This window comes from Thermomonospora cellulosilytica (genome assembly GCF_014138835.1).
Taxonomy (GTDB): domain Bacteria; phylum Actinomycetota; class Actinomycetes; order Streptosporangiales; family Streptosporangiaceae; genus Thermomonospora; species Thermomonospora amylolytica.
The window spans coordinates 6,503,628-6,561,298 of record NZ_JACJII010000001.1 but is presented as its reverse complement, the minus strand read 5'-3'; the positions used below and the strand labels follow the sequence as shown (position 1 = coordinate 6,561,298).

At 69.6% G+C, this 57,671-nt stretch carries 46 protein-coding genes, 2 tRNA genes, 1 pseudogene and 2 CRISPR repeat arrays (2 of these 51 cut by a window edge); of the genes and pseudogenes, 40 read left to right on the top strand and 9 right to left on the bottom strand.

Annotated features, from left to right (window positions below):
• From HNR21_RS30905 to HNR21_RS30885, 5 genes are all read left to right on the top strand, one after another.
• On the top strand, positions 1 to 712 hold the 3' portion of the coding sequence (locus HNR21_RS30905) for a cellulose binding domain-containing protein (RefSeq protein WP_182707930.1). Its footprint begins 467 nt before the window's first position; only the last 712 of its 1,179 coding nucleotides appear in the window; its start codon lies beyond the left edge, outside the window; its stop codon occupies positions 710 to 712.
• A gap of 117 nt (positions 713 to 829) precedes the next feature.
• Positions 830 to 1,594 (top strand): fumarylacetoacetate hydrolase family protein, encoded by a 765-nt coding sequence (locus HNR21_RS30900; protein ID WP_119729182.1) that lies wholly within the window; start codon positions 830 to 832, stop codon positions 1,592 to 1,594.
• A 3-nt stretch (positions 1,595 to 1,597) separates the two neighbouring features.
• Positions 1,598 to 2,254, top strand: a complete 657-nt coding sequence (locus HNR21_RS30895; RefSeq protein WP_182707929.1) for a DUF2461 domain-containing protein — start codon at positions 1,598 to 1,600, stop codon at positions 2,252 to 2,254.
• A gap of 76 nt (positions 2,255 to 2,330) precedes the next feature.
• Positions 2,331 to 2,402, top strand: a tRNA-Gln gene (locus tag HNR21_RS30890).
• Positions 2,403 to 2,546: 144 nt separating this feature from the next.
• A tRNA-Glu gene (locus HNR21_RS30885) sits at positions 2,547 to 2,619 on the top strand.
• Between the two features lie 345 nt (positions 2,620 to 2,964).
• Here the strand turns inward: HNR21_RS30885 and HNR21_RS30880 are convergent.
• The 3 genes from HNR21_RS30880 to HNR21_RS30870 all read right to left on the bottom strand — a co-directional run bounded on the left by HNR21_RS30880 (position 2,965) and on the right by HNR21_RS30870 (position 5,051).
• Positions 2,965 to 3,192, bottom strand: a complete 228-nt coding sequence (locus tag HNR21_RS30880; protein WP_182707928.1) for a helix-turn-helix domain-containing protein — start codon at positions 3,190 to 3,192, stop codon at positions 2,965 to 2,967.
• A gap of 260 nt (positions 3,193 to 3,452) precedes the next feature.
• On the bottom strand, positions 3,453 to 4,427 hold the full coding sequence (locus HNR21_RS35670; protein ID WP_182707927.1) for a C40 family peptidase: 975 nt from the start codon (positions 4,425 to 4,427) through the stop codon (positions 3,453 to 3,455).
• 270 nt (positions 4,428 to 4,697) lie between these two features.
• The gene (locus HNR21_RS30870; protein ID WP_182707926.1) at positions 4,698 to 5,051 is read right to left on the bottom strand and encodes a helix-turn-helix domain-containing protein; all 354 of its coding nucleotides are present in this window, start codon (positions 5,049 to 5,051) and stop codon (positions 4,698 to 4,700) included.
• 372 nt (positions 5,052 to 5,423) lie between these two features.
• Between HNR21_RS30870 and HNR21_RS30865 the strand changes: the two genes are divergently transcribed.
• The 24 genes from HNR21_RS30865 to cas2 all read left to right on the top strand — a co-directional run bounded on the left by HNR21_RS30865 (position 5,424) and on the right by cas2 (position 31,971).
• Positions 5,424 to 5,732, top strand: coding sequence for a hypothetical protein (locus tag HNR21_RS30865; protein ID WP_182707925.1), 309 nt, complete (start codon positions 5,424 to 5,426; stop codon positions 5,730 to 5,732).
• A gap of 160 nt (positions 5,733 to 5,892) precedes the next feature.
• Complete coding sequence (locus HNR21_RS30860; RefSeq protein ID WP_220500367.1) at positions 5,893 to 6,219, top strand: hypothetical protein; 327 nt, start codon at positions 5,893 to 5,895, stop codon at positions 6,217 to 6,219.
• Between the two features lie 8 nt (positions 6,220 to 6,227).
• Complete coding sequence (locus HNR21_RS30855) at positions 6,228 to 6,941, top strand: DUF8175 domain-containg protein (protein WP_182707924.1); 714 nt, start codon at positions 6,228 to 6,230, stop codon at positions 6,939 to 6,941.
• A 3-nt stretch (positions 6,942 to 6,944) separates the two neighbouring features.
• Positions 6,945 to 8,264 carry a TrbL/VirB6 family protein gene (locus tag HNR21_RS30850; protein ID WP_182707923.1) on the top strand — a complete coding sequence of 440 codons (1,320 nt, stop codon included), beginning with the start codon at positions 6,945 to 6,947 and terminating at the stop codon, positions 8,262 to 8,264.
• 182 nt (positions 8,265 to 8,446) lie between these two features.
• Positions 8,447 to 9,943, top strand: a complete 1,497-nt coding sequence (locus HNR21_RS30845) for an SCO6880 family protein (RefSeq protein WP_312881435.1) — start codon at positions 8,447 to 8,449, stop codon at positions 9,941 to 9,943.
• Between the two features lie 203 nt (positions 9,944 to 10,146).
• Entirely contained in the window at positions 10,147 to 11,574 is a 1,428-nt protein-coding gene (locus tag HNR21_RS30840) for a putative type IV secretion/conjugal transfer ATPase (RefSeq protein ID WP_182707922.1), read from the top strand.
• Between the two features lie 151 nt (positions 11,575 to 11,725).
• Positions 11,726 to 13,546, top strand: coding sequence for a type IV secretory system conjugative DNA transfer family protein (locus tag HNR21_RS30835; RefSeq protein WP_182707921.1), 1,821 nt, complete (start codon positions 11,726 to 11,728; stop codon positions 13,544 to 13,546).
• Between the two features lie 180 nt (positions 13,547 to 13,726).
• Complete coding sequence (locus HNR21_RS30830) at positions 13,727 to 14,125, top strand: DUF4913 domain-containing protein (RefSeq protein WP_182707920.1); 399 nt, start codon at positions 13,727 to 13,729, stop codon at positions 14,123 to 14,125.
• Between the two features lie 129 nt (positions 14,126 to 14,254).
• Entirely contained in the window at positions 14,255 to 15,013 is a 759-nt protein-coding gene (locus tag HNR21_RS30825) for a hypothetical protein (RefSeq protein WP_182707919.1), read from the top strand.
• 53 nt (positions 15,014 to 15,066) lie between these two features.
• On the top strand, positions 15,067 to 15,525 hold the full coding sequence (locus HNR21_RS30820) for a hypothetical protein (protein WP_182707918.1): 459 nt from the start codon (positions 15,067 to 15,069) through the stop codon (positions 15,523 to 15,525).
• A gap of 75 nt (positions 15,526 to 15,600) precedes the next feature.
• The gene (locus HNR21_RS30815) at positions 15,601 to 15,981 is read left to right on the top strand and encodes a hypothetical protein (RefSeq protein ID WP_182707917.1); all 381 of its coding nucleotides are present in this window, start codon (positions 15,601 to 15,603) and stop codon (positions 15,979 to 15,981) included.
• 4 nt (positions 15,982 to 15,985) lie between these two features.
• Positions 15,986 to 17,500 carry a hypothetical protein gene (locus HNR21_RS30810; protein ID WP_182707916.1) on the top strand — a complete coding sequence of 505 codons (1,515 nt, stop codon included), beginning with the start codon at positions 15,986 to 15,988 and terminating at the stop codon, positions 17,498 to 17,500.
• A gap of 1,577 nt (positions 17,501 to 19,077) precedes the next feature.
• Positions 19,078 to 20,925 (top strand): Cas10/Cmr2 second palm domain-containing protein, encoded by a 1,848-nt coding sequence (locus tag HNR21_RS30805; protein WP_182707915.1) that lies wholly within the window; start codon positions 19,078 to 19,080, stop codon positions 20,923 to 20,925.
• Complete coding sequence (locus HNR21_RS30800; RefSeq protein WP_182707914.1) at positions 20,922 to 22,007, top strand: type III-B CRISPR module-associated Cmr3 family protein; 1,086 nt, start codon at positions 20,922 to 20,924, stop codon at positions 22,005 to 22,007. The genes HNR21_RS30805 and HNR21_RS30800 overlap by 4 nt, the downstream gene beginning before the upstream one ends.
• Positions 22,004 to 23,056 (top strand): type III-B CRISPR module RAMP protein Cmr4, encoded by a 1,053-nt coding sequence (cmr4, locus tag HNR21_RS30795; protein ID WP_312881433.1) that lies wholly within the window; start codon positions 22,004 to 22,006, stop codon positions 23,054 to 23,056. Before HNR21_RS30800 ends, cmr4 begins: the two co-directional genes overlap by 4 nt.
• A complete protein-coding gene (locus HNR21_RS30790; RefSeq protein ID WP_182707913.1) occupies positions 23,056 to 23,469 on the top strand; it encodes a type III-B CRISPR module-associated protein Cmr5 in 414 nt (137 codons plus the stop codon). The genes cmr4 and HNR21_RS30790 overlap by 1 nt, the downstream gene beginning before the upstream one ends.
• Positions 23,466 to 24,335 carry a type III-B CRISPR module RAMP protein Cmr6 gene (gene cmr6 / locus HNR21_RS30785; RefSeq protein WP_182707912.1) on the top strand — a complete coding sequence of 290 codons (870 nt, stop codon included), beginning with the start codon at positions 23,466 to 23,468 and terminating at the stop codon, positions 24,333 to 24,335. Before HNR21_RS30790 ends, cmr6 begins: the two co-directional genes overlap by 4 nt.
• The gene (locus HNR21_RS30780) at positions 24,332 to 25,309 is read left to right on the top strand and encodes a hypothetical protein (protein WP_182707911.1); all 978 of its coding nucleotides are present in this window, start codon (positions 24,332 to 24,334) and stop codon (positions 25,307 to 25,309) included. Before cmr6 ends, HNR21_RS30780 begins: the two co-directional genes overlap by 4 nt.
• Positions 25,310 to 25,371: 62 nt before the next feature.
• Positions 25,372 to 26,844 carry a hypothetical protein gene (locus HNR21_RS30775; protein ID WP_182707910.1) on the top strand — a complete coding sequence of 491 codons (1,473 nt, stop codon included), beginning with the start codon at positions 25,372 to 25,374 and terminating at the stop codon, positions 26,842 to 26,844.
• Between the two features lie 37 nt (positions 26,845 to 26,881).
• Positions 26,882 to 28,186: a type III-B CRISPR module RAMP protein Cmr1 gene (gene cmr1, locus HNR21_RS30770; RefSeq protein ID WP_182707909.1), complete on the top strand. Its 1,305-nt coding sequence runs from the start codon at positions 26,882 to 26,884 to the stop codon at positions 28,184 to 28,186.
• A 69-nt stretch (positions 28,187 to 28,255) separates the two neighbouring features.
• Entirely contained in the window at positions 28,256 to 28,990 is a 735-nt protein-coding gene (gene cas6, locus HNR21_RS30765) for a CRISPR system precrRNA processing endoribonuclease RAMP protein Cas6 (protein ID WP_182707908.1), read from the top strand.
• A 195-nt stretch (positions 28,991 to 29,185) separates the two neighbouring features.
• Positions 29,186 to 29,668: direct repeats of the CRISPR family, unit length 37 nt; unit sequence GTCGCAAGGCACCGCCCGACACCGAGGGCATAGAAAC.
• A 146-nt stretch (positions 29,669 to 29,814) separates the two neighbouring features.
• Positions 29,815 to 30,924 carry a reverse transcriptase domain-containing protein gene (locus HNR21_RS36200; RefSeq protein ID WP_182707907.1) on the top strand — a complete coding sequence of 370 codons (1,110 nt, stop codon included), beginning with the start codon at positions 29,815 to 29,817 and terminating at the stop codon, positions 30,922 to 30,924.
• Positions 30,810 to 31,685 carry a CRISPR-associated endonuclease Cas1 gene (gene cas1 / locus HNR21_RS36195; protein WP_182708918.1) on the top strand — a complete coding sequence of 292 codons (876 nt, stop codon included), beginning with the start codon at positions 30,810 to 30,812 and terminating at the stop codon, positions 31,683 to 31,685. Before HNR21_RS36200 ends, cas1 begins: the two co-directional genes overlap by 115 nt.
• A 4-nt stretch (positions 31,686 to 31,689) precedes the next feature.
• Complete coding sequence (gene cas2 / locus HNR21_RS30750; RefSeq protein ID WP_182707906.1) at positions 31,690 to 31,971, top strand: CRISPR-associated endonuclease Cas2; 282 nt, start codon at positions 31,690 to 31,692, stop codon at positions 31,969 to 31,971.
• 183 nt (positions 31,972 to 32,154) lie between these two features.
• A CRISPR array of direct repeats spans positions 32,155 to 32,496; the repeat unit is 37 nt; unit sequence GCCGCAACACACCGCCCGACCCAGAGGGCATAGAAAC.
• Positions 32,497 to 33,128: 632 nt separating this feature from the next.
• On the opposite strand, the gene HNR21_RS30745 is transcribed toward cas2, so the two are convergent.
• Both HNR21_RS30745 and HNR21_RS30740 read right to left on the bottom strand, forming a co-directional pair.
• A complete protein-coding gene (locus tag HNR21_RS30745) occupies positions 33,129 to 34,373 on the bottom strand; it encodes a TerD family protein (protein ID WP_182707905.1) in 1,245 nt (414 codons plus the stop codon).
• Positions 34,374 to 34,596: 223 nt separating this feature from the next.
• Positions 34,597 to 35,052: an XRE family transcriptional regulator gene (locus HNR21_RS30740; protein WP_182707904.1), complete on the bottom strand. Its 456-nt coding sequence runs from the start codon at positions 35,050 to 35,052 to the stop codon at positions 34,597 to 34,599.
• A gap of 144 nt (positions 35,053 to 35,196) precedes the next feature.
• Here HNR21_RS30740 and HNR21_RS30735 point away from each other — a divergent pair, with 144 nt between their 5' ends.
• The 5 genes from HNR21_RS30735 to HNR21_RS30715 are packed head-to-tail and all read left to right on the top strand — an operon-like array spanning position 35,197 to position 39,833.
• Positions 35,197 to 35,490: a hypothetical protein gene (locus HNR21_RS30735; protein WP_182707903.1), complete on the top strand. Its 294-nt coding sequence runs from the start codon at positions 35,197 to 35,199 to the stop codon at positions 35,488 to 35,490.
• Positions 35,487 to 36,518 carry a DUF2637 domain-containing protein gene (locus tag HNR21_RS30730; protein ID WP_312881431.1) on the top strand — a complete coding sequence of 344 codons (1,032 nt, stop codon included), beginning with the start codon at positions 35,487 to 35,489 and terminating at the stop codon, positions 36,516 to 36,518. Before HNR21_RS30735 ends, HNR21_RS30730 begins: the two co-directional genes overlap by 4 nt.
• A gap of 9 nt (positions 36,519 to 36,527) precedes the next feature.
• A complete protein-coding gene (locus HNR21_RS30725; protein ID WP_182707901.1) occupies positions 36,528 to 38,564 on the top strand; it encodes a toprim domain-containing protein in 2,037 nt (678 codons plus the stop codon).
• Between the two features lie 15 nt (positions 38,565 to 38,579).
• Positions 38,580 to 39,551 (top strand): hypothetical protein, encoded by a 972-nt coding sequence (locus tag HNR21_RS30720; RefSeq protein ID WP_182707900.1) that lies wholly within the window; start codon positions 38,580 to 38,582, stop codon positions 39,549 to 39,551.
• Positions 39,552 to 39,566: 15 nt separating this feature from the next.
• The gene (locus HNR21_RS30715) at positions 39,567 to 39,833 is read left to right on the top strand and encodes a superinfection immunity protein (protein WP_182707899.1); all 267 of its coding nucleotides are present in this window, start codon (positions 39,567 to 39,569) and stop codon (positions 39,831 to 39,833) included.
• Positions 39,834 to 40,077: 244 nt separating this feature from the next.
• Here HNR21_RS30715 and HNR21_RS30710 read toward each other — a convergent pair whose 3' ends face one another.
• On the bottom strand, positions 40,078 to 41,712 hold the full coding sequence (locus HNR21_RS30710; protein WP_182707898.1) for an FG-GAP-like repeat-containing protein: 1,635 nt from the start codon (positions 41,710 to 41,712) through the stop codon (positions 40,078 to 40,080).
• Between the two features lie 294 nt (positions 41,713 to 42,006).
• Between HNR21_RS30710 and HNR21_RS30705 the strand changes: the two genes are divergently transcribed.
• Positions 42,007 to 51,438 (top strand): DNRLRE domain-containing protein, encoded by a 9,432-nt coding sequence (locus HNR21_RS30705; RefSeq protein ID WP_182707897.1) that lies wholly within the window; start codon positions 42,007 to 42,009, stop codon positions 51,436 to 51,438.
• Between the two features lie 66 nt (positions 51,439 to 51,504).
• Here HNR21_RS30705 and HNR21_RS30700 read toward each other — a convergent pair whose 3' ends face one another.
• Positions 51,505 to 52,140: a hypothetical protein gene (locus HNR21_RS30700; protein WP_182707896.1), complete on the bottom strand. Its 636-nt coding sequence runs from the start codon at positions 52,138 to 52,140 to the stop codon at positions 51,505 to 51,507.
• Positions 52,141 to 52,586: 446 nt separating this feature from the next.
• Between HNR21_RS30700 and HNR21_RS30695 the strand changes: the two genes are divergently transcribed.
• Positions 52,587 to 53,030, top strand: a complete 444-nt coding sequence (locus tag HNR21_RS30695; protein WP_182707895.1) for a hypothetical protein — start codon at positions 52,587 to 52,589, stop codon at positions 53,028 to 53,030.
• Positions 53,031 to 53,108: 78 nt separating this feature from the next.
• Here HNR21_RS30695 and HNR21_RS30690 read toward each other — a convergent pair whose 3' ends face one another.
• Both HNR21_RS30690 and HNR21_RS36685 read right to left on the bottom strand, forming a co-directional pair.
• Positions 53,109 to 53,843, bottom strand: a complete 735-nt coding sequence (locus HNR21_RS30690) for an IS630 family transposase (protein WP_182707894.1) — start codon at positions 53,841 to 53,843, stop codon at positions 53,109 to 53,111.
• A pseudogene (locus tag HNR21_RS36685) lies at positions 53,792 to 54,121 on the bottom strand (helix-turn-helix domain-containing protein); the annotation flags it as partial. The pseudogene HNR21_RS36685 and the gene HNR21_RS30690, both read right to left, overlap by 52 nt.
• Positions 54,122 to 54,717: 596 nt before the next feature.
• On the opposite strand from HNR21_RS36685, the gene HNR21_RS30685 reads away from it, so the two are divergent.
• From HNR21_RS30685 to HNR21_RS30670, 4 genes are all read left to right on the top strand, one after another.
• Positions 54,718 to 55,179, top strand: a complete 462-nt coding sequence (locus HNR21_RS30685) for a DUF4265 domain-containing protein (RefSeq protein ID WP_220500366.1) — start codon at positions 54,718 to 54,720, stop codon at positions 55,177 to 55,179.
• 109 nt (positions 55,180 to 55,288) lie between these two features.
• Positions 55,289 to 55,879, top strand: coding sequence for a hypothetical protein (locus HNR21_RS30680; protein WP_182707892.1), 591 nt, complete (start codon positions 55,289 to 55,291; stop codon positions 55,877 to 55,879).
• 123 nt (positions 55,880 to 56,002) lie between these two features.
• Positions 56,003 to 56,668, top strand: a complete 666-nt coding sequence (locus HNR21_RS30675; RefSeq protein ID WP_376766609.1) for a YdcF family protein — start codon at positions 56,003 to 56,005, stop codon at positions 56,666 to 56,668.
• Positions 56,669 to 57,065: 397 nt separating this feature from the next.
• A protein-coding gene (locus HNR21_RS30670) for a hypothetical protein (protein WP_182707891.1) crosses the window boundary here: on the top strand, positions 57,066 to 57,671 show its 5' portion. The gene runs 84 nt beyond the window's last position; only the first 606 of its 690 coding nucleotides appear in the window; it begins with the start codon at positions 57,066 to 57,068; its stop codon lies off the right edge, out of view.

The following is a 57,671-nucleotide window of genomic DNA, read 5'->3' as shown; positions in this document are numbered from 1 at the left end:
TCCCACTGCTCCCGCCGGGCCCGTCGCGTCCGCGCACCCGGCCCCGCCGCCCCCGCCGGGGCAGCCCACGGCTCCGGGGAACGCGCGCCCCAGCCGGGCGCCCAAGGCCCTGCTGCTGGTGGCGGGCGTGATCGCGCTGGCCCTCGTGGTCACCGGAGCCGCGCTGGGCCTGGTCGCGCTGTCCGGCGACGACGACGGCGGCGAGGCCGCCGGCACCAAGCCCACGAGCTGGAACGCCGCCCCGACCGCGCCGCCCGGCGGATCCGCCCCGCCGAATCCCGGCACGGGCACGCCGCCCGGCACCGCTCCCGCGCCCACCGACGCCCCGACGGCCGGCGCCCCCGCGCCCGGCCCGCCGACCCAGGCGGCCCCGCCGCGGACCCCGATCGGCCCGGTGCTGACCGGCGACGGCCTGACCTACCAGCTCGTCCAGCAGGACCCCGGCTACTTCGAGGGCCTGGTCGTCATCACCAACCGCGGGAGCGCCCCGGTCACGGACTGGTCCATCACCTTCCAGATCAACGGGGCGAACGTGAAGAACGTCTGGGGCGGCCGGCTGGTGCGCGGCGGCACGAGCGTGGAGATCCGCAATCTCGACGGCGCGCCCGCCGTCGGCCCCGGGGCCACCTGGGAGGTGCGGTTCGGCGCCGAGGGCACCCCGGCGCAGCCCCGGGACTGCCTGTTCAACGGCCGTTCCTGCGGGTTCGAGTGACGGGCGTGCGCGACCTGTGAAAAGCCCCGTGGCGTGATGCCGCGCGGAGCGTTGACGGCGGGCCTGGCTAGGCTTCGAAGCGTTGATGTCCGCTACGGAAACTTACGGGGCTACAGGTTGCGTATCGCAAGGTTCTCCACCGGAGACGAGATGTCCTTCGGGGTGGTCGAGGGCGATTCCGTCGCCGCCATCGCCGCGCACCCGTTCGGGGAGCTGCAGCTGACCGGCGCGCGGTTCGCGCTCGAGGACGTCCGGCTGCTGGCTCCGATCCTGCCGAGCAAGGTGGTGGCGATCGGCAAGAACTACGCCGAGCACGCCCGCGAGATGGGCGGCGAGCCGCCCGCCGAGCCGGTGATCTTCTCCAAGCCGTCCACCGCCGTGATCGGCCCGGGGGAGGCCGTGGCGTACCCGGGCAAGCTCACCCAGCGGGTGGACTACGAGGGCGAGCTGGCGGTGGTGATCGGCCGGATGTGCCGGGAGGTGCCCGCGGCCCGGGCCCGGGAGGTGATCCTCGGCTACACCTGTGCCAACGACGTCACCGCCCGGGACCTGCAGCAGCGCGACGGGCAATGGACGCGGGCCAAGGGGTTCGACACGTTCTGCCCGCTGGGGCCGTGGATCGAGACCGAGGCCGACCCCGCCGACCTGGCCATCACCACCACGGTGAACGGCGAGGTCCGGCAGTCGGCGCGCACCTCGGAGCTGATCCACTCCATTCCGGCGCTGATCGAGTACGTCAGCCAGGTGATGACCCTGCTGCCCGGCGACGTGATCCTGACCGGCACCCCGGCCGGGGTGGGGCCGCTGGAGATCGGCGACGAGGTCTCGGTGACCGTGGAGTCGGTCGGCACCCTGACCAACCGCGTGGTGGCGCGGGACTGACGCATGGCCTTCGCCGGGTTCACCGAGGAGGCCTTCGAGTTCTACCTGGGGCTGCTGGGCGACAACTCGAAGGCCTACTGGACCGCGCACAAGGACGTCTACCTGCGCGCGGTGCGCGGCCCGATGACCGAGCTGCTGGCCGAACTCGAACCCGAGTTCGGCCCGGCCAAGCTGTTCCGGCCCTATCGCGACGTGCGGTTCAGCAAGGACAAGTCGCCGTACAAGACGCACCAGGGCGCGCACGCCGGCGGCGGCTTCTACTGCCAGATCGACGCCGACGGCCTCATGGTCGCCGGCGGCATGTACGCGCCCGAACGCGAGCAGCTCCAGCGCTACCGGCGGGCCGTGCACGACGACCTCGCCGGCGAGGAGCTGCGGGCCATCGTCGAGGGCCTGCGCGCCGACGGCTTCGAGATCGCCGGGGACCGGCTCAGGACCCGCCCGCGCGGCGTCGCGGCCGACCACCCGCGCCTGGAGCTGCTGCGTCACCGCTCGCTGTACGCCCATCACGGCTGGCCCGCCGACGAGCCCTGGCTGTTCACCCGGGAGGCCGTCGACCGGGTCCGCGAGTCCTGGCGGCGGCTGCGCCCGCTGGTCGAGTGGGGCGCCGAGCACATGGGGGCGCCGGCCGGGCCGGAGGGGACGGGCGGCGGCGGGTAACCGTTTTGGTAGCCGCACCTGGAGTCCGGTAAGCTTCTCGACCGTGAGCGGGGCTCAACGAGCCCGCCGCCCACACTGGGGTATGGTGTAATCGGCAGCACGACTGATTCTGGTTCAGTTAGTCTAGGTTCGAGTCCTGGTACCCCAGCTTCGGGTCGGCCCGGCGATTCGCTCGCCGGACCACCTTCTCCGCCCCCGGAACGTCTCACAAGAGCCGATTCGAGGAACGAGAAAAGATCCGGTAAGCTGGGCGAGGCCCGAGCGGGAAACCGCAAAGGCCGAAACCAGACAGGCCCCCGTCGTCTAGTGGCCTAGGACGCCGCCCTCTCAAGGCGGTAACGGCGGTTCGAATCCGCTCGGGGGTACAGCGAGAAACCGCAGGTCAGGGACATGATCCCTGACCTGCTGTTTGCTTTCCAAGATCTTTTGTCATCGATTCGTCATCGGGACCGGACGTCAGCTCGCGGCAACATCAGGTCCTGAGACGACCTCAGCGTGATCTCGGGTTGCGGCCGTGCCCCCTGGTGATCGGCGACTTTCGATCATCAGTGCCTCGTGTCGTGCCGATCCGGAGTGATCGGCTCGCGGGCCCTTGCGATCTTGAACATGTTCGGGTGATCGGCTGGATCCGATCGGCGGCGTCGGCTGAAGGCCTCCGATCCGTCCGCCGGGAGACCGACGTGGTGCGGGCCTCCCGGCGGTGGGCTCGGTCAGTCCTTCCGTGCGGGGACGGCGGGTGTCGCCATGCCGAGCAGGGTGAGCAGGTTGGCGGTCGGGACGCGGTAGCTGGTGCCGATCCTGAGCACCTTGCAGGGGAACTCGCCGCGCTTGGCGAGGTCGTAGGCGTGGGTGCGGGACAGGCCGAGGGCGCGTGCGGCGGTCATGATGTCGACCACGGACGGAAGTTCGGTGAGTTCGGCCAGCTTCAGGGTTTCCATGGAAATGCCTCCGCTGTGGGTTCGAGCGCTGGAGTGATGTGACGGTGTTCGATCATTGGAGATGCGTCCTTTCGAGTGAGATGGCTCACCTCGGCCACCGGCTTTGCATGAGGTGCGGGAACGGCGGCTGAGGATGTCTGTTGCTGGGGCCTTGTTCGGTGAAGCCGTCGATCGCAGCGCTTTGAGATGCAGGTGGCGATGCGGCTTCTTGCGGCGGACTGTCGGGTGAGGTGGGCTCCTGGCTGCGGATTTCATGGCGATCAGCGGTTTGCGTTGGGGCGTGGTGCCGGGCGAGTTGCGCCGACGTATTGGCGCATGCGGTTGGGGTCGGTGGTGAAGGGTGCGATGCGGACGACGTCGCCGGTGTGGGGTGCGTGGATCATGCGGCCGTCGCCGAGGTAGAGGGCGACGTGGTGGATGGTGGCGGGGTTGGCCGGGTGGTGGGCGAAGAACAGCAGGTCGCCGGGCTGGAGCCGGTGGCGGGGGATGTGCGGGCCGTCGTCGTACTGGGCGGCGGCCACCCGGTCGATGTGCACTCCGGCCTGCGCCCAGGCGTACTGGGTCAGCCCCGAGCAGTCGAAGCCCCTGATGTGCGCGCCGTGGGCGATGCCGTGGCTGGGGCCGTGCGGACCGCCGCCTCCCCAGGAGTAGGGGGTGCCGAGCCGGCGCAGCGCGGCCTTGACCGCCACGGCTCCCCGGCCGCTGCCGGCGGGCTGGGCGTACTGGGCGGCCTGGGCCAGGACCTGGCGGACGTAGGCGTGGGAGTGGTTGTAGTGCCAGAGCGCCCGCTCCAGCTGCGTGCCGCCTTTCCCGGCGCCGTTGGCGCATAGGTAGCGGGCGGCGCCGTGGATGGCGTCGGCCGGGGTGTAGCGGTCGGCTCGCCCGTCGCCGTTGGCGTCGGCGCCGTAGGCGGTCCAGGTGGCGGCGAGGAACTGCATCGGGCCGCCGGCTCCGGCGTGGTTCTCCCCGGAGCGGACGCCGGGGAGGGTGGAGCGGCCGTGGTCGGATTCGATCTTGCCGATGGCGGCCAGCACGCTCCACGACAAGCCCGGGCAGGTGCGGGCGGCGGCCAGGTACCAGCGCAGGTAGTCCGGCGGGATGTCGCGGCGGGCTAACGCGGTGGGTGCGCCGTCGAACCCAACGACCTGCGGGCCGCCGGGGCCGGTGGTGGCGAGGACGAGGAGCAGGAACGGCACCGCGACCAGGGCGGCGGCGCCACACGCGACCGCCTTCACCGACCCGACCACCCGCCCTGGGCCGGGCGGGCGGAGACCGCCGTGCGGTGGGGAACGCCGGGCGGCCCCTGCGGGTCCCGGCCCGAGGCCGACAGCATTGGAACGATCGTTCCTGAGGACGGCCGCAGGGCCGATGCCGTGGCCCGTGGTGGCCGGAAGGCCCGGCCACCGTGGCGGCCTGCAGAGGCACAGAGCCGCCGGCCCCGGATGTGGGATGACGGTCCCGACAGCCGGGTGGGTGGAGTGGTCTGCGGGTGGGCGGGCTGTGGGTCAGTCGGCGTGTTCGGCGTTGGTGTGGGCGCGGCGCTGGGCCCGGTAGCCCGCGCCCTTACGCGGTGGTGTGTGGTCATCTGCGGTGGTGCCCCCAGGGTGGTGTGGGTGGGGCTGCCGCAGCACCTGCAGGACCGCGGTCCAGGAGTAGCGGAAGTTCTTGCCCGCCTTCAGCGCCGGGATCTGCCCGGCGGCGGCCATCCGCCGCACCGTCTGCTGGGAGAGCCCCAGCCGGGCGGCGACCTCCTCGGTGGTGAGGATGTCCGGATCGCGGCCGGGCCTGCCGGGTTTGCCGGGCCGGTCGGGACGGTCGGGGTGGTCGGGCATGGCGGGTGCTCCTGGGTTCGCGGTCATGTCGTCTCGTCCTTTTCAGTGTGGTGGAGGTGCTGCGGCAGCCGCTGGTTCGGCTCAGTGGTGGTGTGTTCAGTTCTCCTGGCGCTACTTGCGCTCCATCAGTCTGACACGTACTGTAGTCGTCGCGCTACTGAGAGCGCAGGAATCGGGGGTATGTGTATGCGTCTTCTGCGCAGGCGGGTGGTGGATGTCCACTCGCCGGCCGAGGCCGGGGACCGTGATGCCACGACGGACCGGCCGGCTGTGATCGGGGCTCATGGCGGGGCGGGAACGTCGACGATCGCGGCGTTGCTGCGTCCGGCGTGGGATCTGGGCTCGGTCGCTCATCTCGCCGGTGCCGGGCGGATGCCGGGGCCGGCCAGGAGCCGGCCGTTGCTGGTGGTGGCTCGGAACACGGTGGCGGCGGCACGGCATGCGACCGACGCGGTGACCGCGTTGCACCACGCCGGGGTGCCGATCGCGGGGCTGGTGATCGTCGCCGATGGGGCCGGGCCGGAGCCTCGGGACGCCACCGCCCGCTTCTGCCTGCTGGAGGGCCGGGTGCGGGGCGTGGTGCGGATGCCGTTCGTGCCCGGGCTGCGTCTGGTGGATGACGTCACCCAGATCCCGCTGCCGGAACGGGCACGTGACGCGCTCGCCTCCATCCGGCACCTGGCCCACGGCCGACTCGCCGACCGGTAGCCGTATCCGGCGGTCTCTTTGCCCATAGCAGACCGCGCGAGCTGGACACGGCACCGGTGATGGCCGGGGAGCCGTGGCGGACGGACAGATCTGATCGAGGCAGGGGCCCGCATCCGCGGGTTCCTGATGACCATCGAGTCGAACAACGGGGGTTCATTCCTTGAACGATGCCGTTCTGCACTTAGTGGACGCCGTGCAGTGGCTGCTGGCACCCGGACCTGACGGGTCGGGGGTCCAGGTGCCGGATCCGGCGCCGAGCGCGCCGCCGGAGCTGGGCGAGCCGGTGAACGTGATCATCAGCTGGGGCAAGTGGGGCGTGCTGGTGTGCGGGGTCGCCGGGCTGCTCATCTGCGCCGGGCAGATGGCGATCGGCCGTAAGAACCGCAGCAGCTTCGCCGCCGACGGCGCCACCGGCGTGCCATGGGTGCTGGGCGGGCTCAGCCTGGTGGCCACCGCGGCGTCCATCGTCGAGATGTTCGTCGGGTGAGGGCGCCGATGGGACATGCGATCCGCATCCGGCGGCGGCTGCTGGCGGTGCCGCTGCTGGGCCTCGCTCTGGGGGCTGTCGCCTACGGGCTGTGGGAGCCCGACGATGATCCACCACGTACACGGACCGAAGGAGTCGCGCAGCCTGCCGCGTCCCGGCCGACCGAGGTCGTGCTGGAGGAGTCGGGCCTTCGGTGGAGCGACCACTTCGGCATGGAACTGCCGATCTCACCCGTGCACGGGCCGCGGAGTCTGGGCGCTGGGCTGGCCGGCGGGTTCGCGCGGACGCCGTCCGGGGCGCTGCTGGCGGCCGTGCACATCGTCGTGCGGACGGCGCCGCAGTGGGGGCCGAAGGTGTTCGAATCGACCATCTCGCAGCAGGTGATCGGGCCCGAGCGGGACGTTCTGCTCGCCTCCACCCGCGACTTCTACGAACGCAAGCGCGCCGAGATGGGCCTCGCTGAGGACGCTCCGCTGGGGCCGGGGTATGCGGCGATCGAGGCGTACCGGTGGCATTCCTACTCACCGGATGTCGCGTCGCTCGATCTGGTGTCGGCCGGGCCTGGGCGGCACGGCGTCACCGTGCGGGCGGCGACCCGCGTTCAGCTGCACTGGGCCGACGGGGACTGGCGTGTGCTGGCCCCTCCGGGCGGGGACTGGGGCAACACCGCCGCCGCGGTGACCTCGACGAACGGATACACGCTGTTGCCGGGGAGGCGGTGAGCCATGCCCGAACCGTGCCACCCGGCGGCCGATCCCGACTGCGTCCAGGAGGAGCAGCAGGACGACGGTCCGTCCATGTTCGGTGATCTGCCGGACGCCCAGGACCTGGCGGGCGGGGCGATGGACGGCATCGCCGACGCCATGCGCGAAGGGCTGCGCTGGTTCCTGGAGAACACGATGACCTGGTGGGTCAAACTCGACTCACCCGATCTGGAGCAGGAACGCGCGGTCGGCCTGCTGCAGCAGTACATGCTGCCGATCACCGGCGCGGTGGCGGTCCTGGCCGTGCTGCTGGCGGCGGGGAAGGTGGCGCTCACCCACAAGGCCAACCCGCTGATCAACGTGGGCAGCGGCCTGGCGTTGATCGCGGTCACCGGTGCGCTCGGGGTCGTGCTGCCCAACCAGCTGCTGAAGTTCGGGGACGCCTGGGCCGACTGGGTCATCCGATCCGCGGCGGGCGGTCGTCTGGAGGAACGTCTGCCCTCCCTGCTGGGGCTGGAGGGGGTGCCGGCGGCACTGGTGGTCGTCTTCGGGCTGGTGGCGATCGTGGTGGCCGCCATCCAGGCGATCTTGATGATGTTCCGGCAAGGCGCGCTGATCATCCTCGCCGGAATGCTGCCGCTGGCCGCCGCCGGAACACTCACCGGGGCGACCAGACCATGGTTCAAGAAGGTCACCGGGTGGATGCTCGCCCTGATCTTCTACAAGCCCGCCGCCGCGGCCGTCTACGCGGCCATGTTCACCCTGGTCGGGGACGGGAACGACATCCGGGCCGTGCTCATGGGGCTGACCATGATGCTGGTGTCGCTGGTGGCGTTCCCGGTGCTGCTGAAGTTCTTCACCTGGACCACCGGAGCGACCGAGACCAGCCCCGGCGGCGGCTTCATGGGCGCCGTCATCGGAGGCGCGACCGCGGTCGGCGCCCTCCGCGGCCCCTACTCGGGCTCCGCCGCCGATCACGCCGGCTTCCTTGAACAGCAACTCGGATCCCAGCGGCGAGACGCCGAACCGCCCTCAGGAGCACAGCCGCAGCCCGGCTGGCACGGGCCTCAGCCTCCGGGCACCCCATCGGAGGGAGCGAACGGCGACGGACGCCCGCCGGGACCAGGGCCGGGACAAAGCCATCCGTTCGACGCCCAAGACCCATCGCCCGGACCCGGCCGGCACTCGACCGGGGCCGATCCGGAGGAGGCCATGGGGCCCATCGCCTGGCAGACCGTTCGCAACGAACAACGACGAGGCAGCGACACCCTCCGCTGGCTCGCCCACCCCGCCGGCCCCAGCGGAGCCGCCGGCACCGGCTCGGAAGGAGACGCCGGGTGATCGCTCCAACCGCAGACGGCCGGAGAGCCGGCCGTGGATCTGCCGTGCGGCACTGCTCTGCGAGCCAACGGATCACTCCGCTCCGGCTGATCGTGTGCAGTCGGCCGGCCGGCGAGGAGCCGATGACGAAACCGAACGATGCGAAGCGTTCCGGCCGAGCCCTGCCTGCTCAGGGAGGGCCGGTGTTCAAGGAGGTGACGACCATGGCCGGTGACATCCGCACCTACGGAGGCTGGCGGCGGCGACGGGGGATCGGGCTGCTCGGCCTGGACACGACGGCGACCTTCATCGCCCTCGGAGCCATGCTCGGGGCGGTGGTACTGGGAACGGTCCGGCCCGGATTACTCCTGTACGCCGGCCCGCCGCTCCTGGTCGCGGGAGTGCTCGGGCTCATCCGGGTGCAGGGTGTGCCATTGGCGGTGGTGGCGCTGGCGCGGCTGCGCTGGTGGTGGGGCTCCTGGCGCGGCCACACCCGCTACCGGGCCGGTGTCGTGGTCGATCATCCGCGGGCGTTCCAGCTGCCGGGGGTGCTGGCGCCGTTGACGCTGCTGTCGGCCGAGGACGGGTACGGCGGCCGGTACGGGATCGTGTGGGACCGGCGGACCGGGCTGCTGACCGCGACGCTGCGGGTGGTGCCCTCGTCGCTGTGGCTGGCCGACCGTGCCGACGCCGACACCTGGGTCGCCTGCTGGGGGAACTGGCTGGCCTCCCTCGGTCACCAGCGCGCCGTCCGCCACGTCACGGTCACCGTCGACACCGCGCCCGAACCGGGCTCCACGCTCGCTGACGCGGTCACCGCCACCCTGGACCCGCGTGCACCCGCGTCGGCCCGGCGGATCCTTCAGCAGGTGGTGGATGCCGCCCCGGCAGCGGCGGCCGACGTGGACACCCGCGTGTCGGTGACGTTCGACCCCAAGGCCTCACCCTCGGCGCCCAAGGATCTGCTGGATGCGGTCGCCGAACTGGGTCGTCTTCTGGAGGGCCTGGCCTCGCGGCTGAGCCTGTGCGGGGTGACCGTGGTCGGGCGGGCCACCGCCGCCGAGATCGCCGGGACGATCCGGACCGCGTTCGATCCGGCCGCTCGCGGCGAGGTCAACCGGCTGCTGTCCCGCCCCGGCTCGGAAGAGGCGCTGACGTGGGCGGACGCGGGCCCGGTCCACGCCGTCGAGCATGCCGACCGGTACGTGCACGACAGCGGGATCAGCGTCTCGTGGGCCTGGCACGAGGCACCCCGCCAGACCGTGCACTCCGACGTCCTCGCCCATCTGGTCACACCCGGCCCGTATCCGAAACGGGTGACCCTCCAGTACCGGGTGCTGCCTGCGGCGCAGGCGACTAAGACGCTGGAACTCGAGGTGAACGCCGCCGCTTTCCGCAGCGCGTTCCGCCGTAAGACCGGCCGGGACGAGACCGCCCGGGACGCCTACGACGCCGCCCGCGCCCGCCAGGCCGCCACCGAGGAGGCGATGGGCGCCGGGGTCTGCCTGGTGTCGATGTACGCCACCGTCACGGTCACCGACGAGAAGGAGCTCCAGCGGGCCGTGGCGCACACCGAGGCCGCCGCCGAATCCTCCAAGATCCGGCTCCGCCGCCTGTGGGGAAGCCAGGCCGTCGGTTTCGCCACCACCCTGCCCTGCGGCATCTGCCCACCCGAACTGGCCCACCGCTGGCACGCCTGATCTCCAGCCATCAGAGGGGTTTCACCAGCGGCCCATTGGGGCGCGAGTCCCGAGCCAGCGTTCCTGCCCGAGCGGGTGGCGCCCGTACCCGAACAGAGAAGCCGATCTCATCTCCACCGATCGCTGATCCGGAGGTCTGGCCTTTGTCCTTGCACCAGCGACCAGCCCCAATCGCCCGCCCTGATGGCATCGAGGCGGCTGCCATGGCCGAGCCGTTGGCTCCCGCTTGGGGGTGGCGGCTCCCGCATGGCGGGCGGGCCGTGCATGTGGAGGCGGCGCCGGAGTTTCAGGCGACGACGATGCAGGTGTGCGGGTTGTTCCCGTTCATGGCCGGGTCCGGCTCGCCCGCCCTCGGCACGCCGGTGGGCCGGCATCAGCTGCACGGTGATGTGGTGTGCCTGGATCCGCTGGCCTGGTTGCGGGGCGGGCTGGTCACCAATCCGGGGATGTTCGTGCTCGGCCAGCCCGGCACCGGCAAGTCCACCCTGGTCAAACGGCTCATCACCGGGGCGGTCGCCGCCGGGCAGACCGCGCTCGTCCTGGGGGACACCAAGCCCGATTACACCCGGCTGGTCGAGCATCTGGGCGGGCAGGTCATCCGGGTCGGCCGCGGCGCCGATCGGATCAACCCACTGGACGCCGGGCCGCTGGCGGCGGCGATGCGGCATCTGTCCGGCGGTGATGCGGAGGTGTTGCGGTGGGAGGTCCGCTCCCGCCGCCTCGCCCTGCTCATGGCGCTGTGCACGCTGGTCCGGGAAGGGCGCATCACGAACGCGGAGGAGGTCATCCTCGGCCGCGCCGTCGACCTGCTGGATGAACGCCTGCCCCGCGAGCCGACGGTCCCCGACGTGCTGCGTGTGCTGGAGGAAGGGCCGGACGAGCTGCGCTCGGCGGCCCGTGCGGACACCGCCGACCGTTACCGCGAGCGGGTCAGCGATCTGGTGTTCACTCTCGCGCTGTTGTGCACCGGGTCGTTGGCCGGGGTGTTCGACGCGCCCACCACCCGCCCGATCGATCTGAACGCACCCGCGGTCAGCGTCGATATTTCGCGGGTGCGGGCGGCCGGGGACACGCTGCTGACCGCGGCGATGCTGTGCACCTGGGCGTATGCGTTCGCGATGGTGGACGCCGCCGCCACCCTCGCCGACCTCCGCCTCGGCCCCCGCCGTTCTTACCTGGGGGTGATGGACGAGCTGTGGCGCGCTTTGCGCGGGGCGCCCGGGCTGGTCGAGCACGCCGACGCACTCACAAGGTTGAACCGGGCCAAGGGAATGGCCTCCATCATGATCACCCACTCGCTCGCCGACCTGGACGCCCTGCCCACCGAGGAAGACCGGGCCAAGGCCCGCGGGTTCGCCGAGCGTTCGGCGATCACCGTGCTGGCCGGGCTGCCGCCCCGGGAACTGGACCGGGTGCACCAGGCCACGCCGTTGACCGGGCCGGAGCAGCAGATGGTGGCGTCCTGGTCGGCGCCGGACTCCTGGCAGCCCGGGGCCCGGCATCCGGGCCGCGGCAAGTACCTGATCAAGACCGGGGAACGCCTCGGCATCCCGGTCGAACTCTCCCTGGTCGGCACCGAGAAGGACCTGTACGACACCGACCAGGCCATCCGCACCGGGAGCCGCCCATGAGCCGAGCGTGGGGACCACCGCCGTGGATGTGGTGCGGCAGCACCGCCCGCAGAACAATCCCGATGAGCCCAGGCGGCAAGCTCGCCTCACCAGGACCGTCGATGCCCGGAACGGCCCCATCCGCTCCGACAAACCAGACCGGGGGCGGCCGATGAGCCGGGCGTTGGGTCCGCGGCCGTCGATGTGGCACAGCAGCGCCGCCGGCGGCTGGCTGGTGCTGCTGCTGTGCTGGGCGCCGGTGCTGTGCTTCGCGCTCGTGTGGGTCGCCGCCCGGGCGGCCGCCGCGGTGGCCGGTGGCCGGGTGAGGGGGTTCGGCAGCGACTTCATCCTCGCCGTGCTGCACGGCCGGTTCGAGCAGGCCTGGCCGGGCACCCCCACGCCGCTGGTCGTCATAGTCCTCGTGGCCGGTGGCCTCGGCATTGTGGTGGCCGGTAACCACCTGTGGTGGCGGGTCGAGCAGCGTCGTTCCGTACCGGGTGATCCGGTGCAGGCGATGGCCGGCGGCCCTGGGCTGGAGGGGCTGCACCGCCGTCAGGTCGCCGCCAAGGCCGTCGAGCTGCGCCGGTCGCTTCGGCTGGAGAGGCCGGAACGGCTGGAGGCGGGGGAGATCGGGCTGCTGCTCGGCCACGAGCTGCGGCGCTCCCGTAAGACGGGTCCGGCGCTGTACGCCTCCTGGGAGGACACCCTGGTGGCGTTCATGGCCCCACGGTCGGGCAAGACGACCGCGTTGTCGATCCCGTACGTGCTGTCGGCCCCGGGCGGGGTGATCGCCACCAGCAACAAGGCCGACCTGTGGGCCGCCACCGCCCGGCTACGAGCCGAGGCCGGCGGCCGGGTGTGGCTGTTCGACCCGCAGAAGATCACCTACCAGCCCCAGGCCTGGTGGTGGAACCCGCTGGCCGCCCTGGGCACGGTGGAGGACGCGCATCGGCTGGCCGGGCACTTCGTGCTGACCGTCGACGACCCGAACAAGAAGGACCTGTGGGGGCCGGCCGCCCAAGACCTGCTGTGCGCGCTGTTCCTGGCCGCCGCCACCTCCGGCCGCACCCTGCACCACGTCGCCGGCTGGCTGGACGAACCCGCCGTCCCCACCCCGATCGAACTGCTGCGGCACGCCGGGTTCGCGCTGATGGCCTCGTCGTTGAAAGGCACCCAGAACGGCGCCACCGAGACCCGCGACGGCATCTACCAGACCGCCCGCACCGCCGCCAAATGCCTGCGCGACCAGGACATCCTCGCCTGGGTCACCCCACACGACGACCTACCGGCCCTCGACCCGGCGAAGTTCGTCCGCCCCGGCCCCGGGGAGCCGGGCGGGACGCTGTACCTGCTGTCCAAGTCCCGGTCCGCGGCGGCCCCGCTGATCGCGGCGCTGACCGACACGGTGATGCGCGCCGCCGAACACCAGGCCGAACAATCCGGCGGACGGCTGGACCCGCCGCTGGTGGTGGTGCTGGACGAGGCGGCCAACATCTGCCGGATCGCCGACCTGCCCGAGCTGTACTCCCACCTCGGTTCGCGCGGCATCGTCCCGGTGACGATCCTGCAGTCCTACGAACAGGGCATCACCGTGTGGGGCGAGCCGGGGATGGCCGCCCTGTGGGGTGCGGCCACCCGCAAGCTCATCGGCGCCGGCACCGACTCCCCCCGCCTCGCCAAAGATCTGGCCACCCTCATCGGCCAGCACGACGTCCCGGTCCGCTCCCTCACCTACGCGGATGGGCGGGCCTCGGAGCAGATCTCGCTGCGCCGCCAGGACATCCTCGAACCCGCCGCCATCCGCGCCCTCCCGCCCGGCACCGCCCTGCTGCTGGCCACCGGCGGCACACCCGCCCTGCTCAACCTCCACCCCTGGTACACCACCCCCCACGCCACACAGATCACCCAGGCCATCGGCGCCGCCGAGACCGCCATCACCCAAGCCGCCCGCCGGCACCACAGACACAAGGAAACCCCGATCAACCTGGAATAGAGCCCACCGCCCCTCTGATCACTCGCCCCAGCCTCCTCGGCCAAAGAAGGCGGGGGAGTGTCCGCCATGGCAGGGCAGGGCGGACACCGAAGCCGACCGAGCCCGATGCGAGCACACGTTCACCGACCTCGGAGCGGAAGGAGACCACCGCCATCAGCCACGACACCCTGGAGCAACGCCATGAATCCAGACCCCACGGCAACCGACGCCGCCGAGGAACTGCCCGACCCGTACTTCCCTGACGTCATCACCTGGGTGAACCAGCACTTCGTGCCGATGTACCGGCGCACGCTGGGTGGGGAGTTCCGCTGGTGCGCCCAGTGGTGGCGGCACGCCGAAGCGATCTCCCGGTTCACCGCCCTGTGGCACGCCTGGGAGGCCATGCGCCTGCAGCCGGCCACCGGCATCGGCCTGTGGTACCGCGACCACCTCGACCACCAGCTCCCGGTGCTGCTCGGCCCCCGAGGCCCCTTCTACCAGTGCACCGAGACCGAACACCTCGAACCCCACCAGGCCACCGTCACCCCCATGCCACCCGGCTACTGGGAACACGGCCCACTCGCCCTCGACCAGATCTGACACCACCCCGGCAGCGACGACGAACCGCTGCCTCGGTTCCTCCTCAGTCCCAAGGCGTGATCCGCCGTGCCCATCCAGGCCGCGCGGAGTCCGAACACACCGTCACATCAGCACCGCTGGAGGTCATGCATGCCGCAGCCGGTCCACCACGACCGCATCACCAACGTCGAAGCCACCCTCACCGACCACCAGACCCGCACTTCGGAACAGCCAGCGACCACCCCCACCGCCCGGGCGGTGCAGCTGCGTGACCTGCTGGTCGACCTGATGCACTACGCCGACGCCCACACCATCGACTTCGACCTGCTCCTAGAGGCTGCTCACCGCGCCTACCACCGCGAAGCACGCCAGACCTTTACCCCGGACGGCACCGCCCCTTCCGCCGCCGTCGCCCAGCAGATCATCGGCCTGCTCGCCCAGGACGTCACCGCCGCCGTCCGTGACCTCAACCTTGCCATCACCGGCACCGACGCCCGTCCGGGCCTGGCCGACCCGTACACCGCCCAGCGGGTCCTGGACGATCTGGCCCGCGCCACCCGCAATCTCGCGCGCACCTTTCCACAGATTTCCCGCTACCTGCGTCAGGAGCACAAGACAGGCAGGCTGGTGGACACCCACGACGACCCCGACCAGGCCATCGAGCTGGCCGCCCTCTACCTGGACGTCGCCAAGGGCACCGCCACGTCCCTCGCCGGCGCCCTCACCCGCACCCACCAGGCCATCACCGGCATGAAGACCACACCACCCGACCAGCCCACCCCAGCCGAACTCGCCGGCCGCGACTTCCCCACCGCAACGCCGGACCTGTCCGCAGCAGCCAAGCCCGCAGAGGAGCCGAGCCGATCCGCGAGGAACGTTCCGAGCCCGCGCAACACTCCACGCGCCTGACAGACCCCGGAACAGGCCCGCCACCACGGCGGACCAAAACAGGAGCCACGGCCATGCACCCGATCTGCGAGATCAAAGAGAACCTGAGACACCACAAGCCCTTACCGAAGCGGCTCACTTCCGCCTACCAGGGCTTCGAGGCGATCGAACACTCCATCCGGGGACTGCTGACGCTCGCCCGAGAACAGCCGATCCCCACCTACAAGAACGTCCTGTTCCAAGCCGTACTGGCCCGCGCAGAACTCGCCAAGGCCCCCGCGTTCCCATGGCCGCTCAACATCCCGCCACCGCGACCCGCGGTCGCCCTGGCCGACGACCGAACCGTCCTGCAGGAACTCGCCCACCTGGCCGAGGACATCACCTTCGCCCTCGTCGAGGCCTCCGCCCAGACAACAGAAGTGAACGACCACCGAGCCTGCACGGTGGGAGCCGTGCACGCCTGCCTCATCCAGCAAGGCCTGCACCGCGCGGCAGAAACCCTGACCGCCGAGAAACCGCACCGTACGCGCTGACCGACATCCCGGCGCCGCGGTTCGCGGCGCCGGACCCCTCAGGGATGACGAACACCAACCCGCACAGGAGCACAAATGATCGACAACACGACCTCTAAGCCAGAGCCCGCCCAGGTACTGGCCGACACGTACCGCAGGCTCGTTCAGCTCGAACGGACCATCGGCGCGCTCGCGGACGCGACCGAGGACGCCTTCATCAGCTGGGGCTTCCAGCAGGCGGACGCCGCCGACGCTCGCGACGCCCTGCGCACCGCACCCTCCCTCGCCGACACGGCACCCCTGCCGCCGAACACCGAGCCGCTGCCGGACGCCACCGTCGAATCGCTCGCCGAGCTCACCACTGGACTGCGCCGGGAACTGATCACCCTGTCGGAGCAGGTGAGCGATCCGCTGGACCAGCACGCCTGCCTGACCGCCGCCCTGTTCGTCGGCCACCTGAACGAAAGCCTGAGGTGAGCCGATGGCAACGTTCGGAGAACTCCTGACAGCGGCAGACCGCTACCTCACCCAGGCGACCGCCGAACTCGACCGGCCCGAGACCGAACACCAGGCCCGTCACCCCGGCACCGTGAACGAACTGGCCCGCCTGACCACCGTGCTCGCCCGCTACGGAGAACGCATCGGCAACGGCTTCGGCCTCACTCCCGCAAACACCGAGACGGTACGGTCCGCAGCCCGCGCCTTCACCCAGAACCTGCACCAGGCCGCCCGCATCCTCGGCACCCCCGAATGGACCGAGCCGGGTGGCCCGGATCTGGCGTGGACCTTACGAGCCGCCGCCAACACGCTCGGCTGCGGCCTGGACCTCCTCACCTCGCACACCACATCGACACCCGGCCAAGCCCAGCCCGCGACGGCCAACACGACGGTGATCACCGACCCGGAGGCATCGTCGGCCCTGCTGCACCGCCTGGGCCAGTACGCCCGAACCCTGGGCCATCTGGCAGAACGCAGCAGCCCAGACGCCCGGCAAGCCGCCCACCCACTCCTTCAAGCATCCACCTGCACCGAAGGCCTCCGTCCCACCGCCGCCCTCGCCCTCGAAGGCATCCGCCTGCGGAGCACGGGCGAACGAATCCAGCCCCTCCCCGGTGAAAGCACCGAGGAGTTACTGCACGGGATCCACATCAGCACCCAGCGGCTACGGAACCTCAACCCCCTCCTGGCCGGCACCCACACATGGCGCTACCTGGCCACCGCAGCAGCGATCACCTGCCGGCTCAACGGCCACATCACCGGAGTCATCACCCGAAGGCTCCGCGACCTGGGCCACCCACACCAGGGCGCGTCCCTCATCCCGGCAGCCCAGGACATCCGCGTCCTCGGCCGTAAGTGGCGAGCCATCGCCCGGGAATGGGACACCCTCTTCGAAACCCGCCTCACCCCCGGCACCACCCCCGCCGCCATCGACGCCAGCGACCTGATCATCCGCCTCGGCCGCCTCATCTACACCGACCCCACCTGGACACCCGGCCCCAAAGCACGCAGCGAAATAGCACCCCCAGAACGACTCATCCCGGACGTGGCACACGCGGGCGCACTCGGCCTGGCAGTCCTACGGTCGATCGAGGCCTGCACCGCACTGGCCGCCGCCCACCACACCGCCGTCGCCGACGCCACCAAGATCGCCATGATGCGCCGCACACTCCCCAGATACGCCGGCCACCGCATCCCCGCCGCCGGCCGCAACATCCGCATCCGCTACGAAACCACCCACCACCACGGCCGAGAAACAACCGTAGCCCTCGGCAAAGCCCTGCTCGCAGCCATACCGGAACACTCACCGACAGCGGCCGAAACAGCCCTCATCGTCCACCGGGCATCCACGCCACCCGGCCACGAATCCCCAGCGGCACTCGCCGCCCAGTCCTTCCCCGGCATCACCGCACAAGCCCTGCGGATGCTCGGAAAGCAAACCGCGTCCGATCCACCCCGGATTCCCAGCCCATCACGGAGCCCACGCAGAGCCAGGTAACCCTGACTTCCCGAGCCGGTAGCGCGGGTTTGATTTCCGTCACCCGCTCTGAACGACGAAGCTCCAGGCCAGGGATAGTCTCCGGCGCTGGGGCTTTGGTCGTCATGAGGTGTGTTCATCCTCGCGCGCCCGCTGCGTGCCCGACCCGTCGTCGTGCCCGTCCGGCTGCCCCCGGCTCTTGCTCGGTTCCATCCGGGCGAGCCTGTCGAGGGGCGCTGGCACCGCCCGGAGCGTGCAACGTGGGCGCCGGCCGGCCGGCCGGACGGCGCGCGCCCGGCCGCGCATCGACGCAACACCCGCCCAGCACCCCAGCCAACGGCGATCCCAGGGTCGCCCCGCCGCCCCGCCGCGAGCAGACACGAAGGGCCGCACAGCCCGACCACCTCCTCGGCCCCCGACCCGCAGCCCTCACGACGGACACCCCGGCACCGAGGCCGCAAGGCCGGTACAGCGACCTGACCCTCAGGCCGACATCGGGCCGGATGGCGCAACGAGAAAACCCCAGGTCAGACTGCAAGTGGTGGCACCCGGAGCCCACTGGGCGTTACGCTCGGGGCGGCACCGGGGCGAGGATGGCGGAACGGACACCGAAACCCCAGGTCAACAGCACCGCCAACGAGCACCCGTCGCAACGCACCGCCCGACACCGAGGGCATAGAAACGACGTAGTTTCTTGATGCCGCCGCCCATGCCATTGCTGTCGCAACGCACCGCCCGACACCGAGGGCATAGAAACCGGTACACCTTCGTGTCCATCCGATGGAACCCCAGGCGTCGCAACGCACCGCCCGACACCGAGGGCATAGAAACAGCGTGTGAAGTGCGTCTTCGCTGCAGCTCTCCTCGATGTCGCAACGCACCGCCCGACACCAAGGACATAGAAACTGACGGGCGAACTGCCCCAGCAGTGCGTCGTAGGTCTTTCGCAACACGCCGCCCGATACCGAGGGCATGGAAACGGCTTATTACTGCCCGGGGGGCACGTCTGTGGCGTGCTGTCGCAACGCACCGCCCGACACCAAGGGCGATGACGCGTTGCGTCGTCGCACCGGCCGGCGCTCAGCCACCGGCTCACATGGGCCGAGGTCTTTCTTGCCTCCGGCTCCGGGAAGCCCAGGGGCCTGTGTGGACGCCGCCGGATCAGGTGGCATGCGCTTCCCGAATGACGAGAACGAGCAGGGGACGCGCTCGAGTCATGTTCCAGCCGTGTCGGCAATGGGAAATTGAGTGGCACGGTGATCGTTGCGGACATGCTGGAATCTGATTCCTGTGAGGATTGATTTTCTGGTGACAGAGACGGCGCTTTCGGGGTTATAAATCGTTTCTATTATCGGACTGCATGTTATTGGTGTTTTGGTCATGGGCTGCGGGCGATCCCGATGCGGATGTTCCGGGAAGTGATGGCGAAGGCGTCTTTTGGGGGGTTAGCCTGCCGGAGCGGGTGAAACGGGGGCTTGATCACCGCGGCCATGGGCGTCTTGCCGGTTTGGCGCGGCATGGAGCATGAGCCGGTCGTACGGGGGTGAGGGGTGACGGGGGTCGGGTCACGTGACGCGTCCGAGGTCCATGACCTTGTCTTGATCGCCGTTCCCGGTGTGCAGCGGTTCATCGACGAGGCGCGTTCGACCGCGGACGTCCATGCGGCCAGTGAGATCGTCGCCCGGCTGGCGGCCGAAGGAGCGCGGGCGTGCGCGGCGGCCTCCCCAGCGGTGCGGCTGATCTTCCCGGCCTGGGAGAACGGCCGGGACCACGCTGCGAGGGACGGCGCATCGGGGCCGGACGGACCGGCGGGACCCAACCGGATCGTGCTCATGGCGCCCCCCGAGATCGCCGAGGACGTCGCACGGACCGCGGTCGAGGCCATCGAGGCGGAGTGGAGGCGGTTGCTGCGCGCCACGTTCCGCATGGACGGCGACGACGCGGTGCCGCCGAGGACTCCGGGAATGCCGGTGACGGTGTGGGTGCGCGTCCCGGCCGGTGAGGGAGGTTACGCCGAGCAGTGGGCGCGGGCCCAGGCGGCGATGGCGGCCCGCCGTGTGCTGCGGGACTTCCCGCCGGTGCAGGAACGGGACACCGAGCTGTGCGATCTGAGTCCCCGCTGGGCGGCGGCCGGGAGACCACCGCCGGGGCTGCGTCCACACGAGGAGGCCCGGCTGGCTCCCGCCAACTGGGTGAAACGCCGCTGGCGGCATGTCCGGGCGGCCGGGGGATCCGATGCGGGAGAGGTCGTCGGGTTTCCCTCCACCTCGTCGATCGCCTCGGCGCCGTTCCGCCGGGAGGTGCTCCAGCGGCTGGACGACGAGGAGATCGCCCGCTGGGTGCGGGCGCTGCGGGAGGCCGCGCAGGCCGTCAACCGGGCGGCGGAGACCCCGGTGCCCGCGCTGGAGCCGTTCGCCCGGAACGGCGGCGGCCTCGCCCGGTGGCTGGCCGCCTCGGGCGGCCCCTGGGTCTACCCGGAGCGATGGCAGGCCGAACGGCTGGCCCGTGACACCAAGCGCCCGCTCCAGGACATCCGGCAGGCGGCGGAACGCGGCCGCCGGGCCGCCCAGACGCTGCTCGATGTGATGGGCGACGGGCACCGGATCCGTCCGCCCACCGACTACCTGGCGGTGATCGTCCAGGACCTGGACGACATGGGCCTGTTCCTGAGCGGCCGCCGCCCGGCCGCCGACGGCACCAGGCTGGCCCCCGACCCGGAACGCCACCGGGACGTGTCCCGGCGGCTGGCCGGGCTGTCGGTCGAGCAGGCCGCCCGGTTCGGTACGGCCGACCTGCTGGGCGTTCCGGTGTACGCGGGCGGGGACGACCTGCTGGGCTTCGCTCCCGCGAGCACCGCGCTGGCCGCCGCACGGGCCGTACGCGACTCGGTCCCGGCCGAGTCGCGCACGGCCAGTACGGCGGTGGTGTTCTTCCACCAGTCGCACAGCCTGCGTGACGCGCTCCACACGGCCCGCGAACTGCTCGACGACGCCAAGGAGAACGTGCACGGCAAGAACGCGCTGGCCGTGGCCTATCTGCGCCGTTCGGGAGCCACCGAGGCGTCGGCGCAGCCCTGGCAGGACCGTTCGGGGACCAACGCCGTGCAGCGGTTCGCGGTTTTCGCCGCCGACGCCGATCACCTGCTGTCGCCGCGCCTGCTGGCCGATCTGCAACGCGACCAGGGTGAGCTGGCCGGCCTGCACAGGGTCGCGCCGGAGCGGTACCGCGACGAACTGGCCCGCCTGGTCGGGCGGCACATGGCCAACCCCGACGAGACGGCGGCCTGGGCCACGGCCCGCGAGCTGGAGGCGCTGGGGATGAGCGAGGCACTGCGTCCGCGAGAAGTCCCGGCGGACGTCCCCTACCCGCTGCCCGCCGCGCGTGTCGCGGTGTTCCTGCGTCAGGAGGCATGGCCCTACCCGCAGCGGCAGGAGGCGTCCCGATGACGGCACCGGCTGACGAGACGGAGCAGGGCGCGCAGGTGTGGCTGTCGTTCACGCCCCGTGACACCGTCTTCGTCCGTGACGGCAGGTCGTTCGACGCGGCCGCCGACAACGCGGGCCGGGCGGTGCTTCCCTGGCCGAGCACCATCGCCGGCGCCTGCCGCGCCGCCCTGGGCCGTGACGAGGACCTGCGCTGGGTACGGGGTCCGATCCTGGCCCGGCGCGGGCGGGACCGCTGGACGCCGTACTTTCCCGTCCCGGCCGACCTGGTGCGAGAGCCGGGTCGTGATGCGCCGGTGCACCGCCTGACCTGCGGCGGACACCGGATCGACACCGACCTGGGGGACCAGGTCGAAGCCTGGCTGGAGCCGCCGCCCGGGGTGCACAAGATCAAGCCGCTGACCGGCTGGCTGGACGCGTCCACCATGACCCGCTATCTGGCCGGGGACCTGCCGGGACAGGACGGGCTGAGCACCGGCGACCTCGACGTGGCCGACCCGGTCGCCTCCGAGCCGCGGATCGGGCTGGCCCGCCAGGACCGCAAGGCCCGCACCGGCTACTTCTACCAGGCCGCTCACCTGCGGCTGGCGGACCGCTGGGGTTTCGTGGCCTGCTGCGGGCTGCCGGACGGATGGACGGTGGGAGACCCGGACCCCGTCCCGCTGGGCGGCCGGAGCCGGCTGGCCGACGTGGCGGAGGCAGACGGTCTGGCCTGGCCGGACGCACCGGAACGGTTCCCCGGCGGGCGGGTGCTGGTGTACGTGGCGACCCCCGCGCTGTGGCCGGACGGCTGGCGGATCCCGCTGCCGGACGGCGCCGAACTGGTGGCCGCCGCGGTGGGGGACGCGATGCCGGTCGCCACGACCTCACCGCGCCGGAGTTGGAAGGAGCACCGCAGGCTGCGCTGGGCGGTCCCGGCGGGCTCGGTCTACCTGCTGCGTTTCACCGGCTCGGACGAGGCCGCGCGGGAAGAGGCCGCCGGGCGGTGGGCGGTGGGGGCGCACGGCCGGGCGCTGGGACCGGCCATGGAGGACATCTTGCGCACGGCCGGTTTCGGCGTGGTGCTGACGGGAGTGTGGACGTGACACGGCAATCTCGCAGTGGACCCCGACGGAGCAGGGAGCTGCTGCTCTACCTGTACGCGGAGTCGCCGGTGCACGCGGGGGCCTCCGACAGCCTCGACGTGCTCGACCTGCCGGTGCAGCGGGAGGCCACCACCGGCTATCCGGTGATCTGGGGGCAGAGCCTCAAGGGCGCGCTGCGCCAGGCCGCCGGAGACGCCGGATGGGACGAGCGCCTGCTGACCTGGGTGTTCGGATCCGAGCCCGGCCAGGCCGGTGACGAGGGCACCTGGCCGGGCGCGCTGGCCGTGGGGGACGCGCAGCTGGTGGCGATGCCGGTGCCGACGCTGCGGCACACGTTCGCCTGGGTGACCTCGGACCTGGCGCTGGGCCGCCTGGCCCGCCGGTTCCACGCGGCGGGGCGTTCCGTGCCACAGCCCACCAGCGTTGCCGCCGACGGGGCCGCCGCAGCCGACGCCAAGTGGACCGACCACCAGGGCGGCAGCGGCGAGGTGCTCGGACCCTGCGTGGTGGGGCTGGGCACCGCACCGGACGAGGCCCTGGCCGCCTGGGCCCGGCGGCTGGCCGCCGAATGCCTGCCCGGCGCCGACGGCCGGGCGCCGGACGGTCCCGCGCCGCAGCCCTCGGAGGGCGCGGACGGCCGGTCGGCGGGCGATGCGGCACCGGACGCCCGGGCGTCCGATCCGTTCCGTCCGTTCCGGGACAAGCTGGCCACGGACCTGATCCTGGTCGGGGCCAGCATCATGCCGACCCTGCTCACCGAGTGCACCGAGCAGACCGCCCGGGTCCAGCTCACCGACGTCAAGACCGTCCAGCACGGCCCCTTCTACAGCGAGTACCTGCCCGCCGAGACCATCCTGGCCGCCGCCCTCACCCTCCGCGAGCTGCCCCCTCCCCGCGCCAAGGCGGGCGCACCGCCCACCGAGGACGACTGGTACGGCACCGCGCTCACGCACATGACCGACCTGCTGGACAGCCGGCTCATCCAGATCGGCGGGGACGAGACCCTCGGCAAGGGCCTGGTGTGGTGCCGGCTGCTGGGAGCGCGTTGATGGCCCGTCGCATCGACCAGGAGATGGCCGCCGCCGCGTCCAACCTCATCACCGGACAGGTCGACCAGGAGCTGCGCACCCGCTACCGGCAACTGCCGGTGCGGCTGCGCACCGCCGGGCTGGCCGCCACCTACGCCTTCATCGCCTCCAAGGCCAACGGCACCGACCGCCTGGCCGCCGCCTACCGCTCGGCGGCCGAGGGCATCCGGCGGCGGCTGGTCGAGCAAGGACTGCTGGCCGGCGACTGGCGGACCATGACCGCCCGCGACGTCCTCGACCAGCTGGGCCACATGGACGCCGCCGCCTACGCGCGGGCCTCGGCCGAGGTGGCGGCGCTCACCGGATGGCTGAGCCGGCTCGCCGACGCCATGTACCGGCGTCCGGCCGACGACGGCGACGGCGGGGATTCGTGACCCGCGCCGCCGGTCCGTTCGGGCGGATCGTCGAGACCGACGGTACCGCCCTCAAACCCCGGGCGGGCTACCAGCTCGGTCGTGACGCCAACGCGCTGGTGGTGCTGAACCGGCTGGCCTTCCCCGAGTACGCCACCGTCCGTGGCCGCACGGTCGTGGAGTTCCGCGACAAGACGACCCGGGCGCTGCTCAACTGGTCGGCGGCCACCGGGCTGGGCCAGCACCCCGAACTCCTGGACCAGGTACGGGCCCGCCGCGAGCACGCGATCGCCGGGCTGCGGCGACGTGGCCTGACCGTGACGCGCCTGCGGGCGGTCCCCGAGTGGCGGATCGCGGTCGGCCTGGGCAACCGGGCCAACGCCCACGAGATCGGGTTCAGCCTGCACGGCACCTATGGCTGGCCGATCATCCCGGGCTCCACCCTCAAGGGGCTCGCCGCCTCCTACGCCCGCCAGGAGCTGGGGGACGACGACCAGATGCTGGCCGACGTCTTCGGCGGCCCACGCCCTGGGCAGCGCGCCACCCGGGACACCTCGCGCCGCGCCCCGGTCGCCTTCCTGGACGCCCTGCCCGCCGACGGCCCCGCCACCGTGGCCGTGGACGTCCTCACCCCGCACGTCAAGCCCTACTACGACGCCATCGAGAAGAACAGCCCCCAGCCGCCGCCCCCCGCCGAGTACCACAACCCCGTCCCGGTGCACTTCCTCACTGTCACCGGCCCCTACCTGGTGGACGTGGCGAGCCGGGACGAGGCCGCGCTGGAGTTCGCCGTCGACTGGCTGACCAGGGCGGGTTCCGAGCTGGGCGTGGGAGCCAAGACCGCGGCGGGCTACGGCTACCTGGCGATCGAGGAGGAGCCGACGTGACCGTTCACATCATCTCCGTCGGCCTGAGCGTGCTGGAGGTCCTCGCCCAGCCGCGCATCGCACGCCACAAGGCCAAACTCGACCACGACGCCGACCTCATCGACGACATCGCCGACGCCCGCCCGCACGAACTGCTCAAGGACGCCGGAGCCGACGACCGCGAGGCGGCGTGCGCCTGGCTGGCGGGCGCGCTCGCCCCCCTCACGGATCCCGCGCACGACCCCGCCTCGTCCGCCGCCCTGCTGGAGGCCCGCAGCCGGATCAGGCCACACCGATGGTCGGCGCGGATCAGCGCGGAACTGCTCACCTTCGCCCGGATGGCGGGCCCCGGCCAGGCCCGGCTCGACCCCGCCGACACCGCCGTCCTGGTCGTCTCCGACACCCCGGACGGGCTGCTGGCCGCCCTGTGGAACGCCCTGGCGCTCGCCGGCGGCGACCTCACCCGGGTGAGCCTGCTGGCGGACCCGTCCGACGCCCTGCGGATGCCCGACCCGGCGGGCCGCGTCCTGCTGGCCCGCATCCCCGGCATGGACACCAGCAGCGACGAGGGCTTCCACCGGGCCATGCACGGGTTGGGAGTGCTCGGCCGCGCCCTGTACGAGCGCACCGACGGGCCGCTGGAGTTCCACCTGTCCGGCGGGTTCAAGGCGTCCATCCCCTACCTGGTCGCGATGGCCGAAGGGCTGCGATCCCTGGCGGGCGGCAGGCAGGTGCAGGCGTGGGTCCTGCACGAGGACACCCTGGACTCCTCCCGTCCCATCCGCATCCCGCTGCGCCGCGCGGTGCCCGAGGAGGTGCTCTTCGAACTGTCGGGGTTCGACGACACCGGCCGCCGCCCGCCGCCCTTCCCCGACCAGAACCTGCTGGAGGGATACGCCTACGACACCCGTCCGGACGGGCAGTACCTCACTCCGTTCGGCAGCGGCCTGCGCGCCCTGTTCGGCGACCGGCTCCCGCAGGTCCTGCCGTCATGACCCCGCCCATGTCCGCCGGCGGTGAGACCCTGCCAGGCCCGGGATGGAACCTGGGCGCAGGCGTGCCGGCCGCGATCCGCCGTGAACGCACCGACGACGATGTGCGACGTGACCGGCAGGCGTTGTCGACCGAACGGCTGAGGGAGCCGTTCCAGGTCCTGTACCAGGTGCGGTGGCGCGGTGCGGTGCCCGAGCGGGACGACATCGACACGGCTCTCGGCCGGATCGCCGCCGAACTCGCCGCCCACCGCGACCTGCTGGTCGCCGTGGTGATGAGTCCCGACACGGCGCTGGAGACGGCCGCCGAGCTCACCGGACGGCGGCAACAGGAGCCGGCCGACCAGTGGATGGCGCTGTGCTGGCTGGCCGAGGCCGCCTGGGAGGCGGTCACCGGCCCGCCCGGTGGGGGCCGCTCCCCGCAGGCGGTCTCACCGGAGGACCGGCGGCTGCTGTATCCGCTGGCCGCCCGGCTGCGGTTCCTCGCCCTGAGCGAGCCGTTCCGCGACCGGGGTCTGCCCGAACGCACCGCGTTGCGCCGCAGCGCTTTCGGCTCCACGTACCGCGGCAGCCCGGTGGACCGGCTCTACGGGGAGGGCTCCTGGAACGTCCTGGTCGACCATGCCCGCCAAGCCCGCGCCGACTGGCTGGCCTGCCTGGACGCCTACCAGTCCCATCCCTATCTGGCTCAGGCGCCGGCGGCGGCACTGGAGGAGGAACTGTCCCTGCTGGTCTTCACCCGAGGCCGGGGCAGTGCGCCGCTCAGCCTCACCGGCCGTGACCCGGACCTGCCCGCCGTGCTCGGCGCCGGCGACGTCACGTTCATCGGGGACGTGGTCGAACGGCACCTGCTTCCCCGTTTCGACCTGCCCTCGGTGGCGGTGCTGGGCTGGCGCGCCCATCCCGGTCCGGCCTCCCACCGGCGTCGCCGCTGCACGTTCCTCATCGGCGCCCTGATGATCGCGATCCCGCCGGTGGCGATCTTCGCGAGCCTGTGGTGGGCGACCGGCCTGGCCGCCGTGGCCTATGGCCTGCTCGGCCTCGGGGTGGTCGCCTTCGGCGGTACGTGGGCTGCGTTGTGGATGCTGCGGTTGCCCGCGGCCTCGTCCATCGGCCTGCTGGTGCTGCTCACCCTGCCCGAACACTGGTGGCAGTCGGCCCGCCCCGGATGGGGGGTGGCCGTCCTGGCCCCGGTGGTGCTGGCGGTGGCGGCGTTCGGCTATCTGCTGCTGGAGGCCCGCAACCACGGCATCGGCCGCCGGGCCACCGCCGTCCGCGCCTTGGCCGTCACCGGGGTCGGCGCCGTGCACGCCTTCGCGGTGGCGCTGATCGGCCTGGTCGCCGTCGCCCCGGCGTTCACCGCCAAGGGCCGGGAACTGGGACGGCTGCTGACCGGAACACAGGACGGGCGGCACCTGCTCGTCCTGGCGATGGCCACCGCCTGGTGCCTGGCCGTCGGCGTGTTCTCCCAGATCCTGTGGGACGACCGCCCGATCAGCGCGCCCCTGGCCCACACCGACTGGAGGAGCGCCGCGTGAAACTCGGCCGTCAGCCCGCCCGTGAACGGAGCCCCTCATGGCCTGGACCACGCTGAACCTCAAGGTCACCACCCCGCTGTTCAGCAGCGGCGCCGACCAGGAGTCGGTCGGCGACACCGGGATCCGGGTGCCCTCGCTGCGCGGAGCCATGCGGTTCTGGTTCCGCGCGCTGGCGGGAAGCCGGACCGGCACCGGCCCGGACGGCCTGAAGCTGCTGGCCGCCATGGAACGCCGTGTCTTCGGCGGCCCCGGCGTCCCGTCCGCCTGCGTGCTGCGCATCCCCGCCGGGCAGCGGATCCGCGTGGTGTCCACCCACCAGCGGCACGGCTTCATCAACCCCGACAACCCCGCCGACCCGTCCAAATGGATCGTCTACCTGCTGGGCCAGGGGCTGGGCGACCTGGGGAGGATGGACATCAAGCGCCCGTACGTGGCGCCGAACTCCACCTTCCAGCTCATGATCCGCTTCAACCACCGGCGCGCCGACCCGCCCGAGGTACGGGACGCGGTGACCGCCCTGGCCTGCCTCTCCCTCTGGCTGGCCTGCGCGTTCGGCGGCCTGGGCGCCCGCACCCGCCGCGGCTTCGGCGGCCTGCGCATCACCGAGGTCACCGGCGGGGGACTGCCGTGGGAGCCCGAGACGCTGCTCACCCCCGGACTGGACTACTACGAGAACCTCTCTGGCCTCGACGCCGCTCACGTCCTGGCCCCGTTCCCGGGATGGGACGAGCACCTCGACGTCCTGAGCGCCCAGGTCATCACCGACTCCAACGGCGGGTTCCGGCCGTCGGAACGGACCGGCCCCCCTGCCTTCCCGGTGCTGTCCGGCCCGCACACCGCGATGGCCCTCAGCCAGGGTGAACCGTTCCCCGCCTGGGACAAGGCCCTGATCGAGGCGGGCAACCGCCTCCGTATCGCCCGCGCCAGGATCAAGGCCCCCGGCGCCCGCTACGACCCGCCGCGCAAGACCTGGGAATGGCTGAACGTCGTCCACGGCGAGGAGACCACCTTCGACCTCGCCGCTCTGGGTCTGCCCGTGGTCTTCAACAAGGACGTCTCGGTCAACGCCGTCCAGGACGGACAGGAACTGCGCCGAGCCTCCATGGTGTGGCTACGTCCCGTCGGCGACCCCGAAGGCCGCCGGTGCCGGCTGCTGTCCATGGCCTTCCTCACCGAGTTCCTTCCCGAGGGCGCCCGGATACGGCTGCGCCACAACGGCGAGCCGGACAAGGACCTGGACGTCACCACACCCGTCGCCATCGCCCGCGCCCGCCGCTGGATGGACCGCCCGATCACCTACAAGCCCCCTGGAGGCTCCGGAGGAAGAAAGAACCGCCGATGAGCACCTCACACCCATCGACGTACGGCTCACGAACGCCGCCCGCCCCCCAGCCGCGGGAGTGACCAGCCCATGCCCACCGTCGTGACCCTGCGTCTGCTGCCCGCCGTCCCCGGCCCGCCCGACACCCGCCAACTGCACGGCCTGGCCTGCGCCCTGTTCGAGACGGACGTCGACCACCGCGCCCAGCGCAAGCCCTTCACCATCTGGCCCGCCACCCCCGACCCTCTCGACCCGCAGGCCGGGCTGCTGCTGCGGGCGAGCTGGCTCCCCGACACCCCACTGCCGTTCGACCCGGACGAGCTGACCAAGGTCCGCCTCGGCTCCCGCCTGTGCCCGGTCCTGTCAGCCGACCACACCACCCGGACCCGCGCCCGGCTCGCCGCCGGTCCCGCCCTGCACCGCGCCGAGCTGCGGTTCCGCTCCCCGGTCTACTTCGCCGCCAACAACCGCCGCACCATCGCCCCCGACCTGCGGCTGATCCTGCGCGGCTACCGAGACCGCTGGAACGAGCACCTCCCCGACGACTCCCCCCTGCGCATCGACGACGACCTGGCCCGCACCCTGCACCGCACCGTCGAACTGGTCTCCTACGAGCTGTCCACCACCCGCCACGACGGCGGCCACGGCCACCTGGTCACCGGCTTCACCGGCCGCATGACCCTCGCCCCCGCCCCCGGCACCCCACCTGACCACCAGACCACCCTCACCGCCCTGCTCCGCTTCGCCCCCTACAGCGGCACCGGAGCCCGCACCACCCACGGCTTCGGCGCCACCGCCCTCCACGAACCCCCCACCCGCCCATGACCCGCCCTGCACCCGGTACAGCCCCCACCGCGCAGGCCCGAAGTCGCCGAGGATGGCGCACCGGCATATCCGCAGGCCAGCCACCATGCGCTCGCGTCAGGGGACAGGGCGGGGCTATGCTCGAACCCGCCCCAGACCGAGGATGGCGGAACGGACACCGAATCCGCAGGTCAGTGCCCCTGAAAACGCCGACCCGTCGCAAGGCACCGCCCGACACCGAGGGCATAGAAACGCGTCCAGGCCTCGATCCTGGGGTTCTTCGGTTCGTCGCAAGGCACCGCCCGACACCGAGGGCATAGAAACGCGGCACCCGATTGTCGACCTTGCGTGGGGTCAAACGAGTCGCAAGGCACCGCCCGACACCGAGGGCATAGAAACCCACTTGCCGTTCACACGGCGTTTGATCACCGTAAAAAGGTCGCAAGGCACCGCCCGACACCGAGGGCATAGAAACCAACGAATCCCACGCCTGACCGATCTCGGCTACAACCCGTCGCAAGGCACCGCCCGACACCGAGGGCATAGAAACACAGGGGCATGGCCTGGGATCTGTCTTGGGCTCCACGAGTCGCAAGGCACCGCCCGACACCGAGGGCATAGAAACTCACCTTGCCACCACGGCAGCTTTGACAGTCCGTACCGTCGCAAGGCACCGCCCGACACCGAGGGCATGGAAACGTCACCGCTTTATCGGGTTCTTCCTGTGAACCAGCAGGAAGAAAGTGTCACAAGACTGCCTGACACCGAGGGCATGGAAACTTGAAGGCCCAACCGGTCCGGTTCATGTCCCGCTGGTCGTGGTGGGGCGTCTGGGGTGATGGTCGATGGGGGAGTTGCTGGCTCGGGCGTTCACCGAGCAGGCATTGCTGGACGCCTGGGACGAGGTGCGGGAGTCGGCGTTGGCCGATGGGGTGGCCGGGCCGGAGGTGGAGCGGTTCGAGGCGTCCGCGGCGCAGAGGATCAGTGAGCCGGCCGAGCAGCTGGCCGATGGGGCGTTCGAGCCCGGTCCGGTGTTCCGGGTGGAGATCTCCAAACCGAGCGGCGGGGTACGGCGGCTCGGGATTCCCTCCCTGGTGGACCGGATCGTGGAGCGGGCGCTGCTGGAGGAGCTGGATGCGATCATCGATCCGCTGCTGTTGCCGTGGAGCTTCGCCTACCGGCGCGGGATGGGTGTGCGGGATGCGATCGCCTGCCTGGTGGAGGCCCGGGAGGCCGGGGCGCGCTGGGTGGCCCGGGCCGACATCAAGGACTGTTTCGACGACATTCCGCGCTGGACGTTGCTGGGGCGTGTGCGGGAGGTCGTCACCGATCTCCAGGCGGTCGATCTGATCCGCCGGTTCCTGGACCGTCCGGTCGTCGGCGAACGGGTGAGCCGGCAGCGACGCGGGCTCGGGCTGCATCAGGGCAGCGTGCTGGCTCCGCTGCTGTCCAACCTCTATCTGGATGCCTTCGACCGGGCGATGCTCGCGTCCGGGTATCGGGTGATCCGGTTCGCCGACGACTTCGCCATCCCGGTCGCCGACCGTGCGGCGGCCGAGCGGGCGTTGGCGCGGGCCACCGAGATCCTGGACGGCCTGCGCCTGGAGTTGGGGGCCGCCAAGACCAGGACCGTCTCGTTCGACGAAGGCGTGACGTTCCTGGGCCGGACGGTCACCTCCACGACCAGCCCGGGAGCCGAGGCGCTCTCGCACCCGGTCGAGACGGTGGTCTACGTCGACAAGGACGGTGCGCTGCTGCGCAGCCGCGGGGACCGGCTGGTCGTCGAGCACAACGACACCGCGTTGTTCAAGCTGAACCTGCGGCGGGTCCGCCAGGTCGTCTGCGTTGGCAGGGTCGGGATGACCACACCCTTCCTGCACCGCGCCCTCGGCAGGGGGATCGACATCGTGGTGCCGGCGACCAGGGCGGTCCAGGCGGGCGGCTGTCCTCCCTGACCCATACCGACCCCACGGCCCGTCGCGCCCAGTACCGGCTGGCCGACGACACCGGCCGGGCCACAGACCTGGCCAGGACGTTCGTCGACGGCAAGCTCGCCAACATGCGGGTGGCGCTGCTACGGGCCGACCGCCGCGACCCTGACCCGCTGCGCGCCGACGTGGCCGAAACGCTGGCCGCGACCCGGCTCGTCCTGGCCGACGCCACCTCCATCGACCAGATCATGGGCTACGAGGGGTCCGCCACTCGCGAATACTTCCGCACCTGGCGGCACATGTTCGCAGACCTGTGGGGATTCACCGGCCGCATGCGCCGTCCGCCGCCGGATCCGATCAACGCGATGCTCTCCTTCGGCTACACCCTGCTGACCCACGAGGCGATAGCTGCGCTGCAGATGGCCGGCCTGGATCCGGCAGTCGGCTTCCTGCACCAGGCCCGATGGGGGCGCCCCAGCCTCGCCCTGGACCTGATCGAGGAATTCCGTCCCATCGTGGTCGACGCCGTGGTGCTCCGCTGCATCACCACCGGAACCGTCCGCCCGGAAGAGGCCGACACCGATCCGGAGAAGGGCTGCCGTCTGGGCACTCGCGCCAAACGCGCGTTCATCGCCGCCTACGAACACCGCATGCTGACCCTGTTCACCCACGAGCCCACCCGCCGTCGCGTCTCCTACCGGGTCGGTCTCGGCCTGCAGGCCAAGGCACTGGCCCGCACCGTCCTCGACCCTGACCGCCCGTACCGGCCCATCCGCTGGAAATGACGCGATGCGCTACCTGATCACCTACGACATCGCCGACGACGCCCGCCGCGACGACATCGCCACCCTGCTGTCCGGCTACGGCCCCCGCGTCCAGCTCAGCGTCTTCGAATGCGACCTGCCCTCCCGCCGCGAAGCCACCGAACTGCGCAAACGCCTCCGCACCCTGATCGACCCCACCGAGGATCAGATCCGCTTCTACCCTCTCGACGAACGCGCCATCCGCAACACCACCGTCCTCGGCGCCCGCGTCATCGAAGAACGCCAGGACTTCTGGATCATCGGATGACCCGGTACAGCCCTCCACCGAACCCGCCGAAACCACCTGGGATGGCGCACTCCCAAAACCCCAGTTCAACGCCCTACCACTCGCCCCCGCCCGCCCCCACCGCTATCCTGAGCGCACCCCCACACCGAGGATGGCGGAACGGACACCAAAGCCCCAGGCCAGCACCCCCGCAAAACCCGACCCGCCGCAACACACCGCCCGACCCAGAGGGCATAGAAACGAGCGGACGGGAGTCCGTGGCGCCTGCCGACTCAAACCAGCCGCAACACACCGCCCGACCCAGAGGGCATAGAAACTCTAGCCGAGTCCCATCGAGGCCATGTAGGCCTTAGTGTGCCGCAACACACCGCCCGACCCAGAGGGCATAGAAACCTTCAGGATGATCCAGTCGAAGACGTAGTGCGCGACGGCGAACGCCGCGACACACCGCCCGACCCAGAGGGCATAGAACCAAGATCTCCCAGGGTGCTGACCCCGTCGTTGACGAGGCCGCAACACACCGCCCGACCCAGAGAGCATGGAAACCGCGCAATGTGAACCGGACCTTCGGCCTCACCAGTTCGTTGTAACGCACCACTCGACTCCGCGGGCATAGAAACAGCTGGCGGACGCGAAGGCCCGCGGGTTGAACCCGCTGGCCGCGAGATGCCGCTCGACTCCGAGGGCGTGGGAATCCGAGGATGATGCCCCGGGCCTCGACCGGACGGCCGTTGGTCGCAAGGCGCCGTCCGGCTTCGGGGATATGGAAGGTCACCTGCGTGTTGATCGCAGTACGGCTGGTGTGGAGTTGAATGCACCGTCCGACCCAGAAGACATGGGACGCGTGTAGCAGTCGCGCAGGATGACGACCTCGCCGTGCCGCAACTCGCCATCTGATCTGAAGGTGCATAGAAACGTCTTGCCGTGGACGAACCGCAGCGTGATGGTCACGCCGCGACGCACCGCCCGCCCCAGAAGGCGTGAAAAGCAATCTGGGAATGAGGCCGGGCCGCTCCACCCACCACATGTGTCGGCCTGCGCCGCTCGCTTACGAGAGCGGTCCCGGATCATGGGCATCGGTGCGTTCGAGCGCTCGCTCGGATCCGGTCGGCTGTGGAGAAGTCCGAACTTCTCCGTCGTCCACGGACCTGAAAGGTGGAGGTGCTATTTCGGGAAAGTCATCTCGTTTTGAACTCGACGGGGCCGACGCTCATGCAGAAGTTGCCGTTGGAGTAGAGTACGGGGCGGGCCTCCTGGTGGTTGCCGCTGTACTTCTCAACATGCCTGATCTGGACTCCGTCGGGTGCGGTGAAGTCGATCAGGGCGATGGCGACCCAGTAGGACAGGTTCCGATCGCTGTAGAGCGGCGCCGTCACGGTTGATCCACGTCCGTCGGTGACGACCGCTCGTGCTCCGTAGGACTTGAAAGAGCCGGTTCCGTTCTCGACCGCGCTGTAGGCGCAGATGAGGACATAACCCTGGAGATCGGGGCGATGGATGGTGATGGTCTCCCGGCCGGGTGTGCGGGCGTCGCCGTCGAGAGCGATGAAGGGCGGGGCGGAGACGGAGCCGAGATTCCGGTAGTAGATCGCGTCTTCGGACTTGGTCGGCCGAGGCCCCTTGGGGGTGACCGAAGCGCGTGGCACGTAGAGGGCGTACAGGTCGAGATCCGCGCCGGCGCGGCGGCGGGCCCGGCTACCGCCGTTCCACTCCAGGGAGGCCGTGATGACCAGGCCGGGATCTTCCTTGCGCATGTTGATCGTGGCCTGGCCGCCCTTCGTCAGCGCGACCTTGCCCAGAGGCCTGGCCGGCTGTGCGGGCGAGGGCAGGGCAGGAGGCGTGAACGAGCGCCGGGTTTCTTGGACGAGTGGCGTGCTCACATGAGCAGAAGCCGGTGATGTCGCCGACGTGTCGATGGTCGGCGCAGTCCCGGGGTCGTCCACCACGATGCCGAAGTCGGCCGCCAGCCCGGCCAGTCCGTTGGACCAGCCCTGACCGACCGCACGGACCTTCCATACGTCCTGGCGCCGGTACAGCTCGGCCAGGATGACCACGGTCTCTCCATGGGTCATGGGCGGCGGCGCGAACATGAACTCCTGCGAGCCGCTCGCAATGTTCGCGCGAGGAGTGCTGTGGGCGTCGAAACGGGCATGAGGATGGTCGACGTCGATGCTCGCGACGACAGCGACTCGTTGCACCGAGGGCGGGACACGGGTGAGATCCGCGGTGACGACGGACCCGGCCACGGCCACACCGTCCTGCGCCGGATGGTTGTAGAACACCAGGTCGTGGTCGCTGCGGACCTTGCCATCCGGCCCAAGGAGCACCGCGGAGACGTCGACGGGTACTCCGGCAAGGACGGAGACACGGCACTGGGGGCCATGCAGAGGCGCATTCGCCCCCTTGCTGAGAAAAGTGGTCATGCGAGCCCTCCGTAACATCCCGTCCATGGTGATGGACGCAGGGATGTCACGCAGGAGAAACGATTGATACGCCTGCGGTTCATATGTCCGTCCGTACGCAGGGCAACAGCGAGACGACCGCTGAGTTTCAGGGCGGAGCCGCACAGGCGCAATACGACCCGTGTGGCTTCGTGGCACCGCCCGGGATCGCGCGAGCGGCGCCTGGCAGGCAACCGGACGCGCTCTATCCAAGGCGCGTCTGCGCGGCGTTCGCTGCTGAGATGACCATCTCGTCGACGAGCCAGCGGATGTCGGTGGGGAGGTCGATGAAGGCTCGGAGGACCTCGGGGCGGATGGTGCCGTCGTCGAGTTTGCGGCGGAGGGCTTGGAGGGTGAGGTCATTCTCGATCTGTCGACTCTCGGTGGTGGGGCCGAAGTAGCCGAGGGGGACGCCGAAGAACCGCGCCAGGGCGGTCAGGGTGCGGAGCTGGGGGTTGTCCTGGCGGCCGGTGCGTAGCTTCCACACGGTGGTGGAGGAGATGTCCTCACCGGTGGCGGCGGTGATGGCGGCGGCGGCCTCGATGTTGGTCTTGGGCGGTGGGGCGTCGGCGGGCCACATGTTGTTGATCAGCCACTCGACCTTGTCGGCCAGGGATGCCGAGGGGGTGGGGGCCTGGCTCGTCGCGGTGTCCTGAGACATCACCGCTCCCGTCTGTTGCTCGAAGTAAACTGACAATCATCTGGTGTTTCGTGGTTGACAGTCGCCGCTGGGTGACGCATCGTCTGTTCGGTGACTGTAGTTGACGGGATGGTGTCGTCAACGCACCGACACGGGGGAGTGCCCATGGGGGTAGTGGATGCCGGATGCCGCAGTGAGCTGCGGGAACGCCAGGCTCGGCTGCTGCGGCTGCACTGGGAGCTGACGCGGTTAGGCGTACGGGTCAGCGTGTGCAAGCCGCGGAACGGGCGCTGGAAACTCAAGCTCCGAGGACGGCGCTGGTCGGAGACGGTGCTGTGCGCCGGCGCCGAAGGCACCTACGCGTATGTGACCGCCCACGGTCGGCTGCTCGGCCGTGCCGAGGACGCTCGCCACGTCGCCCGCATCCTGGTCTGGATGCTGGAAATGAGGGTCCGATGAATCGGCTCGGCGTCCCTCCCACATGGCCGGCCGGTGCGGTCGGGCCCCTGGCTCCGGGACGGCGTGGCAACCGGGTGGCCATGCCGGCTCACGGGAGAGCTGTCAAAGTCGCGGCTTCGGCCATCGCGCCGCTGGTTCTGGCCTTGGCGGTGCTGGGCGCGATGGGGTCGTTCACCACGGTGCGGGACATGGCCGAGCCCTGGTTCGGGGAGCTGGCGTGGATCGTCCCCATCGGCCTGGATATCGGGATCTTGGTCCTGCTGGCCTGGGACCTGCTGATGGAGTACCTGGCCCTGCCCTGGCCGGTGCTGCGGTGGGTCGCCTGGGCGTTCATCGCCGGCACCGTCGCCGTCAACGTCCTGGCCGCGGGCGGTGATCCGGCCGGGGTGGTGATGCACGCGGCGATGCCGGTGCTGTTCATCGTGGTGGTCGAGGGCGTACGGCACCTGATCCGCCAATGGGTCGGCCTGGCCACCGGCCGACTCATCGAACGCATCCCGGCCGCACGCTGGCTGCTGGCGCCGATCTCCACCGCGCTGCTGTGGCGGCGCATGGTGCTCTGGCACGTCACCACCTACCAGCGGGCGCTCGACCTGGAGTACCGGCATCTGCTCGCCGTCTCCCGGCTCCAGCAGCGGCACGGCCGATGGACCTGGCGCTGGCGGGCACCACTCGACGCCCGTCTCGCCCTGCGCTGGTTGCCCGCCGAGCTCACCGGACGTTCCACCTCGATGCCGTCGCTCACGGAGCCGGTCGATGACCCCGAACGCGACCCACCGCACGACCACGGGGAAGAGGACCGCGCCGAGCCGTTCGATGAAGAACTCGTCGAGACGACCCGCCGGATTCTCGCAGAGGCGAGCCGCCAGGGGATACGGCTGAACCGTACGGAACTCGGCCGTCGCCTGCGGGCGCTCGGCTTCTCCATCGCCAACGACCGGATCACCGAGCTCCGCGCCGTCGCCGGCGGCGACCGTGAACAACGCCCTGACCAGCCCACGTCCCAGACCCCGCGCACGGAGCAGTGAGGTCCGAACATGCCCGAACCGCTGTCCGCCCCAGAGGACGCACGTCGCGCGCAGGAACGCGAGCGCCTGCTGACCGTGTTACGCGGCATCGCCGAGCAGGAGACCAAGCGGCTTCATGCCGGCCGATCGTCCTGGGCCTGGTGGCTCGACCTGGCGAGCAGGCACGGACGCTACGGCTTCGCCAACACCCTGCTGATCAACGCGCAGATGCCGACCGCCACCGACGTCCGCTCATACCGGGACTGGCAGGCCCAAGGACGCCAGGTCCGAAAAGGCGCCACCGGCATCCGGATCATCTCCCTGCGCGGCAACCCGCGCCCGATGTTCGACATCTCCCAGACCGACGGCCCGCCGGTCGACACCCCGCAGGCGCCCACCCCGGCGGAGGCATGGGAGCGCCTGCGCCGGCTCGCCGCAGACCGCGGTTTGCAGATCGACCGCGGCGGAGGATGGGCGTACACGGGGCCGCCCGGCCGCTTGATCAGCATCGCGCCTGAGCTGGGCGAACGAGACGCACCGATCGCGCTCGCCCACCAGCTCGGCCACATTCAGCTCCACGGAGGGCCGGTCGATCAGGCAGGCGAAGGCCGCTGCGGCTGCCATGGCGCCCAGCGCGTCGAGGCCGACTCCATCACCCACTTGCTCCTGGCACATCTGGGCCTCCAACCCGAGGGACTGACGTTCCCGGCGGTCGCACGCTGGGCCGGAACGGACCCCCGAGCCAACCCCGCCGCAGCCATCCGGAACCTGGCAGACCGCGTGCTGCGCGCAAGCGGCCGGCTCACAAGACGCCTCAGCGCGCTCCCACCGCCCAACATCCAGCACGACCGTCACGGACGGCACCCCGGTGCCCCGCCGCCGACGACCTCTCCACGGCTGTCGGCTACGGACCCCGAACGGCACAAGGACGATGAACGCCCCGATCTCCAGGTCGGCGTGGAGGAACTGGCCGAGTTACAGCGTGCGGCGCACGACTACTTCACGGCCCGGCGAGCCCACAGCTGGGTGCCCGCCTACCTGAGGGAACGAGGATTCGACGACGAGACCCAGATCCAGTGGGGGGTCGGCCACGCGCCGAAAGCCTGGCGCGGCCTGACCGACCACCTACGCGGCCTCGGCCACTCCGACGAGGCCATCCTGGCGTCCGGCCTGGCCCGCAGGGCGCGGAACGGGCGGCTGTACGACACGTTCCGCGACCGCGTCATGGTGCCCCTGCGCCGACCGGACGGCATCATCGCCGGCTTCATCGGCCGACGACCGGACGGCGCCGATGGACCCAAGTACCTCAACAGCCCCGACAGCCCTCTCTTCCACAAGGGAGAACTGCTCTTCGGCCTGCACGAAACCCGCGGTTACCTCGCAGCAGGCGCCCGACCGGTCATCGTCGAGGGCCCGTTCGATGCCATGGCGATCAACACCGCCGCCCCACAGCAGTACGCCGCCGTGGCACCTTCCGGAACCGCCCTCACCACCGCCCAGATCCGCGCCCTCGGCCACACGGCGAACCTGCACAAGACCGGCCTGATCATCGCCCTGGACGGCGACGCCGCCGGTCAGGCCGCCACCGAACGAGCCTGGAAGACCCTGGCCCACCTCCACGGTCCCGTCGAGGCGGTCATCCTCCCCGAGGGCCGAGACCCCGCGGACATCCTCCGCGACCAAGGCCCAGACGCCCTCCGGGAAGCTCTCCAGCAGACCACGCCACTGGCGGACCTCGTCATCGACGCCGCGATCACCCGGGCAGGCCGTTCACTCCACAGCCCCGAAGACCGGCTCGCCGCAGCACGAGCCGCCGCCGCAGTCATCGCCCACCTGCCACCGGCCCAGGTTCCGCACCAGGTCGCACGCGTGGCCGAACTCGTCCGCACCGACCCCGCCACCATCACCCAGGCGGTCGTCGAAGCGATCGCCCCCGATGCGGCCACCGCCCGCCGCCTGGCCGACGACGACTTCCCCTTACCGCCCCTGGCATCGCCACCGACCCACCGCCACAGGCCGGCAGACCGACCTCGCCCGGCCTCGCGACGACCCACCAAACACCGCTGACCAGGAGCCGAAAACATGACCATCGAGCAGCAGCACCCCGACCCGATCACCGAGGGCCTGGTCCACACCGGCCAGCGCCTCGTCCAGTGCATCACCATCAGCGTCCTCGTCCGGCAGATCCAAGCCCGCTACGAGTTCCGCCGACAACGAGCACGCCTGCTCCGGAACCTCCAAGCCGAACGCCACGCCACCCAGACCGCAAAGGCCGCCTTCGAACAGGCCCGAACCCGCTGGGCACCCGCCCACGACCCCGAATGGCTCAAGCACGCCGACCTCCTCCGCGTCGCCGAAGCCTGGAGCGCCGCCCTGCCGTATGCCGCCGACCACGCCCTGGCGGCCTCCGCCGTACGCAAATGCGAACAACGCCTCCGCGAACTCCACCCGCACGCCATGCAGCACTACGACCGCTACCGCCAGAACGGCCTGTCCCCCGAAGAGGCCATGCGGGAGACCATCCCCTTCTTCACCCGCACCCCGAACGTCCGCACCGGCGAACCCGCCGCGGAACGACCGGCCCTACTGACCGGCACCGGCACACGATGGACCACCGACCATCACAGCCCAGACCGGCAAGACCACATCGAGCACCGCCAGCGGCACTACGCCGCCCAGCTCATCAACGCCCTACGCGCCCACCACCTCATCCAAGGCCTGGACGACCTCAGCGACGAGGACCTGCACACCGCCCTGAAAACAACCACCAACCTGCCCGAACACGTCATAGCCCAGGCAATCCGGCAAGTTGCCGAGGAATCAAAAGCGGGCACCACACCAGCAACAGCAACCCCACGCCCAGCCCCAAGAACGGCAGGCGAGACCCCTCCCAACCTCGCCCAGACCCGCACCCCAGGACAGGTCGCAGCAGACGACTTCCCCTACGACATCCGCGAGGCGATCCACCTCGCCACCCAACAACCCCTCGACACCCCGGCCCCCAAGCGCCCCCACCAGAACATCCACACCCGCCACCGGCGGCCAAACCGCTGACCAGAACGGATCACCATGAACGACTACGAATCCAGCCTCTGGTTCTGGCTCCTCATCATCGGAGGCCTGGCCACCCTCGCCATCCTCCCGACCCTCATCGCGATCATCCGAAAGGCCGACAGCCTCAGCACGATCATCCTGATCAACACCCTCGGCTGCGCCACCTTCTTCGGCTGGCCCGCCGCCCTCGTCCTCGCCCTGACCATGCCCCGCCGAGACGAATTACTCGAACCTCCTCACCCGGGTCCTGGGCACTCGTGCGACGGGCTTGGCCACCTGTGAAATCCGAGCGACTGTCGGCCTGCAGGCTCGGCGTACGAGCTTGGTGGTTGCCTACAGGAGCTCTCATCTTGAGGAACTACTCCGTTCGGAACGGCATGAGTATGCGGCCAGACGACATAGACACGGCGCCTTGCCGCTGCCGCCGATAATGAAGCCCTCCGATGAGGGACTCCGAGACGGATCGACCTGCAGGTAAGTAGGTCTCGATCCGCACAACGCGTCGTGCCGACGACGGTGAAACGGATTACATGAGCGACTGGCCGAAGAAGCTTTCCGTCTGGCCGGTTCCCAGGCCCAAGGACGCCTGGTCTCGGAAGGTGGGGGATGTGATGGCACGGCCGTCGAGGTTGATGATCCAGATTCCGCCGGGGCCGTTCTTGGGAGCGCCGACAATGGCCTCGGCACGCCCGTCGCCGTCGATGTCGGCGGCGCCGACGGACCAGCCGAAGTGGTCCTCGGGGTTGTTGGCATCCGGCATGGGATCGACGTCCTGGTCGATCCAGATCGAGCCGTCGGTCGAGAGCGTGGACTGCGGATGGCCGAAGAAGACCACGGCGGCGCCGGCGGCCGGGCTGGTGCTCAGGTCCTCGCCGCGTACCCCGGCGATCAGGTCGGCGCGTCCGTCACCGTCGAAGTCACCGGCCGCCAGCGCGTTGCCGAAGGCGTCCTCGGGTTCCGTGCCGCCTGCGGTGCCGGGCGAGTCCTGATGGATGATCACCCGGCGGGTGGCGGAGATGCCGGTCCGGTCTCCGGTGAACGCCACGACCTGCCCGGCGACTCCGTCGCCGTTGACGAGCTGCTCGGCCATGCCCACCGCGATGTCGTCCGGGCCGTCGCCGTTGAAGTCGGCGACGACGAGCGCCGTTCCGAGGAACTCCCCGGCCTGGACGACATCGGGTGCGACGATCGCCTGCGCCCGTGCGGGCTTGTTGTCCCGGAAGGGGCCGTAGAGGACCTGGAGCCCGCCACGGTCGGAGGATCCGGTGACCAGTTCGCCACTGACACCGACCACGAGGTCGGCTTGGCCGTCCCCGTCGATGTCGCCGACCGCGAGGCCCTCTCCGTAGCGGTCGTCGGTTTCGGCGGCGCCGGGCACGACGGGGGAGTCCTGGTTGAGGTCGGTCGTCGCAGCGGTGTTCATTCCGGACGAGCCTCCTGGGACGATCCGGATGGAGCCGGCGGCGCGCTTGGTCTCGATGGCCTCCAGCGGGGATCCGATGACGAGATCGGCGAAGCCGTCGCCGGTGAGGTCGCCGGCGGCGAGGCTGGAACCGAAGTGGTCGTCGGTCTCGCTCGAGCCGGGCACGCCGCCGTAGCCCTGGCCGATGGACTGGCACCCCGCCGTGGCGAGCCCGCCGGAGGAGCCGAAGCAGACGAGGACCCCGCCCGCGGCACGGGTGGTCTCCATCGCTTCCATCGGTATGCCGATCGCCAGGTCGGCGTACCCGTCGCGGTTGAAGTCGGCACTGGCGAGCACCTGGCCGAACCCGTCCCCGGCCTCCGCTCCGCCGGGCACGTCGGCCAGACCCTGGTGGATCAGCCGCGCGGACGTCGGTGCGCCGCTGCGCGCGCCGAGCGCGACGGCGATCGAGCCGGCGCGTTTGTGACCGTTGATGGTGTCGCCGGGGATGCCGATCGCCAGGTCGATGATGCCGTCGCCGTTGAAGTCACCGGGCCTGGCGGCCTCGTTGGCGCTGACGCTCGCGCCGGGCACGATCAGCAGCGCCAGCCCGACGGCGATACCGGTGACGAGAGCGCGACGGCGCATCACAGATCTCCTCCCTGCCATGGGGAACGAGCGGCCGGAGGAAGCGCGAGGCCTTGATCGGCCGCCCGGGATCATAACCACTGCCCGGAGCCGTTGGGAACTGCCGGACACGGCTGGAATGTGAAGATCGTCCTGGTGTATGTTCCTGCCACTTTGATCGGGTGATCACCGAAACCTCAGGCTTTGTTCGTCCTGCCATGGGGTGGAACGAGGAGAGCGCCGGCCGCCGGTGATCCTTGACGGCTCGTGAAGCAGGGGCACCAGGTGTCATCGGGTGATCACTACGACGCGAGGCAGGCATCGCCGAAGGGCGCGTTCCTCACACGATGGCGGGGGCCGCGAACGGTCGCGGCGGCTCTCGTCGTCTTCCTGACGGCGGGATTGCTCCCCAGCGGGCAGTTCGCGATGGCCAGGGCGGAGGCGGAGACCAGGCCTCGTCCCGTCACCCCCGAGCAGGCCGGTGGAACCGCGGCGGGTCGGCCGCACCGGGTCAAAGCGGACGTCGCGGATGCCGGCGCGGGGACCGAACGTGCTCCCAAGGCGGCCAAGGGCGCGCTGCCGCTGGAGTCTTCGCCGGAGATCCGGCTGACCGGCCAGCCCCTGAGCGGAATCAGCAAGATCACCGAGCATGCCGAGACGCCTGAGCGGGTGCGGGAGACGCTGGGCGAGCCGTCCGGTTTCGACGCCAAGGCCAGCAAGGAGATACCCGGTCGGCGCGGTGAGCGCGTCCAGGTCTTCGCCAACCCCGACGGGACGGAGACGACCCGGTTCCACCAGGGCAGGGTTCACTACAAGGACGCCGACGGAACCTGGCAGCGGATCGACAAGCGGCTCGTCAAGGACGCCACCACCCGGGGCCGGTATCGAGTTCGGGCCGATGATCGACCGGTGTCGTTCGCGGCCACGGCGAACGACCCGGTGCTCGGCGAGCTCCCGATCAGCGAGGGGATCTCGGTCCGGTTCGGCCTCGCCGAGAGCGCTGCCGCCCAGGGCACGGCTGAGGGTGACACGGTCGTCTACGAGGATGTGCGCGGCACCGCCGACCTCACGCTGAGCGTCAGCGACGACGGGATCAAGGAGGTCGTCACCCTCGCGTCACCGCAGGACCCGAGGGTCTGGTACTTCCCTCTGCACCTGGAAGGGCTGACCCCGGTGTTGGCCGAACAGGGCCACGTCGAACTCCGTGACGCCGAGGGGACGGTCCAGGCGCTGATCCCCAGGGGCTGGATGTCCGACTCGAAGACCGACCCGCGTTCGGGGGACGGGGCCAGGTCCGACGGGGTCACCTACAAACTGGTCGAGGTCGACGGCACCCCGGTCCTGCAGATGACCCTGGACGAGAAGTGGCTCGACGACCCCGAGCGGGTCTACCCGGTGAAGGTCGACCCGAGCGTCCTGCGGACGGACACGACCGGTGACACCTACGTCCAGCACCCCTACGTGGCCAACTACGCCAGCGATGTGGAACTGAAGGTCGGCACGTTCAACGGCGGCGCCGACAAGGCCGCCTCCTACCTGCACTGGGTCGATATAGACGAGCAGATCGCGGGCCGCTACATCATCGACGCCAAGCTCGGCGTGTACAACATCTGGGCCTACAACTGCTCGGTGAAAACGCCTGTGACCGTCCACCCGGTGACCGAGCCGTGGTCGGCGGGGGCGCTCACCACCTATCCGGGGCCCAGCTATGGGGCGGCCATCGCGTCCAAGAGCTTCGCCAACGGCGGGGAAGGCTGCGCCGCGAAGTGGGAGACGATCGACCTCGGCGAGGCCGGCGACGCGCTGGTCAAGCGGTGGGCGGACGGCCAGGCGCACTATGGCCTCACGTTGCGGGCGTCGGTCACCGACAACAACGGCTGGAAGAAGTTCGCGTCAGCCAACAGCTCGAACGAGCCGTACCTGGACATCACCCACGGCGCGTTCGGCGCCGACTACGAGATCGTCGGCGGACTGGTGGCGCAGCCGACCAACGGCCAGGCCGGCGAGGTGAAGGTCAAGATCACCAACACCGGTGTCTACAGCTGGTATCCGACCGGGAACGACGAGTTCCAGCTCGGCGTCCGCATGTTCAACCGGGAAACCGGGGCCGAGCTGAACGCCCGGGCGTTCACGCCGCTGCCGTCCATCGTGCCGCCCAGGAGCTCGGTCACGGTCAACGCCCGTATCCCGCAGGTTCCCCCCGGCCAGTACGACGCGGTGCTCGACATGTATCGGCCTATGGGCAAGCTGTGGCTGTCCAGTGAGGGCGTGCGGGTCAAGGCGATGGCCGTGACCTCCGTGGACGTCGGGCCGCGCATCACCGACGTCCAGCCACGCAACAACGCCAGGGTCGGCTCCCTCACCCCGCAGTTGTTCCTCAAAACGCAGAGCGTCGACAACTACCCGGCGGGCGCCACCCACACCTACCAGTTCAGGGTCTGCGGCGGCACGCAGGAGAACCCGGTCGACTGCACGACGTCGGGCTGGACCGCCAATGGATGGCGGGTGCCCGAGGGCAAGCTCAAGTGGGGGACGACCTACTTCTGGCAAGGCACCGCCCGCGAGGGCAGTACCGCCGGGCCGCAGACACAGCCGTTCTACTTCACCCCCGAAGTCGAGCAGCCCGCCATCACCCACCACCTCGCCGGTACCGGTCCCGAGGGCCAGGACCGGGAGGTGGACCCCAAGGTCGGGAACTACACCAGGACCGAGACCGACGCGCAAATCGAGAACGTCGGCCCGCCGATCTCCGTCGTCCGCACCTACAACAGCCGCGACCCGCGCACCGACAACGCGTTCGGCGCCGGCTGGTCGACCCGGTACGACATGCGCGTCGTCCCGGACGCCGATGGCACCGGCAACGTCGTGGTGACCTACCCCGACGGCCAGCAAGTGCGTTTCGGGAAGAACACCGACGGCAGCTTCAACCCTCCGGCGGGCCGGTCGGTGACCTTCGCCGCGCTGAGCGGAGGCGGCTGGAAGCTCGCCGACATGGACCAGAACGCCTACGTCTTCGACGCGTCCGGCCGGCTCATCGAGCTCACCGACCACCGCGGCCGCAAGCAGACCCTGTCCTATGGGACGGACGGCAAGCTCGCGCAGGTCAGCGCCCCCGGTGGGAGGCGGCTGTCGTTCACCTGGTCCGGTGCCCATGTCAGCGAGGTCACCACCGACCCGCCACAGGCGGGCGCCCAGCCGCTGCGCTGGACCTACAGGTACTCCGATGACCAGCTCGTCGAGGTGTGCGCGCCCGGCGACACACCCGGCAACTGCACTCGCTACCAGTACACGGTCGCCTCGCACGCCCGGACGACCATGGCCGACTCCAATCCTCAGTCCTACTGGCGGCTGGGGGAGACCGGCGGGACCGCAGCGGCCAGTGAGGCCGTCGTCCGGCGCGGCGCCGACAACGGCGTCTACCACGATGTACAGCTCGGAGTCGAGGGCTCGCTGACAGGCAGCACCGACAAGGCGGCCCGATTCAACGGCACGTCCTCGTGGGTGGAGTTGCCCGAGGGCCTCGTCCCGGAGAACCTGGCGCACTTCACAATCTCCCTGCGGTTCCGCACCACCGGCGGCGGTGTGTTGTTCTCCTACGACAACCGGCCGGTGAACAGCGACGCGCTCGCCGACAAGCACACTCCTGTCCTGTACGTCGGTACCGACGGCAAACTGCGCGGCCAGTTCTGGAACGGCACCCGCAGCCCCATCACCTCCGCCCAGCCGGTCAACGACGGACGATGGCACCACGCCGTGATCACCGCGGCGGGTGCGTCCCAGACCCTGTACCTGGACGGCGCCCGGGTCGGAACCCTGACCGGAGACATCGTCGGCTTCGAGCAGAAGTACGTCGCGCTCGGCGCCGGGACCTGGACGGGCTGGCCCGCGACCACCGGTGACCGCGGCTTCTTCAACGGCGACATCGACGAAGTGGCCGTTTACGACCGTCCCCTCGGCGCACCCGCCGTTCGCGACCAGGCGGTCATGGGCGCCCCGACGGCACGACTGATCCAGACGACGCTGCCGTCCGGGCGTGTCGCCGCGACCATCTCCTACGACGCGGTCACCGAGCGCGTCTCCTCCTACACCACCTCCGACGGCGGTCTGTGGAAGCTGTCGGAGCCCGTCCTCGAACCCGCCGACGAGCAGGCCGAGGGCGAGGTGGGCGAGGGGACCGCACTCACCACCGTCACGGTCACCGACCCCGCACAGCGGACTTCCACCTACACCTTCGACCTGCTGAAGGGCAGCCGGATCGTCTCGCACACCGACGCGACCGGCGCGACGGTCCGGTACGACTACGACACCGGCGGCTTCCTCGGCCAGATCACCGACGAGAACGGCAACGTCACCCGGCACGGCTACGACGAGCACGGCAACCAGATCTCGTCCACCAGCTGCCGGGCGGCCGGCGACTGCCAGACCACCTACTACGCCTACCACCACAACGCGGCCGACCCGTTCGACCCGCGCAACGGGCAACTGCTGGCCGAACGCGACCCCCGTTCGACCGGGCCCTCCGACAACCGGTACGCCACCACCTACACCTACTCGGCGAACGGCGACCTGCTGACGGTGACGTCGCCGCCCGTCGCGGGTCATCCCGATGGCCGTACCGTCACCTACACCTATACGGACGGGACCGAGGCGGCCAGCGGAGGCGGCACCGTTCCCGCCGGGCTGCCCGCCAGCACCACCGACGAAGCCGGACGCACCACCACCCGGACCTTCACCGCCGCCGGCGATGTCGCCGAGGTCACCCACCCCAACGGGCTCAAGCTCAGGTACGCCTATGACACGCTGGGCCGCAAGATCGCCGAGACGCGCATCAGCGCCGAGCATCCGCAGGGCCTGACCGTCACCTTCGAATACGACGCGAACTCGCAGGTCGTGTCCGAAACCCACCCGGTCAAGACCAACGCGGTGACCGGGCAGGAACACCAGGCGCAGATCCGCTACACCTACGACGCCGACGGCAACGTCCTCTCCGAGGGCATCTACGACCTGAAGACCGACGCCGCGCCACGGATCACCTCGTGGACGTACGACAGTCTGGGCCGGACCCTGTCCCAGACCAGCCCCGAAGGCGGGACGGAGACCTTCGGCTGGGACGAGTTCGGCAACCGGGTCCGGCGCACCGACGAGCGCGGCACCGTCTTCCAGTACACCTACTCCGCGCGCGATGAACTGCTGGAAGTCACGCTCAAGGGATACACCGGCGGCACCCCGACCCCGGAGGCCCCGCGAGACGTCGTCCTGGACTCCTACGCCTACGACCCCGCCGGACGCGTCGCCTCGCACACCGACGCGATGGGACGAACGGTCGCCTACCGGTACTACGACGACGGCGAACTCGCCGACATCACCCTCAAGGGTTTCCGCAACCCGGACGGAACCACCCGCGACATCGTCCTGGAACAGAACGGCTACGACGCCGCGGGGAACCTGACGCGGCAGATCACAGGCGGCGGGAAGGTCCGTACCGACTTCGAGGTCGACGCGGCCGGACGCACCGTCGCCAGCGTCCTGGATCCCGAGGGCCTCGCCCGACGGGTCGAACTCACCTACGACGCCGCCGACAACGTCTCCTCCAGACGAGCCTCCGCCGCTGGAACCACCCGGACCGAACTCGTCGAATACGCCTATGACGTAGACGACAACCCCATCCGCGAAACGGTCGAGGTCGACGGCGAGGACCTGGTCACCACCAGGACATACGACCAGTACGGCAACCTGCTGTCAGAGACCACGCCCCGGGGGAACGCGGCGGGGGCCGACCCGGCCGCCTACACCACCACATTCGGCTATGACACGGCGGGCAACCTCATCAAGGTGACCCGGCCTCCGGTCGAGGTGACCGAGGGGGACGCGGCGCCGGTGGTCCGGCGGCCCGAGATCCTGCAGGGCTACAACGCCTTCGACGACAAGACGCACGTCAAGGACGAGCGCGGGCACATCACCACGCTCGCCTACGACAAGGACGGGCAGGTCACGTCCACCACGCTGCCCCCGTACACCAAGCCCGACGGCACGACGGTCACCTCCACCATGGAGTACGCCTACGACCACGCGGGCAATCTGATCTCCCAGACCGATCCGCTCGGCCGCACCACCAGCTTCACCTACGACCAGCTCGGCAACCTGGTGAAGGTGACCCAGCCGGCCGTCGGCGACCAGACCCCGGTCTGGAAACACGGCTACACCCTGCTGGGTGAGCGCCTGTGGAGCGAGAACCCCGAGGGAGGCCGCACCGAGGCGACCTACGACGACCTCGGGAGGCAGATCACCGCGACCCAGGTCGAACGCCGTCCCGAACCCGGCGCGTTCACCACGACCTTCACCTACGACGACGCCGGGAACCTCCTCACCCAGCGGGCGCCCGGCGGCGGAACCGACCACTTCGTCCACAACGCCGCAGGCGAGACCACCAAGGTCACCGATGCTCTCGGCCGCGTCACCACGTTCGGGTACGACCTGGCGGGACGGCAGAACCGGGTCACCGACCCGCTCGGCACCTCGCTGCGCGTCGTCTACGACCAGGCCGGCCGGCCCACTGACTACATCGACGAGAACGCCGATGGCCAGGAGCTGCGCCGCCGAAGCACCGGTTACGACGCCGACGGCAACCCCGTCACCGAGACCGACGGCCACGGCCGGGTCATGCGCCGTGGCTATGACGCGGCCGGCCGGCTCACCCATACGATCGAACCGGTCTCCGACGCGGAGCAGATCACCACACGGTTCGGCTACGACGCCGCCGGGAACCGCACCCGGCTCACCGACGGACGTGGCAACGTCACCACCTACACCTACACCCCCTGGGGCCTGCAGGAATCGGTGATCGAACCGGCCACGACCGCGCACCCGGCACCGGTCGACCGGGCCTACACCACCGTGTACGACGCCGCCGGCCGTCCCACCGAGCTGCACAAGCCGGGCGGGGTCCAGGTGGTGCGCACCTTCGACGCCCTCGACCGCCTCACTTCCGAACGGGGCTCGGGCGGCGGAGCCCAGGCCGCCGAGCGGTCCTTCGGCTACGACCTGCTCGGCCGGCTCTCCTCGGCGCGTGTTCCCGGCGCGGAGGAGAACCGCTACACCTGGGACGACCGAGGGAACCTGCTGACAGCGCGGGGCCCGTCCGGCAACGGTGATTTCGGTTACGACGCTGAATCGCGTCTGGTCAGCCGTACCGACGCAGCCGGGACCACCACGTTCACCTGGGACGACGCGGGGCAGCTCACCGCTGTCTCCGATCCGCTGTCCGGACGCACCGCGACCTATGGCTACGACGCCGCCGGGCGGCTGGAAAGCATCGGTTACGGCGAGGGCGGTGGACTTCGCCAGTTCGCCTACGATCCGCTCGGACGCGTCCGGACAGACACGCTCAAGGACCCGGACGGGAGCGTCACCGCCTCGATCTCCTACACGCACGACATCGAGGACCGGCTGATCTCCAAGACGACCACGGGCGTCGCGGGAGCCGGCACAAGCACCTACACCTACGACCACGCGGGTCGCCTCACCTCATGGACCGCCCCTAACGGGCAGTTGACCACCTACCGATGGGATGCCGCCGGGAACCGGGTGGAAGCCGGCGACACCACGGCCACCTTCGACGAACGCAACCGGCCGCTCACCGCGGGCGACACCACCTACACATGGACGCAGCGCGGCACCATGGCCACCCGCGCTCAAGGCGGACAGACCCGCTCGTTCACCTTCGACGCCCTCGACCAGATGGTGAGCGACGGAACCACCTCCTACGCCTATGACGCGCTCGGCCGGATGGTGCAGCACGGCAGTGTGCAGTTGGCATACGCGGGTCTGGACAACAACGCGGTAGCGGACGGGACCACCAAGTACGCGAGGGATCCCTTCGGCGAGCCCCTGTCGGTTCTTGCGCAGGGCGGCACCGCGTCCTCGATCCTGACCGACCAGCACACCGACGCGGTCGCCACCTTCGACCCGGCGACCGGCGCGGTGCGGACGTCCACCGCGTTCGACCCGTTCGGACGGCCGGTGTCGGGGTCAGGGACGGGGATGTCGCTGGGATTCCAGGGCGAGTTCACCGACCCGAACACGGGCCTGGTGAACATGCATGCCCGGTGGTACAGCCCGGAACTGGGGTCGTTCATCTCCCGTGACGACTACCTGGCCGAGCCGGAACCGTCCGTCCAGGCCAACCGGTACACCTACGGCAACGCGTCCCCGCTGGAGCACACCGACCCCAGCGGGCGCCTGGCACCGCTGGCGGTGTACATCGCGGCCGTGCTGGCAAAGCTGAGCTGGCGCTGCCTGATGAGCTCGGGCTGCCGTAACGCGGCGATCCGGTCGGCCCAGGCGGCATGGCGTGCCGCCAAGGCCGCGCTGGATGCGGCCAGGAAGGTCATCAGGCCCAGGCCAAAGCCGAAGCCGCCCAGGAGGCCGAAGCCGCCTACGAAGCCGAAGAGGCCCACGAAGCCGAAGACGTCCACGAAGCCGAGGCAGACCAAGCCCACGGTGCGGCGGCCGTCCGTAAGGAAACCGTCCTACCGGCCGCGTACTCCGTCACGCGGCGGCGGCAACACCTCCCGCGGCGGTGGCGGCGGTTCACGCGGCAGTGGTTCGCGTGGCGGCGGTGGCACGAAGGCGTCCCCGCCCAAGCCGAGCCCGGCGCAGGTCGTACGCAACCGGGCGATGACCCCCAAACCGCGCCCGCCGATGCCCAAGACCGCCTCCGGCCGGGCGGCCTCGGGCGACAGGATCCGCGACGCACTGGACAGGGCCGAGACCGTCCTGGACGCCGTCTCCGATGTGGTGGACATCGGTACACAGTTCGGGCTCCTGCCTGCGGACTTCGGCGAGGACATCCACAAGGTCATCGACCCGATCTCCGACGGCATGGGCATGCGCGGTGGCGGCCGGCCCGACCTGCCCGGCAATCCCGGCCGCCGCGACGGCGACTCCTGCGCCATCCCGCAGCGGCAGCACAGTTTCCTGCCCGGCACCCCCGTGCTGATGGCCGACGGATCCACCAAGCCGATCGAGAAGGTCAAGACCGGCGACAAGGTCACCACCACAGACCCCAACACCGGCCGCCGCAGCATCGAGACGGTCCGGGGCACCCTGAGCAACAAGGGCACCAAACGTCTGGTGACGATCACCATCGACACCGACGGCCGCGGTGGCGCTAAAACCGGCACCCTGATCGCAACCGACAACCACCCCTTCTGGCTCCCCCGCGAACACCGCTGGGCCAAGGCCGGCACCCTCAAACCGGGCACCTGGCTGCGCACCAGCACCGGCACCTGGGTCCAGGTAACCAAGATCAGGACCTGGACCGCCCACCACAGGCGCGTCCACAACCTCACCACCACCGGTACCCACACCTTTCATGTGGTGGCCGGGGCGACGCCGATCCTCGTTCACAACACACCCCGCTGTGGACCGGACGACGAGGAAGGACTCGCAGCCGCCGAACGCGCGATTGACCATTTCGATCGCCCGGGAGGTACCACCGGTGCTGTGTATGTGCCAGGGCGCGGATGGTTTAATGACCCACTCTCCTCGGGCAACCGCAACATCCATCAGCTGGTCAAGGATCACCCGGCGCCCAACACCCCGCCAAGTTTTAAGCATCACCTGGAGGCTCAGGTTGCCGCACTGATGAGAATTGGTGCGCTGAGGGGGGCTGATGGTCGCCAGGAGGCTACGCTTTACATCCACTTCTGGAATGATAAAGCTAAGCGAGAGGTATGCGGTGCATGTCACGATCACCTGGAAGACATGCTGCCGAAGGATGCGATCCTGAGGGTCGTGTTCAGGAGGAGGGATGGGAGCATCGCGCGGTCGGATCCCTACATCGGCAATGCGCGCTAACAATTCTGAAAGATGCGCGGCCGGACCTCTGACGGCGGTCCGGCCGCACGCGGTGCGGAGTACTCGCTATACGTTCCGTTTGCGCCAGTCCACTCCTGCGACCTTTTCAAGATTGGACAGGTGGCTGAAATTGGGCGCAGCCGCTGCCACGTACCAGTCGGGTTCGTGTGGGGATGGAATTGCTTCCACTAGTACATTGTCCCCCATGAATATTCGGTCATCCTGTGCGGGTAGTTGCCAGGCGCCGAACGCCACCTCCTCTAGGGTGTCAATAATTTGTGCCAGATTCTCGTCTGAGACGGCAAATGCCTGCATTCTGGCCGGGGCGCCGAAGAATACCTCTCTCACAGTGCTGTGCACCAGGAATTCTGGAAGTTGTTCTGGATTTCGCTCCCAGGGTTGATGGAGTTCGGCATTAAAAACGCTGTTCGGATCTTCCGGGTTGAAGGACCAGTGCCAGTCGCCGGTGGCATCCACCATGAAAGTGGCCATGCCGTCGTCGGCGACCTCGATCTGTTCAGGCGGGATCATCGATGTGACATGTGTGATTTGCGCGTCCCACCGCGAGGTTAGTACATGCCACTCCTGAAGTGGTCGGGGTAGCCAGTTGCAGGAATTGGGTAGAGGCTTGGCGTCCCTGGTCGGAGGGCCGTACCAAATGGTCAGAAAGCCGACCAGGTCAATGTCTGCAGGTTCGATCACATAGTCATTCTCTCACATGCGCATCACTTGCTGTCCAGCCGACTCTGGTCGACCGCTAACCGCAGCGATGGCCGCTGAACGAGGGGCTTGACGCCTTGTGGCAACAAACACCGCTCTGCGTGGAAGGGCTCGGCGCGGTCCATCCCACCGACGACAACGCCTACCTCCTTGATCTCACTCGGCTCGCGGCATCGTCCAAGTTGATACCGATCCCAGTGGCGGCTACCGTTAACTATCAAATCCGACGACAGGCAGGACACGGTGGATCCCGACGATGCCCTCCGCTGCACCTGCTCCCGACTCATGCGTCCGACTTCTTGGGTGAAGCGCAGATGCTCGAGTCACGCGTGCCCAGGGCAGGCATGGCAGGCGATCTTGTCTGGACGCGGGAGAGGGCATCGTGTACGGCACCGCAGGACGCGGATATTTGCAGGAGGCGCCCCACGATGGACGGAGTGGGCGGTTCTCATTATCTCAGATATTGGCATCCGACTTCTCGTGAAGAAAATGGATGTGAGGTGTGCAGTGTAGCGGATGTGGCCGAAAAAGTGCGCCAGGCTGAGGAGGCTTATCGCCAGGCGTGGGTCGACTACTTGCCGGGTGTCTCCATATGGCGGGAGGCCGATGTTCCCGAAGACTCCTTGAGTCTTGGCGCCGCGCCTGACGGATGGGCGATCGTTCATACGGACAGCGAGTTCCTTCAAATGGCCACTCGGAGTGGAAGTGAGCCGGATGGAGTCCTGCGGAGGGTTCAGTTCGACGACTTTCTTGAGATACCGAACGTCTGCTTCATCGACAAGAATCTCGCTGTCGAGGTAATTGCTCTCTGGATGACCAGTGGTGAACTGATGGATGAAGTCGGTTTCTCGGATGATCTATTCAGTTATTGAAAGTTTTGTGTCCTCCGATGCTCTAGCCGTAGATCTAAGGAGATCTTAGGTTTTTAGACTAGTGGAGCATTTCTGCGCTCACCCGGATATGTAGGCAAGGTGTGGGTTCTGGAAGAAGGACAGGAGGAGCCGGGGTGTCTTCTGGAGCCGGTGGAGAGCTCTGGCGGCGAAGAGTTTGAGTTCATCCCGGCTCAGGACCGACTGGCGGCCGACACGGTCACTCTTGACGTTCTTCCAGACCCACTCGTCGGGGTTGAGCTCGGGCGAGTAGGGAGGGAGGAAGAACAGCTCCAGGCGGCCCTGGGTGGAGGCGACGAAGCGTTGGACCATTTTGGCGGTGTGGATCCGGTTCCCGTCCACGATCAGAAACACCTTGCCCTCGACGTCGTCCAGCAGCCGCCGGCAGAAGGTGATGAATTCTGCCGCCTTCAGCCCCTGCTCGGTGACCATGAACCGCAGCTTCCCCTTCGGGGAGACCGCGGAGATCATCATGACCGCGCTGCGGGCGCCGGTCGCCTCGACCACCGGTGTCCGCCCGATCGGCGCCCAGGTGGTGCCGGTGTGGAAGTCGGTGCGGCAGGCCGCCTCATCTGCGAAGAAGATCTCCGCGTCCTCCTGCTCGGCCCGGGCCCGGATCTGCGGATAGATGCGTTCCTTCCATTCGGTGACCTTGTCCGGGTCCTGCCGGTAGGCCCGGTACGGCGGTTTTGCGGCGACATCCCCAGCCGGCGCAGCACTCGTCCGGCCGTCGCCACCGACACCCGCACCCGGAACCGGATCCAGATCAACTCCGTGACCATCTGCCGCGTCCACAACGCGAACCCGAAACTGAGCTGTCGCGGATCACTGCCGATCAAGAGCGCATACAGCTCATCCATTTGCGCACCGGTCAGCTTCGTCGCCGGACCACGCGTCTTCTTCGTCTCCGACGCCTCCGCACCGGCCAGCCGGTAATCACGCCACCAGCCCAGCAACGTCGAGCGGTCCACTCCCGCGATCTCCGCCGCTTTGTCCACTGGAATCTTCGCCTCCAGCATCCGCACCGCCTGCAGACGCTCCTCGAACGTCGATCTACGACCCTTTTTCGCCATAAGACGATCATCTCACTCAAAGATCGCCAAGGTGGAGAAACCCAAGATCTCCTTAGATCAAGGCCTGGACCGCCCACGCTCAACGCGTTCACAACATCACTACCACCGGTACCCACACCTACTATGTTGAGGCGGGGGGACGAACTCTCCTCGTCCACAATACGGGTGACGACGACCGGTTCCGGTTTAGATGCGACGGTCAGCTTCCACTCTTCGTGCTGAGGGACGGGCAGACGGCTTCACCGCAGGATAGGCTGCTCAGCCGTGGTGGGCCGACTGCTGAAAAAGATGTTGACACTGCTACAAGGCAAAGGATTCTCAACCTGTGACGCCCGAGTGAGGGTGAATATAATTACAGGCCAAGAGGAGAGAGTTTGGGGTTGCTGGAGGTGCGGTTTCACCTACTCTGACCCGTCCCTTCTCCAAATAGGCCACATAAATGTCCCTCGAGTGGCAGGCGGAAATCTCTCCGATGTGAATCTGAGAATGGAGGGATGGGCATGCAACACGAGTGCGCAAAATAGGGGTGCGCCATCGCCGGGTCGATCCTGTGCCGAAAGGTATGCGACTGGAGATGTTCCGCGCTCGCGCAGGATATGATCGTTTGGAGAGATGTTGTGAGCTTTCGTATAGAAGTGTTCGTAGGTGCTCAGGACGATGGTCAGCCGGTGTTCGAGGATCTTCTGGTGCGCAAGGTCCGGGACGATGGGCTTCAGGTTCTCAGCACGCCAGTAATGGCGCTAGGGGTGGCCAAGAACGACATCATATGGATTGATGAAGACGCCTGCATATATCAGGTCGGCAAGGCGAATGATTTTCATGCCCTGCAGCTTGTTTGTGTCGATCCTGTTGGCTCTACAACTGTTCGGCTCATTGAGGACAGTGTCCGTCGATTTGGGGGGAGGGTGGATGCGCACAGTGATATGGTTGTTGCGCTGGCACTTCCGTTTTCACTCTCCTTTGCCGAGGTGAACGAACTGATGCGTGCTGTTGGTGCGCATGTCCGGCTGGAAGAATGGTGGATCTCCAGTGAGGCGCCACTTGTTGAGCGAGGGTGAGGCTTCTTCACGGGGGATTCGAAAGAGCTGGAGCCGAGGTCCCGACCCTTTGGGAACCGGTCAGCTTCCGCTGACGCGCCACCCGCTCGACGGGCTCGACCGTCAGGGCATGTACCTGCACGCCCGCTCTCTCGTGCTGCTCGCCGACGCACGACGCGATCAGGGAAAGCTGATCGGGCCGCTGTCCGCCGTGCACGCCTGCCAGAGGGCGCTGTCCCTGTTCACCGAGCTGGACAACCCGCGCCGGGTCGCACAGACTCAGCTGGCCTTGGCAGTGGGCACCGAGATGAACGGCGACCTGCACGAGGCCGCACGCCGCTACCAGGCGCTCGCCTCGGGCGAACGCCTCAGCGGCCGGGACCGCGCCCGTTCCCGCCTATGGATCGGAACGGTCCTCAGCAAAGCCGGTGAGCACGAGTACGCCGCCCGCGTCATGCTCGAGGCCGTCCGCGAGCTGGAGGACCTGGGAGAGACCGAGGACTGGGCGACCGCACAGCAGAAACTCGCACTGGCGTGCCGCGGGATCGGAGCCCTCGACCAGGCGTTTACTTCATCGACATCGCCCGCGGCAGCGGCACCATGGAAACGCCGATGCAGCGCGTTCGGCTCGACACCGTACACGCTCACATCCTGCTGTCGGACAAAGCGGCCTGCGACCATGGGCTGCGCCTGCTCGACCAGACCGCCGAGGCGGCCCTGACCGGCGGGCTGACCCACCAGCTGCACAGCATCCAGGCGATCCGCCGGAGCTTCGAGGAAGCCGACCTGCGACCGGCTCGCCCGAAGAGCCGGCTGATCGTCTGACCGGACCGGGAGGGACATCGTGACCAGCGAGGCCGCCGCCACCACCGCTCATCGGGCCGACGCCCGGATCATCTGGGACTACCACCAGATGCACCACGACCTGCGGCCCTGCTCGGCCGCGATCGGCCTGGGCAGCCACGACCTCGGCGTCGCCGCCTTCGCCGCCGACCTGTTCCACCGCGGCCTGTTCAAGACCCTGGTGTTCTCCGGCGCCAACAGCCCCACCACCGCCGCCCGTTTCCCCCGCGGCGAGGCCGTCCACTACAGCGAGCACGCCATCGGCCTGGGCGTCCCGGCCGAGGCCATCATCGTCGAGCCGAACGCCACCAACACCGGCCAGAACATCACCTACTCCCGCCAGGTCCTCGCCGCCGCCGGCGTCCACGTCGAGTCGGTGCTGCTCATCTCCAAGCCCTACATGGAACGCCGCGCCTACGCCACCGCCCGCAAGGTCTGGCCCGAAGTCGACGTGGTGTGCGCGTCCGAACCGCTCACCTTCGACGACTACATCACCGCCATCGGCGACGAGAAGCTCGTCATCGACATGCTCGTCGGAGACCTCCAGCGCATCATCGAATACCCGGCCCTGGGCTTCGCCGTCCCCCAGGACGTTCCCGCCGAGGTCGAGGCCGCCTACCAGCGCCTCCTGGCCGCCGGCTACGACAGCAGACTCCTGAAGAGATAACGGGGACGGCGGGCGAGCTGTGATCGAGCTCCGCCAGCCCAACCGGTCCGTGCTCATCGACGCTGACAGGCTGCACGCCGTATGGCGTCTCGGTGATCTCTCACTCTCAATGCCCAGATCTGAACATGTCGATCCGTCATGTCGGCACCCCACGCCCGTCAAGGGGACCAGGGCTCACCCGCGTCGGCCTCCATGCGAGCTGGCTGTTGTGTTGCGTAATGCACTGACTGCGGGGCGTGCTGGGGGTCATGATGGGCCGGTGGTTCCCCCAGCGGGCGCGTGGTGGCATCGGAGGTGGGCGATGAGCATGCTCCCTGCCGAAGAGGCCCTGTCGTGAAACGCCCGTGGACTGTCGGCGGAGTCCTGTTCTGCAGGCTGGTCGTGACCACCGGAGAGAGTGAATGAACAGCAGCGCGAGAGGGCCGAGGAGCTGTCAGTGAAGGTGAGAACATCGACGCCGGGGATCGGTCTGTCCGTCCTGCTCGTCGCCGCGCTCGGCATGGTCGGCTGCTCGTCAGGGAACGAGCCGGCGCCACCCGCGGCCTCGAAGGCTCCGGCCGCTCGGCCGGCCTCGCCCACGCCGGACCAGGACCTCGTCACCTGGATCGATCGGGTCTGTGCGGCGACCCGGTTGTTCAACGAGAAGCCGGAAGCACCCAAGCTGGAAGCTCCCGACGGCAGCCTGTCGGATCAGGTTATCCGTGATTCTGCGGCCCTGACCTTTCTGGAGATGCAGGCATATCTCAGTGACATACCGGACATCACCCGGGCCTCGATCGACCTGCTGGAAGGCCTGGGGCCGGAGCCGGTGAAGGGCGGCGACGCGACGGTCGCCGGTTATCGCAGCGCGCTGCGCCGGCTGCTGCCCGAGGTTGAGAAGTACCGTCCGACGCGCAACGACAACGGCCTGCCGGAAAAGACCCGGAAGGTCGCCAAGCTGGTCGATGAACTCAAGACCGACGGTCCCGACCTGGCCGACCTGGTGGCTCGCGAACCCGCCCTG

Bases quoted from the DNA above. Each gene is read 5' to 3' on its own strand.
- HNR21_RS30895 (WP_182707929.1), top strand. From the start codon at position 1,598: ATGGCCTTCGCCGGGTTCACCGAGGAGGCCTTCGAGTTCTACCTGGGG.
- HNR21_RS30880 (WP_182707928.1), bottom strand. From the start codon at position 3,192: ATGGAAACCCTGAAGCTGGCCGAACTCACCGAACTTCCGTCCGTGGTC.
- HNR21_RS30870 (WP_182707926.1), bottom strand. From the start codon at position 5,051: ATGACCGCGAACCCAGGAGCACCCGCCATGCCCGACCACCCCGACCGT.
- HNR21_RS30855 (WP_182707924.1), top strand. From the start codon at position 6,228: ATGGGACATGCGATCCGCATCCGGCGGCGGCTGCTGGCGGTGCCGCTG.
- HNR21_RS30850 (WP_182707923.1), top strand. From the start codon at position 6,945: ATGCCCGAACCGTGCCACCCGGCGGCCGATCCCGACTGCGTCCAGGAG.
- HNR21_RS30840 (WP_182707922.1), top strand. From the start codon at position 10,147: ATGGCCGAGCCGTTGGCTCCCGCTTGGGGGTGGCGGCTCCCGCATGGC.
- HNR21_RS30835 (WP_182707921.1), top strand. From the start codon at position 11,726: ATGAGCCGGGCGTTGGGTCCGCGGCCGTCGATGTGGCACAGCAGCGCC.
- HNR21_RS30830 (WP_182707920.1), top strand. From the start codon at position 13,727: ATGAATCCAGACCCCACGGCAACCGACGCCGCCGAGGAACTGCCCGAC.
- HNR21_RS30825 (WP_182707919.1), top strand. From the start codon at position 14,255: ATGCCGCAGCCGGTCCACCACGACCGCATCACCAACGTCGAAGCCACC.
- HNR21_RS30820 (WP_182707918.1), top strand. From the start codon at position 15,067: ATGCACCCGATCTGCGAGATCAAAGAGAACCTGAGACACCACAAGCCC.
- HNR21_RS30815 (WP_182707917.1), top strand. From the start codon at position 15,601: ATGATCGACAACACGACCTCTAAGCCAGAGCCCGCCCAGGTACTGGCC.
- HNR21_RS30810 (WP_182707916.1), top strand. From the start codon at position 15,986: ATGGCAACGTTCGGAGAACTCCTGACAGCGGCAGACCGCTACCTCACC.
- HNR21_RS30800 (WP_182707914.1), top strand. From the start codon at position 20,922: ATGACGGCACCGGCTGACGAGACGGAGCAGGGCGCGCAGGTGTGGCTG.
- HNR21_RS30790 (WP_182707913.1), top strand. From the start codon at position 23,056: ATGGCCCGTCGCATCGACCAGGAGATGGCCGCCGCCGCGTCCAACCTC.
- cmr1 (WP_182707909.1), top strand. From the start codon at position 26,882: ATGGCCTGGACCACGCTGAACCTCAAGGTCACCACCCCGCTGTTCAGC.
- cas6 (WP_182707908.1), top strand. From the start codon at position 28,256: ATGCCCACCGTCGTGACCCTGCGTCTGCTGCCCGCCGTCCCCGGCCCG.
- HNR21_RS36200 (WP_182707907.1), top strand. From the start codon at position 29,815: ATGGGGGAGTTGCTGGCTCGGGCGTTCACCGAGCAGGCATTGCTGGAC.
- cas2 (WP_182707906.1), top strand. From the start codon at position 31,690: ATGCGCTACCTGATCACCTACGACATCGCCGACGACGCCCGCCGCGAC.
- HNR21_RS30745 (WP_182707905.1), bottom strand. From the start codon at position 34,373: ATGACCACTTTTCTCAGCAAGGGGGCGAATGCGCCTCTGCATGGCCCC.
- HNR21_RS30740 (WP_182707904.1), bottom strand. From the start codon at position 35,052: ATGTCTCAGGACACCGCGACGAGCCAGGCCCCCACCCCCTCGGCATCC.
- HNR21_RS30735 (WP_182707903.1), top strand. From the start codon at position 35,197: ATGGGGGTAGTGGATGCCGGATGCCGCAGTGAGCTGCGGGAACGCCAG.
- HNR21_RS30730 (WP_312881431.1), top strand. From the start codon at position 35,487: ATGAATCGGCTCGGCGTCCCTCCCACATGGCCGGCCGGTGCGGTCGGG.
- HNR21_RS30725 (WP_182707901.1), top strand. From the start codon at position 36,528: ATGCCCGAACCGCTGTCCGCCCCAGAGGACGCACGTCGCGCGCAGGAA.
- HNR21_RS30720 (WP_182707900.1), top strand. From the start codon at position 38,580: ATGACCATCGAGCAGCAGCACCCCGACCCGATCACCGAGGGCCTGGTC.
- HNR21_RS30715 (WP_182707899.1), top strand. From the start codon at position 39,567: ATGAACGACTACGAATCCAGCCTCTGGTTCTGGCTCCTCATCATCGGA.
- HNR21_RS30705 (WP_182707897.1), top strand. From the start codon at position 42,007: ATGGCCAGGGCGGAGGCGGAGACCAGGCCTCGTCCCGTCACCCCCGAG.
- HNR21_RS30695 (WP_182707895.1), top strand. From the start codon at position 52,587: ATGGACGGAGTGGGCGGTTCTCATTATCTCAGATATTGGCATCCGACT.
- HNR21_RS30685 (WP_220500366.1), top strand. From the start codon at position 54,718: ATGATCGTTTGGAGAGATGTTGTGAGCTTTCGTATAGAAGTGTTCGTA.
- HNR21_RS30680 (WP_182707892.1), top strand. From the start codon at position 55,289: ATGTACCTGCACGCCCGCTCTCTCGTGCTGCTCGCCGACGCACGACGC.